Here is a 57,671-nt window from a genome sequence, read left to right as displayed (position 1 = left end):
ATTTTTAACAATTTAATTTCCATTTACTTTTATGAAAAAAAACTTTGCGGAAAAGTCTAAAAACGGGACTTTTCTTGGGATGCTTGCATTGATGAGTGCAACTTCGTTTTTATTTAACAGCTGTGATCAGCAAAATGACAAGAAAAAATCTGAAAAAACGATTTCCACCGTCCATCCCGTCGCAAAGATAGTCCCCCAAATTGATGATGAAGAAGTTCCGTCAGACAAAAGGGTTATTTACCTTACTTTCGATGATGGCCCCAATCAGGGAACCGAAAATCTTCTGAGAATTTTAAATAAAAGAAACGTATGCGCCACGGCTTTTCTCGTTGGACAGCACGCTTATGGAAGTAAAAAACAAAAGGACGGTCTTGAATTACTAAGAAAAGATCCTTTGATTGAATTAGCCAATCACAGTTATACCCACGCCCACAATAAATACACAGATTTCTACAAAAATCCTGAGGCTGTAGTTCGTGATTTTGACATTGCAAAAGACAGTTTAAGACTAACCGATAAAATTGCAAGAACTCCCGGAAGAAATATCTGGAGACTTAATAATATTACCGCTACAGATCTAAAAAGCTCTACTCTAGCTGCAAACAGTCTGCAAAAAGCAGGATATAAAGTCATCGGTTGGGATTTGGAATGGAAACCTACCAATAAAATGGCTTTGAAAGGAAACCATCAGGCCATGTTGAAAAAAGTAGACAGTATTTTCTTTAATGATCTTGAAAAAACATCAAGACATTTGGTTTTTCTGACGCATGATCAGTATTTAACTGATGCGGATTCTATTGACGAACTTGATCTTTTCATTGAAAAGCTTCAAAAAACTAATAGATTTGTTTTCAGGAAAATATCTGCTTATCCGAAGATTAATGAGATTTTGAATTAATCCTTTTATTTTCCCACTGATTACACAGATTTTCACAGATGTTTATGTTATATTTTTTAATTTAAGAATTGAATTATACACAATCATCTGTGAAAATCTGTGTAATCAGTGAGATTTTAATTTTAAATTCAATATTCGCTAGTTTTTTGCTTTTAAAATTCAGAAATTTGCAATTATGAGCATTACAGAAAACTATCATATTATAAAAAATCAACTTCCAGAAAATGTGCAGTTGGTTGCAGTTTCAAAGACACACCCTGTTTCAGCAATTCAGGAAGTTTATGATCTTGGACAAAGAGTTTTTGGAGAAAATAAAGTTCAGGAATTATTGGAGAAATATCCCCTACTTTCAAAAGATATTGAATGGCATCTGATCGGGCATTTACAGACTAATAAAGTAAAATATATTGCTGAATTTATCGATACTATTCAAAGTGTTGATTCTGAGAAGTTATTAGCAGAAATTAATAAAGAAGCAGGAAAACACGAACGTAAAATCAAAGTTCTTTTACAAGTGAAAATTGCGGCAGAAGACACCAAATTTGGGCTTGAAATTACTGAGGCTGAAGATTTATTCAAAAAATATATCAACGGAGATTTTCCAAATATCGAAATTACAGGTTTAATGGGAATGGCAACTTTCACAGACGACCAAGATCAGGTAAAAAAGGAATTTTTAATACTGAAAAAAGTTTTTGATGAATTAAATCAACTAAAAAATCTCGAAACATTATCAATGGGAATGAGTGATGATTTCCCGACAGCCATTGAATGCGGTGCCAATTCCGTAAGGGTTGGATCGGCTATTTTCGGAAGAAGAGATTATTCAAAATAGAACATTTAGGTACAGTTTTTGCTAATAATTCAATCAAAAAAATTAAATTTGCAACTATGCAAAAAATCCTTATTGTAGAAGACGAAAAAGCAATCTCCGGAGTACTTCACAGTATTCTTTCGGATGAACTTACCAATTATGAATTTGTAATCGCCGAAGATGGTTTAGAAGGCTATAAGCAAGTAGAAAAAGAAGATTTCGCGCTGGTGATCTCGGATATTAAAATGCCAAAACTCTCAGGTACAGAACTTTTAAAGCAAAGTCTGGCTTTAAAACCTGAAACTACTTTTATCATGATCTCAGGACACGCAGACATTGATTCTGCGGTTTCTTGTTTAAGGGATGGTGCATACGACTTCATTTCTAAACCCATTGACATCAACCGTTTGATTACAAGCGTTAAAAATGCCTTGGTTAAAGAAACTTTGAAGAAAGAAAATAAAAATCTTCAAACTGAAAATAAAACTTTAAAGAAAAAAGTTAACAAAAAGTACCAAATGATCGGTCAGTCTGCCGGATTACAGAAGATCCAGGATATGATCGAAAAGGTAGCTGTATCTGATGCGAGAGTATTGATTACAGGCCCAAACGGTGCCGGAAAAGAATTGGTAGCTCACGCTATTCACAATCAAAGTGAAAGAGCAAGAGGGCCAATGATTGAAGTTAACTGTGCTGCAATCCCTTCAGAATTAATTGAATCTGAACTTTTCGGACACGTTAAAGGTTCGTTTACAGGCGCTATTAAAGATAAGCAGGGAAAATTTGAACAAGCTACTGGCGGTACGATTTTCTTAGATGAGATCGGAGATATGAGTTTGATCGCTCAGGCCAAGGTTTTAAGAGCTTTACAGGAAAGTAAAGTTTCTCCTGTTGGAAGCGACAAGGAAATAAAAGTTGATGTAAGAGTTCTTGCAGCAACGAATAAAAATATGCAGAAGGAAATTGAAGAAGGGAAATTCAGAGAAGATCTTTACCACAGGCTTTCTGTGATCGAGATCTATGTTCCGCCATTGGATGAGAGAAAAGAAGATATCAAATTATTGGTAGATCATTTTTCGGCTATGATATCTGAAGAGCACGGTACTGCTTTGAAAAAATTCGATGATAAAGCTATTGAAGCATTAAAAGCCCTTTCTTGGACTGGGAATATCAGAGAATTGAGAAATGTTGTGGAAAGATTAATTATTCTTGGTGGAGCTACTGTTTCCGAAGAGGATGTTGCAAGTTTTGTAAGGAAATAATTTAATTATTATTTTAAATATATTAAAAATTGCAGTATCGTTTGTTACTGCAATTTTTTTTGTTTTGAACCACAAGACAATTTGATTAAAACTATATGAATTATAAACTATTATGAACTTTTTAGATAAAAAATACACAAAAGAATGCCTGACTCTGGCTCTTCCTGTCATGTTGACGCAGGTGGGGCAAGTCTCGGTGAATCTCTTCGACAATATTATTGTTGGAAAATTATTAGGAGCCGACGCATTGGCCTCTGTATCTTTAGGAAATGCGGTGTTTTTCTCAATGTTTGTATTGGCGTTGGGGTTTTCTTTTGCGATTCCGCCATTGGTTTCGGAAGCGCAGTCCAGAGGCGATCACAAAACGATTAATTCTGTTTTCAGTCACGGATTTGTTATTAATATGACGGTTGGAATTATTTTGATGGGTGTCCTGCTTTTGGGACTTCCTCTACTCTATCATTCTGGTCAGCCGACAAAAATTGTTCCTGATACAGTAGACTTCTTAGGAATTATGGCAATCAGTATTGTTCCTTTTATGGCTTTTCAGACATTGAGAGAGGTTTCAGAAGGATTATCTTACACGATTGGAGTTACAAAAGCTACCATCATTGCGAATGTCATTAATATTGTTTTGAATTATGTTTTCATTAAAGGACTTTGGATTTTCCCTGAAATGGGTGTAAAAGGTTCCGCATTAGCGAGTTTAATTGCCAGAATTTTCATGGTGGTTTTCTTGTATTATGTGCTTTTAAAAGAGAAGAAAACAAGACAATATATCAAAGATTTTTCGCTAAAAATTCAGGTCTTTACGAAAGCGATGTTTGAAAAAATGATAAGATTGGGCTTCCCAACTGCTTTACAAATGTTCTTTGAAGTGACGGCTTTTGCAGGAGCAGCTTTTATTTGCGGATTGATTTCGGCTCATGATATTGCTTCTCACCAGATCGCGTTGAGCATGGCTTCCTTTACCTTTAATTTATGTATCGGATTCAGTGTTGCATCAACCGTGATGATCGGTAAAAAACTGGGTGAACAAAACTTTGTTGAACTAAGAAAAGTCGGAATCAATAACCTGAAAATTGCTTTTATTTTCATGTGTATCTGTGGAGTAATTTTCATTATTGGTAAAGATGTACTTCCAACTTTCTTCACTAAAAAAGAAGAAGTTGAAGTGATTCAGTTAGCTTCAAAATTAATGATCATTGCTGCTTTATTCCAACTTTCAGATGGAGTTCAGGTAACGGCATTAGGAATGTTGAGAGGTTTGCAGGATGTTAAGATTCCGTCTATTTATACGTTTATTGCGTATTGGGTGATTACCATTCCGTTAGGCTATTTCCTTTGTGTAACGATGGAAATGGGAGCTTTCGGAATGTGGATAGCTTTAGGATTGGGATTAACTGTTTCTGCCGTGATGCTTGTTAAACGATTTTTAAATATGTCTGCAAAAAGAGTGAAGCAGAATGCATAATTAAATAATAAATTGCTAAAAGAGCTACGCAAGGTCTAAGACTTTCCGTAGCTTTTTTTATTTTTGTCCACTTATTACAATTAATAAAAAATGAAAAAATTGATATTCCTGCTGGCTTTATATGCAGGTTCATTGTACCAATCACAAACCAACCGATTTATTTATGAGCTTCAGTCCAGAAAAGAGACTTCTGAAGAGTATAGAAAAACCTTCATGAATCTTGATATTAGTCCGAAATCAGTGAAATTTTACGATACGAAATTTGCAGAGTATGATTCCATAAACAAAGCAAAAAACCAAGAAATTTCTCATTATAGTACAAAAACAGATCAGGTCATCGAAAGGGCTCCCAATTCTTTTCAAAATAAATGGTACCGAGATTTTTTCGAATATTTCGTTGTAAAAACCAATGATGAAATGAAGTGGAAACTTCTTCAGGAAACCAAAGAATATAACGGATACAAACTGCAAAAGGCAACAACCGATTTTGGTGGAAGAACATGGGATGCATGGTTTTCCAATGAAGTTAATATCAAAGAAGGACCTTATAAATTCAGAGGACTTCCCGGGCTTATTTTTATTCTGGAAGACACTGATAAGAATTTCATCTATAAGCTAGTTAGTAATAAAAAGCTAGACACCAATTATGATACCCATCAATTTCTAGAAACTCATTATGGTAAACCAGCGATTCCTATTTCCAATAAAAAATTCAATACCTACGTTGAAGATATTTACGAGAATCCAACAAGAATGCTTTCAGAAGGTATAAAAAACGGACAGAAAGCTACATTTAAAAATGAAAGTATAGAATCTATTGAAGAACTCAATAAAAAAAGAGGAATGCTTCAAAATGGAATAAAAACCCGTTATATTTATATTGAAAAGGATAAAGAACCTTTATTTAAAAGCAATTAATTAAAAAATCTGCATGAAGAAGACTTCATGCAGATTTTTTATTATTAAGCCTGTTTAAACTTTTTATTTTAACCACAAAAGAAGCAAAAGCAATGATTGAAAAATTCAAAATTTAACTGTTTTGAAAACAAAAGCTCTCAAAAGAATAAAAATCAAAGATTTTTTTTAAAACTTATGTGTTCTTATTTGCTGTTCATTATGATCTTAAATAAATAACATGTTTAATCTTTTGTATCTTTTGTATCTTTTGTGGTTAAAATAAAAAGTTTAAACAAGTTCATTACATTAATTATTCTTCGCTGTTATTTTCTTTTATTTCCTTCAAAGCCCTGTTCAAGCTCTTAACCGTAATTCCCAAATAAGCTGCCATATCTTCTTTTGAGATTTCCATTTCTTTGGATTTCAACTCAAGAAGTTGAGACAAGGTGTGTTCTGTGGTACGAAGTTGCTGGTAAGATGCTCTGCTTGAAGTATTAACGATACGTTCTGCGAAAACATCGAGCAGTAAATTATTCAAAGTCAAATCACTCTTAATTAATGCTTGAAAATAAGGAATTGACATCGAATAAACACTTACTTCCGTCATAGCTTCGATGCTACAAAGACAGGAAACATTTTTAATAACTTCGATTTCGCCTATAATCTCACCTTTTCCCAAAAATTCTACGATGTATTCTTTGTCATTTTCTTCAACAAAATAACATTTCGTAATTCCGCTTTTGATGAGCATTATTTTCGTGGAAACTTCATTCTGTGTTAATATTCTATCTCCTTTTTCAAAAGATTTCAAGGTAATATCTTCTTTATTTTCCTGCTTATTGTAAAGCTCTTCCAGATAGTCTAAAAATAGTGGGTTTGTACGTAGCATATCCTTGTTTGGGACAGTTGTCCTCTTCTTTTTTAATTTTTATACTGAATTTTGTCGACCGAAAAATACAAAAACTAAAGTAAACAGAATATGAACAATGATATAACAATAATCGCTTTTGATGCAGAGTTTTTTTTGAATTGAAGAAGATTGATTGGATTGTTTGACTCTAAACTAATTTTGAAAGAAAAGGCAAAATCCCTAGCCCCGATTGCAACTTTGTTTGAGCTCATTTTGAGGGTTTCGGCGGCGGCAAAGCCGCCGCCGAAACCCTCAAAATAGCGAGTGCGGAAAGCGGGAAATAGCTTCTGAAAGTAAATAATGAGTTATTTTAGAGATTGCTTCGTCGCAATGATACAAAAGGCTATCCGATTCTCTTCCCCAAAATCACCAAACTCCTTTCTACACCATCCAAAACAGCAACATTAGGAAAGGTACCCCAATCTTCAAATCCGAAATGTCTGAAAAGTTTCAGGCTCGGTTCATTATGTAAAAAGATAAAGCCTAATAATGTTTTAACGCCAAATTTTCCTGCATTATCAATACAATATTGAAGAACTTTCTTCCCGAAGCCTTTTCCGCGACAGCTTTCATCCATATAAATGCTGATTTCAACTGTTCCGTTGTAAGCCGGTCTTCCGTAAAATGATGAAAAACTCACCCAACCAATCGTATTGTTTTGAAGATCTTCAATCATCCAAAGTGGTCGGGTTTCAGGATTGTGTTCATTAAACCATTGTTGTCTGCTTTCTACGGAAACGTTTTCCGTATCGGCAGTTACCATTCTTGATGGGATGGTTGAGTTATAGATTTCTACTATTCTTGGCAGGTCTTCAGGGTTTGCATTCCTGAATTTTAATTCTTCCATTTTTAATGACTTATTTTTTTAACTTTTGATATAAATTATCTATTTCAACATTGCCTTTCCAGCCAGCAGATTCTTTCATTGAAATGATAATCATTTCTTCAAATTCTTTTAATGAGTTAGTAGCTCCTTTTACAATCGCATTTTCCCATGGACTTTTTTCTTCTGGAATTATATATTCAATATAAAATGTATCTCTGAATCCATTGATAGCGACAAACCAATCCGATGTATAATCATCTTTTTCAAATAAAAGTAATGTTGCATGTGATGTTAAGCCAAAGATTGTCGTTTCTTTAAATATTCTATTAAACAATTCTAAAACTTTCAACATCGATGTTCCAATATCTTCAAATTTATCTTCTGGTTTAGGAATAAATTCTGTGTAAAACTCTTCCAAAGTTTGACTTTTTTGCGCAGAGCAACGAATTATAGGCATTAATAAATAGTATTAAAAATAATGTTTAAAAGTAATAAAAAAACTCGCTCTAAACAGAACGAGTTTTACAATCAATTGTTATTTTTTCAAACATTTCTCAAGAAACTGATCCTGTTCCCAAAGAAGGTGAAGAATATTTTCTTTAGCCTGATAACCGTGAGCTTCTTTTGGTAAAAGAACCATTTTCACAGGTGCTCCAAGGTTTTTCAATGCCTGGAAATATCTTTCCGTCTGCAAAGTGAAAGTTCCGGGATTATTGTCTGCATCACCATGAATCAGAAGCAATGGAGTTTTCATTTTATCAGCATTCATAAACGGTGACATTGCATTGTAAATTTCCGGAATGTCCCAATAATTTCTTTGTTCACTCTGGAAACCAAAAGGCGTTAACGTTCTGTTATATGCTCCACTTCTTGCAATTCCACATGCGTAATCTTTGGAATGCGTTAAAAGATTGGCAGTCATAAAAGCACCGTAAGAGTGACCTCCAACCGCAACTTTCGTTCTGTCGATATATCCTAACTGATCCACAGCATCAATTGCAGCCTTACCGTTGGCAACTAACTGAGTGATAAATGTATCGTTCGGCTCCGTTTTCCCTTCTCCAATGATTGGGAAAGCGGCATCATCCAAAACTGCATATCCCTTCGTCGTCCAATACACGAAAGAACCGTAGTATGGGAACGTAAAGTCGTTTGGATTTTGGGTATTTTGTCCCGCCGTATTTTTATCTTTATATTCTGTTGGATACGCCCAAATTAATAAAGGAAGTTTTTCTTTTTTCGCTTTTCTGTCGTAGTTGGCAGGAAGATAAAGCGTTCCTGTTAATGTAACTCCATCGTTTCTTTTATACGTGATGACTTCTTTGTAAACATCTTTAATGCTTTCAAATGGATTGGCGAAATTGGTTACCGTTTCAGTTTTATTAGACTTAATATTTTTCTTAAAATAATTTGGATACTGACTTGCAGATTGCTGAATAGTCAACACCTCTCCTTTTGACGGATTCAGAATATCAATAATTTCCTCTTTAGCATTCTTTATATTTGAGGTGTAAAGTCTTTTCTTTTTCAGGGTTTTCATATCCATTTCATCAATGAATGGATGTTGACCGTCTTTCGTGAATCCGTCTCCGATAAGATAAGATTTTCCACCTTTCATATCAACAACTGTTCTTCCGAATTGGTTTTTTGTCGTGTTGAAATTTCCGGGATCGCTGTAAACATCCTGATAATTTCTGTCATCAATTACTTTAGACTCGTTATTATTTAAATCAACCAAATAAGATTTTGTATTTCTCGTATCGTACCAACCTTCATAAACGATAGCAAAATGATCGTTTGTCCAACTTGTACCCTCGTATCTTTGTTTTGTTTTAAAAAATGATTTTGGAGCAGCACTGAATGGTGCTTCCCAAGTAAATATCTCATCTCTGTAATCAACTGTTTTTGCCTGATCTCCTCCATCCAATGCTTCAGAATAAACCAATGTTGCAGGCATATCGCTTCTCCAGCCCATATCTCTTTTTCCTGTTCGTACAGAAGAAAAACCTTTTGGCATTATTTCGTTTAGCGGAACTTCATTTACAACTTTTACAACATTTCCGTTGATGTCATAGACTGTTGTAGTTGTTGGAAATCTGTTCAAAGGAACAATGTAGGAAAATGGCTTTTTGATGGTTGTTGCCATCATATAATTTCCATCCGGTGAAAAACTTAATCCTGAATACAGATCTTGTTCTTTTACTTTCTTCAAGCTTCCATTTAAGTCAACGTTGTAAATATCAGAAGCTGTAAGGATTTCAAAGTTTTTTTCATCCTGTGGATTTTTAAGCAAATCCTGATACGTTCTGTTTTGAGAAACTTTTCCGTCTGAGGTAAAAACGATCGGTCCCGTTGGAAGATCTTTGCTTGAATCTATTAAAGTTCCCCTGTTTTGAGGAAGTGTTTTAATTAAAATATTCTGAGAATCTTTATACCAAACATACGGACTTCCTAAATTCGCATTCAGATTATCGGCAGTTATTTTCTTTGCAGTAGCGGTTTCCAGATCTATGATCCAAAGTTCTACTCCTTTTGCAGTTGTATTGGTAAAAGCCAGCTTTTTTTCGTCTGGTGAGAAAGATGTATAAGTGATTTTAGGATTTGATGGTAAATTTTTAACCTGAACTTCATTTTTATCATTCAGCTTTCTAACCTTCAAATTGTTTGAATAGGTTGCTGTACTTGAAATATTGGTTACAGGATTGATTCTAAGTCCCCCCAACTTCATTTCCTGCTGACTAAGATCTTCCAAAGTTTTATAGGTCGGACGATAAGTGAAAACTATCCAATCTTTTTTGCTGTTCATTAAAACGCTTGGCGGTCTTTCATAGTCTGCAAGTTTAAGAATTTCTGCAGATGGCTTTTGATAGGTAATATTTTCCTGAGCTTCGTAAAAATTAAGAAACGCAAGTAAACAGATCGTTAGCTTTATCTTCATAATATATTTCATTTTTCACGAAATTAAGGAATTTTAAATACATAAAAAATAAGTGATTATTAAACAAAAAAAACAAGCAGCAAAAACTGCTGCTTGTTAAGTCTAGATATTTTATTATTTTTAATCTGGAATAAAAATTACATTAACAGAGCTTACCTGCGTTCTGTCATAAGCAATTGACTCTACGTTCAGTGTAGTGACTGCCGGATCAATATATCTCGTCATGAAAATCACCTTTTGTCCCGCATCAATATGGATAATTCCGTTTGTAGACAAAGTAACTGGAAGGGAGCTCGTAATATTTGAAAAATAAAACTGAGTGAAGAATGAAACCGAGCCATTTCCTTGTGGGGGAATAGATCCTGTATAAGGTTTTGAAACTCCAATTCTAGCATATCCGTCAAACGGTCCTTTCAGTACAACATTGATCTGAAAATTATAATATCCTGATCGGTTTGCAATAAATTCTTTTGTAGTAGGATTAAAAGTAGCAATCGATGGACTGGCTAATTTTATATCATCAAATAAGATCTGTCTAATCTGATTTCCAGTAGAAATATCCGGTCCCAGATAAGTCGTATCATTTCCTGTTTTTTTGAACCCTAATATGGCACCTAATACAGGAACTTTAAGTTCCATGTCCTCATCATAAATTCTTGACCATTTATTTTTAGCCAAATTGAATTTGTAAAAGGTATCTAAATGAACATTATCAGGTGCTGTTCCCGCATCAGCAGTATTCAGTACCAACAACCCATTAGCAGGATTAGGTATTGTAGTTACATCAGACGTATTTTTGAGAGCAACTTGAGGAATTAATAATCCTTTTTTCCCATTTGCCGGAAGATTATTCACATTTACATCTAAAATAGAAGAGGTAGCAGGGGTTGATGTTCCTATACCAACTTGCGCGTTGATTAATCCGAACAGTAGTCCAGATACTAGTAATAGTATTTTTTTCATTATTTATGTATTTTCAACAAATATAGACAAATAAAAAGATCTAAATTTAAATTATAATTAATAAAAACAGCCGAATTAAGAGAATTTAATAATTAAAAAATACTAATAACAAAATATTGATAAATATAATTCAAATAGATATTATATTAAATTTACAAATAGAATACATTAATAATGAGTGAATATTTTTTATGAATGCACTATTCTGATTAAACAATTTAACAAAACAAGGCTAAAATAAAAATAGATATAATAAAAAATTATATCTATTGATTTATAACAATCCTATTTTTAAAAAAAATCACTAAAAATAGAAAAAAGTTTATTTTTAACTAAATTTTACCATTCAGAGGCTCTTCTTCTCTTTTCAATCATATAATCTATTGAGAATTTTCCTGCTCCGTAAGCCATTAAAAGAAGGTAAACTGATAAATAAATCAGGCTTAATTCTTTTTTATCAAATGCATCAGCTCCGTGAACAACAAAGCCTGCAATAATCATCGTGAATATTAGAAATCCCAATGAGATTCTTGTAAAAAGTCCCAAAATAAGAAGAATTGAACATGCAAATTCTGCGATAACAGTTAATACCAAAGATATTGTAGGACCTAATCCCAGAAAATCAAAGAATTTAATATCTCCACCTTCTAATAACATTTGAAGTTTCGGAAAACCGTGAGAAAGCATCGCAAATCCTATAAATACTCTTACGATTAACAGGATAATATCTACATAAATCGGGTTAGACTTTGAGCTTAAATAGTTCATTCATTGAAAATTTAAAGATAAAGTTAATAAAAAATCTCCTTAATACAACGATGAATATTGACTTTTTAGTCTATCTGTATCCGAAATTTTTTAAATCTCTATCATTTTTTCTCCAATCTTTTTTCACTTTAACGAATAAATTCAAGTGAATTTTTTTTGAGAAGAACTTTTCAAGATCTAATCTTGCTTCCGTTCCAACTTTCTTAATTGCTTCTCCTTTATGTCCGATAATAATCCCTTTTTGGGTATCTCTTTCAACATAAATAATTGAATCAATGAAAATAATTCCTTCTTGTTCCTTAAACTGTTCTGTAACAACTTCCACAGAATATGGAATTTCTTTTTCATAATTCAAAAGAATTTTCTCACGAATAGCTTCATTCACGAAAAATCTTTCGGGTTTATCAGTATATTGATCTTTATCATAATAAGCCGGGCTTTCAGGAAGCATCGACTTCAACTTAGGAAGAATAATATCAGTGTTGAATGCATTTAATGCAGAAATAGGAAGAATTTCAGCTTTAGGAATTCTTTCATGCCACTCCTCTACCAGCTTTTCCAAACCAGCCTGGTCTGTCTGGTCTACTTTATTCAATAAAAGTAAAACAGGAACCGGGATTTTATTTAATTTTTCAATCAAAAATGCTGATGGTTCGGATTTATCCGTTACATCTACAATGAAAAGGAAAACATCGGCATCCTGTAAAGAATCCTTTACAAAATCCATCATTTTCTCCTGAAGGCCGTATTTAGGATCTAAAACCCCAGGCGTATCTGAAAATACGATCTGTAGGTCTTCTTCGTTATAAATTCCAAAAATTCTGTGACGTGTTGTCTGTGCTTTTTGAGTTACAATTGCCAGTTTCTCGCCCATTAATTGATTTAATAGGGTAGATTTTCCGGCATTTGGTTTCCCAACTATATTTACAAATCCTGCTTTGTGCATAAAAATAATATTACAAAATGCAAAGTTACTAAAACAAAACTGGTCTTTACGGCTAATGTTAAAAGATTTAAAATAAAAAAGCCTTCCCAATTAAGGAAAGACTTTCTCTGGAAATGAAATTGAACTAAATGATATGTTTTTTCATAAATTCTAAACTGCCACGAGCCAATTCCTCGGCATCGTGTGGAGATTTCTGCCATAAAGAAACCATCTGTTGCATTCCGGGAATCGACGATGAAAAATTTTCAAGAACTAAATTCCCTTCAAAATTGATTTCTTTTAAAGCTTTAAAAAGTTCGTTCCAATTTACAGTACCTTCACCAAGCATTCCGCGGTGAGATTCTGTCATGTGAACGTGCTTTAGCTTACTTCCTGCAAGAATAATCGGGTCGTAAAAATTATTCTCCTCAATATTCATATGAAAAGTATCTAAATGAAGGAATAAATTATCTTTTCCTGTTTTTGAAATCAGATCTAAAACATTTTTTGCTGTATTACAAACATAAGTTTCGTAACGATTGATCGGTTCAATTGCGATGTTTACGCCTTTTTCTTTAGCATAATCTGCAACTTTACTCCAAACTTCAACAATAGTTCCAGCTTCATTTTCAGTTAAAGGATTCCCTGAAAACGCTCCGATTCCGCCATGAAGAACGCCTCCTAAAAAATTAGTTTCTAGTTCTGAGGTCTTGTCTACAGCCTGTTTCATTAACTTTTCGGCATCCTCAGGATAGAAAGCAATATGAGCTTCTTTTGGAAGATTTAATGAACAAACAACATCCAGATTATTATCTTTAAGCTGCTGCTTTACTTCTTTGGTATTAAATTCCATTGACGGAGGAAGCAAAATTTCAATTAAATCAAAACCTGCTTTTGCCGTTTTTTCTATTGCATATTTTCCGGCTTCAGGATTCCAGTTTGGGGTGATCCATGAAAGAAGTGAAGCTCCAAATTTTACATTCATTATAATTATTGATTTTTAATTATTCATTTAAAATACCCACCATTCTGTTCTTACGCCAAAGTAAGTTCCGAATCTTTTCGCTCCCGATTGTTGCAAAAATGGTGAATAAAGACTGTTCATTGCCTGATCGTTGTATCTTGATAATTCAGCAATTAATCTAATGTGTGGTCTTGCCCAAACGCTTCTTTCAGCTGTAGGAACCAATGTTGGAGCTAAAACCAATTTTGTCATTGATGCAGGATCCTGAATTCCGTCTTTTCTTGTAGCAAAATGCAATTCGGAAACAATATGGAACCAATTGTTGAAATAATAAGTTGCTCTTAAACCTGTATTAAATTCAGATTTTTTATTAAAAATTTCACGGTTATAATAATCCATTGCTTTATTATCACTGTTTGCTCCACCCTTACTTTGAGTGTAAACAGCATAAGCATTTACAGACCATCTATCAGAAAGATTTAACAAAATATGTTCAACCGCAGTTAAAGAGTACGCACCTTTATAAGTCTTTGTAACTTCATCCGGAGCTCCGTAAGTTCGCCATGTCTGGGTATTACCACCATCTCCACCGTTGGCAATTCCGCCTCCGTATCTCAATGAAATTTGGTTAAAAGATCCCGGAAGTTTTGTTTTTAAATCTGTATTTAATTTTGCTCCCAAAACCCAACCTTTATCTGATGGGTACTGTTGCATAGCATTTTTTCCTGATTTATCTACATTATGAAATTCTGCAAGCAGCTTCAGTTTGTGATCGCCATTTTTAAACGGAATCGTATGCTCCAAAACAAATACTTCTCTTTGTCTGTAGATCAAACTTTTTGTCCCGCTGATTACATTCGTATAAGAATAGGGTGTAGAATTGCTCGCTGCCGTGTCTATTGCTGCTGGAAAGAACATAGAGAAGCTTGTATTTTTATGTTTCACTCCCCAGCCTGTAGCCGAGTGATCATCAAAATAAAAATAATCTGCAATATGTACATCATTAAATCTCAACCATCTGGATCCTGCCCAAACATCCCAATCGCTTCCCATGATATTTCTTGCTTCAACGAAAGCTTCAGGTAAAGCAACGATCATTCCGTGATCCGATTTAGAATCTACGTTTCCTAAAAATGTTCCTCCAGAATAGAAACTTAATCTCGCCTGCATATCAATTTTAGTCCCTTTCGTACTGTCACTACCCACAACAGGAGTGAAATGAAAAGCCGGTAGAAAATCTACATAATCTCCCTGATCCATTCTTCCTCCCAAAGAACCTTGATTATTAAGGTTTAATTGCCTACCTGTGCGCCCATCTGCATTTGGAGAATACGCTGCTCCGATCCTACCCGTTGTTCCAAAAGAGAACTTTTTATTGGTAATAACGATCTGTGCGTTTGAAATTTGACTAGCAATTAGTAAAAGCCAAAAACTATATTTAAAAACATTTGTGTTCATATTTATTATTTAAAAGTTTTCGGTTTGTAGAATTTTAAAGCAAAAACAATAATGATCACATAACAGATAATTGGCAATAAATAAGCATGAGCAACATCTGTTTCTGCAATTTTACCCATAATTGGCGGGAAAAGTGCTCCTCCGAACATCGCCATTACCAAGAAAGAAGATGCCTGTTGAACTTTATTACCCAATCTTTTAAGACCAAGACTGAAAATTGTTGGGTACATTACGCTTAAGAATAAATTCAACATAATTAAACTGATGAATGAAACCCATCCAAAACTTTGAGAAATAATAAGACAAAGCACAATATTACAAGCAGTAAAGATGGCTAAAAGCTTATTAGGCGCAATATATTTCATTAAAAATGTTCCAACGAAACGTCCGATCATCATCATTGCCATACTTAAAGAGAAATAATATGAAGCCTGAGTTTCCTGAAGATGCATTTTTTCTACTCCGTAATTAATGAAGAATGCCCATGTTCCACCTTGTGCTGCAATATTGAAAAACTGAGCAACAACTGCAAAAATAAAGTGTCTTTGTTTCCAAAGCGGTGCATTTGGATCGCTGTCGTGGTGGTGATCTTCGCCAGTTGCATGTTCCAACATTTCAATTTCTTCCGCGTGAGGATCTTTTAAACTTGGAACTTTAATGAACATAAAAATAATAGTGATCACTAAAATTACAATTCCGATCCATGCATACAAGCTTTTTACAGAATCCAGAGAATTATCTTCCTGACCTGCTCCAAAGATGAAAAAACCACCCAATAAAGGCCCGATAATCGCTCCTAATCCGTTGAAAGACTGAGCGAAATTCACTCTCTGATCACTCGTTCTCTCATCTCCTAAAGCCGCAACGAAAGGGTGTGCTACAGTTTCTAAAGTCGCCATCCCCATCGCAAGGATAAATAAAGCTACTCTAAAGAAATCAAAAGACATATTATTCGCAGCAGGAATAAAAAGAAAACATCCGCCTGCGAACAATGACAATCCCAAAATAACGCCTAATTTATACCCAAATTTTTTCATGAAAAGTCCCGCTGGAATTCCCATTAAAGCATACGCTCCAAAGATTGAAAGCTGTACCAGTCCGGATTTTGATTTGGAAATACTAAGCACATTTTGGAAATGCTTGTTCAATACATCTCCCATCGTCAGGGCAATTGCCCAGAAAAAGAACAGGGAGATCACGAAAGAGAATACAACAAGGTACTTCTTTTCAGTAAATTTAGCTGAATTCATAAGTGTGTTTTTTAAAGTGTTAAAAGTTTATTGATAAATTCTAATTTTTAAATTTTTGAAATTCTTCATACTCATAATCCGGGCAAGCACCTGATTTTGAAGTAATAAAAGCACCAAGCGAAATTGCTTCCGTCATGATTTCTTCCGGACTTTTCCCCTGAATTCTTTTAGAAATAAATCCTGAAAGAAAGGCATCACCACTTCCTACCGTATCTGCAATTTTAATCGGAACAGCGCCAAATCCATAATTCCTATCTCCAATAAAATATCTGGCACCTTTACTTCCTTTCGTAAGTACAATTTCTTTGATATTAAAGTGATTTTGAATGAAAGTTACGCTCTCGTCTTCGCTGATATATTCTTCGCTTAAGAATTCCATGATTTGTCTCATTTCAGCTTTGTTCATTTTTACGATATCGGCTTTGTGTAAAAGCTCTTTAATCAAATCAATATCAATGAATGGCGGCCTGAAATTAACATCGAAAATTTTAAGTCTAGCGAATTCTATAAGCTTTAAAAGTGTTTCTTTAGACTTTGGGTTTCTTGCAGAAAGACTTCCAAAAACAAAAGCTTCAGCATTGGATATCAATTCTTTATGCTCAGGTAAAAAATCAATATAATCCCAAGCTACATGATTTACAATGTCGTACGTTGCTTCGTTATGTTCATCAATTTTTGCAATTACGGTGCTTGTTGGATGCTCATTATCAATCTGGATGTATTCTGTGGTCAGTCCCCATCCCTTAATTTGATCTGTTAATTTTTTTCCAAGCTCATCGTTTCCGATTCTGCTTAGCATTTTAACATCAGTTCCCATTTTGTGCACATTATATGCAGCATTGAACGGCGCTCCTCCTGCTCTGGTACCTTCAGGGAATATATCCCAAAGAACTTCACCAAAACAAACTACATAAGGATTTTCTTTTATCATAAGGTTAAACGTTTAAGTTATTCGTTAAATTTTTTATTTCACCGATTTTTTATTAATCAATTTTGCAGGAAAGGTTATTTTTCTACCGTCGACTGAATAATTATCAATCTGAGCATCAAGAACTTTCACTGCTTCTCTTGCCATTTCTATCAAAGGTTGTTGTACAAAACTAATCTCTGTTGGAAAAAGACTGTACGCTTCTGTCTGATCAAAAGCAATTACTGATACATCTTGCGGAACTTTAATATTTTTCTGATTTAAATAGCTTAATCCTGCAATTCCAAGTTTGTTGCTTGAAAAATACAAAGCTGTTTTCTTTGAAAGATCTAAAGTTTCATCAAGACCTTTATAGATATCTTCCGTTATATTATCAATACCAATCAATACTTTTTTATACTGAATATCAGCTGTAGAAATACGTTTATCAAATCCTTCCTGTCTGTCTAGTAGATGTGGAAGCTTGGTATCGTAACCGATATAAATGATTTCTTCAAAATTTTTCTCAACTAAAAATTCGCAAATACTTTCCGAAATCTCAGAATTATTGATCATAATTCCGGGAATATTTACATTTTTCAGGTAACGGTCGATGGTTACGATTGGATATTCTTCTTTTAAAAGTTTTAAAACTGCTTCATCAGAATCCACAACTGGTGCCAGAATCATCCCATCTACCTGCTGTTCAGAGAAAAGCTCTGTTAATTTCCTGAATTTTTCGGGATTTTCATCAGAACTTCCGATAAGCAAAGTATAACCAAATTTCATGGCTTCATCTTCAATATTTCTAGCAATATTAGAATAAAAATCATTCGAAATATCTGCCAAAATAAGCCCTATCAGCTTACTTTTACTCATTTTAAGACTTTTTGCAATCTTATTGGGAGTATAATTAATCGTTTCAGCCACTTCAAGAATTTTTACTTTTGTGGCTTCACTTATTCTGCTTCCTTCTTTTTTATTTAAAACATAGGAAACGGTTGCAACAGAAACTCCTGCAATTCTCGCTATGTCTTTAATGGAAGCTCTCTTCATACTATTTTATCAGTTTACGATGCAAAAGTATCTTATAAAATATAAACAAAACAATAGCTGTATTTTTTTGGTCATTTGGAAAATTATTGTATTTTCGCGCCTTTTTAAATTTTAGAATCAAATAAAATACAAAATACTAATTATCAATAAGTTAAATAAAAATATTATTAATATTAATTTAATGTTAACCAAAAATGAAATCTTTTGATGTTAATTTAGTTATACTTTTGGTTAAACGTTTAGCTTATTAAATTTTAATATATTTTGAAAATAATTTAAAACTTGATAAAAATATCCTTTTATTTAACCTTGTAAAACCAATATTTTTGAAATATTACAATTCATTTTTATGAATATAGACGAAATCCTTGATAATATCTACCCTCTGCCGGAAAGCTCAAAGTTAAGTTTAAAGAAATATATAACTGAGATTTCACATCCTAAAAATTTCTGCTTAATGGAGGCCGAAAAAATAGTTCCCTATATCTATTTTATAAAGAAAGGAATTGTCCGTGCTTATGCTTCTACGGCCGAAAATGATATTACTTTCTGGTTTGGAAGTGAAGGTCAGACCGTGATTTCAATGAGAAGTTATGTTGAAGATAAACCCGGTTATGAAAGCATTGAGTTACTGGAAGATTGCGAATTATATAAACTTGAAACAGAAAGTTTAAGAAAATTATTCAGTGAAGATATACATATTGCGAATTGGGGAAGGAAATTTGCCGAACGAGAACTGATAAAAACCGAAGAACTTATTATTTCAAGACAGTTTAAAACAGCTTTGGAACGGTATAAGGATCTAATGCGCGATAAATCTGATCTTTTGAAAAGAGTTCAATTAGGTCATATTGCTTCGTATTTGGGAATTACACAGGTGAGTTTGAGTAGGATTCGGGCGGAGATTAAGTGAGAGGACCTGAGGGTGTGAGAGTTGTAGAGTTTGAGGGTTTGAGGGTTTTAGTGTTTGAGTTTGAGTGGGATTATTTTTAGCTTTACTTTTATTTTTTAACATTTGTAAAATTTTAATTGCTGATAAATACAGAACTTTGCAGCAGAAAAATTTTAAAAAATGAATTGGATCATCTTAATCATCGCAGGATTATTTGAAGTTGCTTTTGCATCTTGTCTGGGAAAAGTAAAGGAAACAACGGGAACAACCATGTATTTTTGGTTTGCAGGATTTTTGGTTTCGTTAACCGTAAGTATGCTTTTATTGATCAAAGCTACGCAAACCTTACCGATCGGAACAGCTTACGCAGTTTGGACCGGAATTGGTGCAGTAGGTACAGTACTAATGGGAATTTTCTTTTTTAAAGATCCTATAAGTTTTTGGAGAATATTTTTTATTGTGACTTTAGTTGGTTCTGTGATTGGGTTGAAAGCTGTTTCTCATTAAGAATTGAATCTTTTTTGTATCTTTATCAAAACTTATTATCCTATGAAAAAAACTCTATTTCTTTTATTAACCAGCGGTTTACTAGCTGCCCAAACTTCTGAATTACTTTCTAACAACTGGTATATCTCCAAGATGGTAACAAGTACCGGACAGACAACAAATACTCCTTTCATAGATTATGGTGTTCCTGCTTCTACATTTAATTCAGCGGGTGGAACAAGCTATGTATTCAATTCTAAATATTACAATACATCTATTATGAGTTTTGGAATTATGCCTGGCACTACAAATCTTATAAAAACCGCCAGCACATGTACATTGGCAGTATATGATGGAGGAAATGCCATAGCCGCTAGAAATTATGACCTGAGAAACTGTAACATTTATGGTAATGGGGCGTATGCATCGGTTTATAGTTATCAGATAACAACAAATGGTAATTTAAAAACATTAGCTATTACAGACCCTTCAGGAAATATTGTATATTATAATAATACTTCCCAATTGGGTACCAAAGAAAGTGAGGCTGCCAAGAAAGTTTTTACAGCGTATCCTAACCCTGTGAAAGATGTTTTAAATATCGAAAATATTGAAAGAAATCTTCCTGTAAAAATTTATGATATGTCTGGAAAATTGGTTTTTGAGACTAAAACGGATGACAAAAAAGTGAAAATTGAAACAAGTAACTTACAAAATGGTCAATATATTTTAGCTATAGAAAATTATGCACCTTATAAATTTACAAAAGAATAAATTTCTCTATTGATAAAAGCAAAACGTCTTCAAAAATATTTGAAGACGTTTTTTTATTTTTTATAAACAACAGGTAAGATTTCATTTTGTCTTAACCCGTATTTTTTGATTTCTTCTTCTGTAAACTCTTGAGAATAGAAATTAGGTTCTGTTTCAAAACCGGCTTTTCTTAAGCGGTCAAAATAATCCATTCCGTACCAACGGACGTGGTCGTATTGTCCGAAATGTTTTTGACGTTCTTTTGGGTCTTTAATCGTGAAATCTTCATAGGTTTTCTCCAATGAATTTCTCATCGGAACCTGAAAAATACCCCACCCGCCTGGTTTCATAACTCTATATAATTCACTGATTGCTTTTGCATCGTCTTCGATATGTTCTAAAACATGATTACAAAAGACAATATCAAAACTTTCATCAGCAAAAGGAAGATCCAGAATATCAGCTTTTACATCTACGATCGGAGAAAATAAATCTGCTGAAATATAATCCAGATTCTTCATTCTCTTGAATTTCCTTAAAAATTCCTGCTCGGGAGCAATATGTAAAACTTTAGCATTTTTAATGAAAAAATCAGTTTCATTTTGAAGATACAGCCACATCTGGCGGTGTCTTTCCAAACTTAAAGTTCCCGGAGACAAAGCATTTTCTCTCTGATTTCCATAACCGTAAGGAAGAAACTTTCGGTAAGATCTCCCGTCGATAGGATCAAAGAAATTTTCTCCTTTAAAAAACTGATAAATAAGAGGTCTCGCCCAGATACTCATTTTAATAAGCATCGGACGCGGAATTTTATTTAATAAAAGTTTCGTTACTTTTTTCATTAAAAATCCATTTGGAAAGGCTCCTCTTCATTGCTTACGATTCCTAAAGCTTCGTAAACATACTTAAATGTAGAAAGTAATACCGGTTTCCCGTTGATTACCGCTACATCATGTTCGAAATGTGCAGAAGGTAAGTTATCTAAAGTAGTAACCGTCCAACCATCATTATGGAATTTAACTTTCTCTGTACCAAGGTTGATCATCGGCTCGATAGCAATTGCCAAACCGTCTTTAATCACTTTTCCACTTCCTTGTTTTCCGTAGTTAGGAACCTGAGGATCTTCGTGCATTTTTCTTCCTAAACCATGACCAACAAGCTCTTTTACAACTCCATACCCCTCTTTTTCACAGTGAGCTTGGATTGCGTGAGAAATATCACCAATTCTTTTTCCTCTTACACATTGCGCGATTCCTTTATACAAAGATTCTTTAGCAACTTTCAACAATTTTTTAACTTCAGGTTTTACTTCTCCGATCTCGAAAGTATAGGCATGATCTCCAACGAAACCGTTTAAAACAGCTCCACAATCTACAGAAAGCACGTCACCTTCTTTCACAATATCATTGTTTGGAAAACCGTGTACAACCTGATCATTTGGAGAGATACATAAAGAGTTTGGAAAACCTCCATATCCTAAAAATGCAGGTTCAGCACCGTGGTCTTTAATAAAATCATGTGCTAATTTATCTAAATATAAAGTAGTAATCCCTGGTTTGATCTCTTTCGCCAACATTCCTAATGTTCTTGAAACCAACTGAGCACTTTCTTTCATAAGACGAAGCTCGTCTATTGTTTTTAATTGAATCATTTTTTTGTTTAGATATTAGAAATTAGATGATAGAAACTAGATTAAAAGCTTATGCCTTTTTTCATAACATCTAATATTTTCTGATTAAAATTTAAAATTAAAAGCTGATTTAAAAACTAATTTCTAACATCTAACTTCTAATTTCTTATAAAAATCTACCAGAAAAGTCCTTTTTTCTTTTCTTTTTTAAGTTTAGAATAGGCTAAAACCTCTTTTCCTTCTACACGGAATTCTATTCTTTCATTAATGATATTGTAGATTTCACCCCAACCTGGGAATCCACCTAGATTTCTGTCATCAATGAACCAATCGGCATCCAGCTTTCTTGATTGTGTTTCATGATCAAAAACCTCGCCTTCAAAACTTGAATTTACGGCATAGAATTCTATTCCGTTTTGTTTGCAGAATTCTACTGCTTCATCCAACGTTTTTCCGTGTCTGTATGTCCAAAGGATTAATCTGAATCCCTGACCTTGTAATTTTTTTAATGTTTCGAAAGCAAAAATCTTCGCTTTTCCAATTGCCGGATATGCATCATCAACGATTGTTCCGTCAAAATCCACAGCAATTTTTTTATTATTCATCATTTACCTTATGATTTAGAAGTGCAAAGATAAGAAATAATAAAGAGTGCCAAAAAACTTGACACTCTTACTTTATAATTTAATGATAATATGGAACTAACTTTTTACCCAGCTAAACTGAAACTGTAGATCCGGAGTAGAAACTCTGTCTGTGATTTTCTGTAATCTTCCCGGCAATTTCATTAGATATTCCTGAGCTTTTTCTGCTTTTTCAGTAAGACCTGTTACATGCTCAATCTTCCATTCATCCAATAAGTCTTTCATAATATTGATGTAATCCTGACCTGTATACACCATACATCTTTGCGCTGCATCTGAGAAATGTCCCCAAAGTTCACCGGCTTTCTGACCAGATTGTCTCATCAAATGCGCAGGCATAACAATTTTCTTACGCATCATATCTTCAAATGCCAAGATCATTTCTGATGGATCTAATTCTAAAATTTTTGCTACGAAATGTTTGTAAGCTTTAGCGTGTCTCGCTTCATCGGCAGCAATTACGCCACACATTTTAGCTAGTTTTCCGTTTCCGGACTGCTTTGCCAATGTTCCTACTCTTCTGTGAGAAATATTGGTCGCTGTTTCCTGAAAACTTGTATATACGAAGTTTCTGTATGGGTCCATACTTGTACCGATATCGAAACCGTCACTGATTAAATATTGAGTTGTGATCTCGACCTGTCTCATATTTACTCTTCCACACAGATAAAGATATTTGTTTAATAAATCTCCGTGTCTGTTTTCTTCACCTGTCCAAGATCTGATCCAGTTTGCCCAGCCAACTTTGTTTTCTTCCTGATTGATTCCATCAACACCCATTAACCAAGACTCGTATGATGGAAGAGCTTCTTCCGTAATACAGTCTCCAATTAATGTTACGAAAAGATCGTAAGGCATTTCACGGGCGAAAGTCTGAATTTCTTCTAAATCATGCTTAAAATCATCACTTGACGGATCCGGAAGATAGTCTGAGGGCTGCCAAATTTTCTCAATTGGCGTCAAAAATTTTTCTAGAAAAGAACCTACTTCCTTTTCCAATATTCCCATTACTTCTTTCCTTACAAGACTGTGATACATTTTAACTATTTAGATTTTAATTTACAAAGATAGGATTTATTTATTATTTGGCGCATAATAACATATGTAACTCATAATATGTCTGACATAAATCATAAAAAATACCATTCTAAAGATAGAACGGTATTTTTTTAACATTATTATTGATTTTAGCTAACTAAAATATCTCCAGTCATAATTTCAGGGGTTTCTATTCCCATTACTTTAAGAATTGTTGGAGCAACATCTCCTAATTTTCCTGGTTTTAAATTCCAGGTATGATCTTTATCCATCACAATAAATGGAACCAAATTCGTTGAATGCTGTGTGTTTGGAGTTCCATCCGGATTGATCATTACATCTGAGTTTCCGTGATCCGCCAAAATGAAAACTGCGTAACCATTTTCATAAGCTGTAGTTGCTACTTTCTCGATACATTTATCAACTGTTTCGGCAGCTTTTACTGCAGCTTCAAAAACTCCTGTATGACCAACCATATCTGTATTTGCGAAATTTAAACAAATGAAATCAGCCGTTCCATTTTCTAATTCGGGAACGATAGCGTTGGTGATATCGTAAGCTGACATTTCTGGTTTTAAATCGTAAGTCGGAACATCTTTCGGGCTTGGACAAAGCAATCTTCTCTCTCCAACAAATTCCTCTTCTCGACCTCCTGAAAAGAAGAATGTAACGTGAGGATATTTCTCTGTTTCCGCAATTCTGATCTGCGTTTTATTATTTCTTTCTAAAACCTCTCCCATTGTATCCTGAAGAACATTTTCATCAAAAACTACATGTACATTTTGGTAGGTTTTGTCGTAATTCGTCAGTGTAACGTAATATAAATTCAACTTACGCATAGAGTAATCAGGATAATCCTGCTGAGAAAGCACTTCTGTAATCTCACGACCTCTGTCTGTACGGAAATTGAAAGAAATTACCACATCATTATCTGTAATTTTAGCCACAGGAACAATGTTTCCGGTTTGTTTTTGATCGATCATGATGATCGGTTTCAAGAATTCATCCGTTACATTATTATCGTAAGATTCTTTGATTGAAGCTAAAGCATCCGTTGATTGCAAACCAACTCCATCAACCATTGCATCGTAAGCCAGTTTTACACGCTCCCATCTTTTATCTCTGTCCATCGCATAATAACGGCCAATAACAGTTGCCAGTTTTCCGGTTGTATGAGTCATATGCTTTTGAAGCTCATCAATAAAGCCAAACCCTGAATGAGGATCGCAGTCTCTACCGTCTGTAAAAGCATGAACAAAAACGTTATCATGTAAACCAAATTCCCCTGCAGCTGTTAAAAGACCTTTCAGGTGATTGATATGTGAATGCACTCCTCCATTAGAAACCAATCCGATGAAGTGTACTTTTTTATTTTCTCTTTTAGCGTATTCAAATGCTTCCTGAATAGCTTTTTCGTGACCTAATGTTCCGTTTTCAACGGCCATATTCAGTTTAACAAGGTTTTGGTATACTACTCTACCTGCTCCTAAATTCATATGTCCAACTTCAGAATTCCCCATCTGTCCGAAAGGAAGTCCAACCGCCAAACCACTCGCCTCAAGCGTTGTGTGAGGAAATTTCGTATAACAACTATCTATAAATGGTGTATTTGCTTTGTCTAATGCTGAAACGTCTGGATTAAGACCTAATCCCCATCCGTCAAGGATCGCTAATATTGCTTTTTTTGACATTATTTTATAACTTTTGTACTACAAATTTATCTATTTTAGAATGAATTGAAGAATTTGAAAGACTTAAATTTTTATTAAAATATTTTCATATAAAAACGCAATCATCTGTGCAAATCTGTGTAATCTGTGGGAGAAAAAATCATTAATTCGAGACCTAATCTTTACATTTGTGAAATTTGTGTTTAAAATATTTCCCACAGATTACACAGATTTGCACAGATGTTTATGGTTAGTAATTAATTTATTTTTAATTTTGCTTTATGGATTTACGAGATCAATTGAAAAACCTTTTTCCTACTCATGAGGAGCAGGATTTTGAGATGCCCGAAGAGCAATTTAAGCAAAAAGAGCCTTTGGTATGTAAGTTTGAGAAAAAAGGAAGAAACGGAAAACCTGTAACAATCGTTGAAGGTTGGGAAGGAAGCGAGGAAGATTTAAAGAAAATCTCAAAAAAAATAAAAACCACACTGGGAATAGGTGGTTCTGAAAAGGATGGAACGATTATTATTCAAGGGGATAATCGTGATAAAATAATGGATATCCTTAAAGAAATGGGGTATAAAACCAAAAGAGTCGGCGGATAAATTAGAAATAGATCTGCGCCTGAGGAAGTAAGGTTTTTAACTCCTCAATTTTATTTTTTGTCATTGGATTTCCTGTTAGAATCAATGTTTTAAGATTTTTCAAGTGTTTAATTTCTGTTGGAAGGTCTTTTAAATTATTGTTCGCTAAATTCATACTCACAACATTCTTCAAACCTTTTATTTTAGGAGAAATCTCCTGAATATTGTTGTCGCTTACGTTCAGAAACTCTAGATTTTTTGAACTAAATAATTTTTCCGGCAGTTTTGCGATCGCATTTTGTTGTAATTCTAAATATTTAATGTCTTTCGGAAACTTTAAATTGCCTAAGTCATTGATCTGATTTCCTGAAAGATTTAAAGACTTTAAATTTTTGATTTCATCTAAATCATCAGCAATAAAACTGATCTGGTTTCCCTGTAAATTAATTTCTTCCAGCGTTGGAATTTTCATTAACGCTTCAGGAAAAACATTTAAACTATTGGCATCAAGGTGAATTACTTTAAGATTTTGAAGCTTTGCTAAGTTTGGATTAATGCTAGTTAAACTATTAAGATTGATAGAAAATGAGGTCAATTTTGTTAAATTTCCTATTTCGTCTGGAATGAATTTAATGCTGTTTTCATTCAAGTTTAATATTTCCAGTTCTTTTAATGAAAAAATTTCGTCATCCATTTTTTCTAATTTATTTCCCATGATATTCAGGAAAAATATAGCACTGAGCTTTTTAATTTCAGGAGGAAGATTAAACAGTCCTTTATCTCTGAAACTCATGCTATAAATGGTTTTTCCGCTTTTTAAAGCATCATCAACATTCGTATAAGTAGGATATTTTACAGGATCAATCTGAGCTTTTGCCTGACCAAGTGAGATAATGGAAATAAGAACGAAAAGTTTTTTCATAAAAAAGATAAAAAGCCACCGATAATAAATTACCGGCAGCTAAAATTATTAATAACTATTTCTTTAAAAGTTTCACTGTTTTCTGGAAACCTTCTGCTTCAATATTCAAGATCAATACTCTTGAAGCTTCAAGTTGTGAAGTGAAATCAAGATCTAATGATTTGTTTGAACCTGCATATTTCTTCGTGAAAACAATTTTACCGTCCATGCTGTAAGCTGTTACTGAAATGTCTTTTAATCCTTTTGGAGAGTTAATTTTAACCATTCCGGAAGTTGGATTTGGAGCCACTGTTACTGTATTTTCTGCAGCATGATCAACCGTTCCTAAAGCTCCTGTTGTTCCTAAATTATCTTTAAGAGCCACAACGATCGTTGCCGATTTCCCTCTGTAGTCAATTGTATTTCCTGTAGCATCTTCGTCTGTAAGAATTGTAGAATCAGGGTGTTGAATTGAGAAGAATCCAAATTTATGATCCGGTGTAAATGTAAGACCTGTAGGCTCTGATCCTGCCGGCATAGAAGCAAACAATTTCACTTTTGGATTTGCCTGAGTATGATCCGGAGCAATTACCCAGATGTAGTTTTTACCACCATCCTGAAGTACCCAAAGATTTCCTAATTCATCGAAAGTAAGATTGTCATTACCATCTCCCCAAGCTTCAGATTTCGTTCCCTGTGCAGTTGTGAAAGAATATACAGTAGAAAGACCTCCTACGAAAGTTTCTACTTGGGAAGCGGTAGTTCCATTATCCTGTAAACGGTATACCTTATTTAAACCTTTAGCCGTAAAATAGATTTTTCCGTCTAACGGGCTAATGTCTACATCTTCTACTCCATTGAAAGAAGTTCCGCCTAATGATTGAGCTAAAGAAGCTGTATTATTTTGATCTGCTTTAGTTTTATTAGGAATCTGAATCCATGTAGCTGTTGTTCCTACAGGATCTCCATTGCTTAATCCCTGATCTAATTTTAAAACATATAAGTTTCCTGAAGCAAGGTTGTTTGGAGTATCCATGATATATTTATAAACCATGTGAGTTCCACCATCTTCACCGTAATATGCTGTAGTTCCTGCATTATTCACCACAACATTTTCGTGGTTCATGATACCCATCTGCCATAGTTTTCCTTTAGATCCGTCAGCGTTTTGAGAAATAACCTGAGCTGTTGCAGGGTCAATTTCTACCAACCATCCGTAATCCTTCATTCCATCAGCATTTACGTCACTTGCAGTTGTCTGCTCTTCAGCTGTAACTACAGTTCCCCAAGGTGTAACCCCACCAGAACAGTTTCTGATCGTTTGTACTAAACTTGGTGCTGAGAAACTTACGGCTCTAGATTTTGTTAATTGCCAAAGTTTTGTTGTAGCGTTATAATTGATTTCCGCCATGGTAACACCACCCGGATTTGTCTCGTGGTTTACAGAAAGATAACCGTTTGTGCTGCTTGCATTTTTAGCAACATAAGCCGTAAAGTCATTTTGACCTCCAACTAATCCACCTCCTTCTGTGTAATTATCACCTTCTTTTAAAATAAGCTGATATTTATGTTCAGTTGGAATGATTAATTTTGCTGTTTGTGCCGTCGGAACGATAGATGTAAAACAACTGATGTGCATTGAATTACAAGTCGTCGGATTTGTTGTATTTGTCGTTGTTTTTAGATAAGCATCAATTCTTAAATCTGAACTTGAAGCTCCTCTGTTGTGCAATTCGATAGAAATTCTGTTGGTTCCGTTAACGAATTTTGATTTTGGAATTGAGAAAATATTATACACACTTTCTGCAGCTCCGTCAATTGTAGTGCTTGATAATGTATTGAAATCAATAGTACCAGCCGGCATATTATCTCTTACCACTTCTTCACCGTTTAGGTAAACAACGATACCGTCGTCTCTCATTACGCCTAATTCCATAGTATCACTTAAAGTAGATAAATTTACCGTGATATCTTTAGCAAAATAAGCCGTCATAAGACCTGAATTAATAGTCGTTGTAACAGGATCACCGTATCCCAGAGGACCAACTCCGGTAGTCCAAGTTGAAATATCAAAAGTCTTGTCTTTCCATTGAGCAACCTGTGCCTGATTATTATCTTTGTAGCTCCACGACGAATTTTTGTCGAATACGTAAGTCTGCGCCTGAAATAGAGAACTTGTCACTAATATAAGGCCTGCAACTGTTAGTAGTTTTTTCTTCATTTTAAATTTGATTTATTAGACACTGCAAAACTATTTTATTATCGCTATCCCTCTATTAATAAGACTTTAAATAAATCTTGCTGAATATTAATAAATCAGGAACCTAATGTTAATTAGATTAATTTTATGTTAAATTAAAAAAATATTAAAAAGCGAAGAGTGGATAAGGAAATGCAAGTTTTGACTTTTACATTCGTTAAACCACCCTTTCACTAATAATATTTTTTGGTCTGACTGATATCGGTTAATGTATTTAGGAAAGCAATTACCTGCTTGATTTCGGTTGGAGTAAGATTTAATTTATCGGCTGGTAATGTTTGATTTTTCATTTTTAAACCCGCTCCTTCACCGCCGCCTTCGTTGTAGAAATCCATAACCTCTTCCAATGTATTGAAAGCTCCGTTATGGAAATACGGTTTTGTAAGCGCAATGTTTCTAACGGTAACGGTTTTGAATGAATTCTCATAGATCCAAGAATTTTCCTTTTTCACAGGACTGTTTACTCTTCCTTTATCGGTATCAAGCTCGATTGGAAGCTGATTTAAAGGTTTTTTAGTAACACCCAACACTTCAGATTCATTTTCATTAAAGAATGGCGGAACCAATCCTGAAAAATGCGGTGCGAAGTGACAAGTCGCGCAATTTGCCTTTCCCATAAAGAGATTATAGCCTTTTTTGGCATCATCAGAAATTTCTTTTTCATTTCTCATGAATTTATCGAAATCACTTTCAAAAGAATACAGAGAAGCAACGTAAGAACTTAATGCTTTAGAAAAATTCTCTTTATTTATTTCTCCATTTTTAAAAGCTGAACGGAACGCTTTCTTATATTCCGGTTTTGTCTTTAATTTTTTAATGATGCTTTCGTAACTTGTATTGAATTCATCTTGATTATAAATTACGTGTTCAGCCTGTTGCTCAAGATAAAAAGCTCTTAAATCATAAAAAAACCTTTTTGCAAAAACTGCATTATATAAAGAAGGTGAATTTCTCAAAACCGTTTTCCCTTCAACATTGCTTTGAGATCTTGTTTTTAAATCTGTAAAAGCATTTTCAGGTAAATGGCAGGTTGCACAGCTCATTTTGTTGTTCTCACTCAAATTTTGATCGTAGAAAATATCTTTTCCTAGCTTTCTCAAGTCTGGATTATCTTCGGAAGATTTTAATAAGGTAAAGAAATAAGGATCGAGGAAATCACTGCTGAAAAGGTTTTTACTCTTCACATTCCAACCTGAAAATTCTTTTAAATCATCAGAATTTCCGTCCCAGTTTCCAAATTCTTCATATAACGGTTGAATATATTTTTTGTAAAATTCTATTCTGTCAAAAGTTTCAAAGTCTTTATTTTTTGATAGATAATCGATGCTTTCAGTTAAAATTCCATTTGCTTTCTGAACTGAATAATTTTTAAAGTAAGCATCATTATTAATGTATTTTTTCATTCCTAATAAGGCGTGACTTGCTTCTTCGGAAATATTTAATGAACCCGGAGTATCAAAACCTGTTACTCCCAATGTATAAATTCTGATTAATTCAATTCTTAAAGGCAAAGTTTTATTATTCCCTTTGCTCAAGCCGTTTTTCACAGAACTTAAATAGAAACTTGCATAACTGTTATAAAGAAAATTGGTTATCGTTTTGATTTCCTCTTTTTGCTCTCCTGCTTCATCAGAAAATATCAATTCATCCAAAACCTGCAAACCCTCCGGAGGAAGCGTATAAGCTGAAGTTCCCGCTGCCTCGATGTGAAATAATGGCGCGGCATTAAGATGTGTTTTAGAAAATTCAGGGTAATGATACGCAATGTAAAATTCAATTTCTTTGTATGAATTTCGGGTGTTACTTAATGATTTTCGTAAATCTTCAAGAGAGATTTTATCCTCAGAAAATAGATGAACATCAGATTTTAGTTGCTCAAGCTTGCTCTTAAAATCAGTTAAACCTTTATTTACAACGGTATTTTCATTTTCTGTACCTGTGTAAGTAGGATTAAATGACATTATTGCAAAACCCATCAACAAAATGATGATAACTATCGGATAAGATCTCATGAAATTTTTAACGGCAAAGCTATGATTCGTACGTTACCACAACTTTAATTCAGGATTAAATAATGTTTATATTTTACTTCGGGATTTTTTATTAATTTTAAACCCCGAAATCAAATTCATGATACTCAAAATGGTCGTTACACTTTAAAGACCTATTTTAAAATGATGAAGAAAGGATATTGGGCGAGGATTTTAAAGATTTAAAACAAATCAAACTAAAATATTACTATGAAAACAAAACTATTGCTGGCTTTTGTGGCAGGGCTTTTTTCATTTTCTGCTTTTGCTCAGAAATTAGGTCAGGAAATGGCTGTTTATGCGGAAAAAAGAGGTAATGATTATTATCTGCTCCGTCTTGAACAAGATAAACCTGTACCTAAAGTTTACGTTTATTCCAACGGGCAAACGAAAGTTTACAAGGATTACAAAGATTTAAAAGATGTTGCCATGGATTTTCCGGGAATTATAACGTCTAACAAGTCTACAAAAGAAGAATTGGTTTCTATTCTTAATAAAGACAATCATTTTTACGAGATCACTTCTCAAAGAAAAGATCCTAATAATTTTGAAAAAACAACCGTTACCGTTTACGAGGTTTCAAACGGACAAAAAAGAATTGTAGAAGAATACGGATCTATAATGGAACTTGTGATGTCCCCATATAAAGACGCTATTTTCATTGATATAAAAAAATAAATATACAATATGCTAAATAAACTTGCAGCTTCAGAATTGGTTCTGAATGATGACGGAAGTGTATACCACTTAAACCTTTTACCCGAAGATATTGCCGATAAAGTAATCCTTGTCGGAGATCCTGACAGAGTACCAAAAGTGTCTCAATATTTCGATAAAGTTGAGGTTAAAAAGAACAAAAGAGAATTCTACACGCACACGGGAACATTGCGTGGAGAAAGAATTTCTGTAATGTCAACGGGAATCGGTACAGAAAACATCGATATCGTCATGAACGAGCTTGATGCTTTGGTGAATATTGATTTAAAGGAAAAAGAATTCAAAAAAGAACATAAATCACTTCAATTATTCCGTATGGGAACTTGTGGAAGTGTAAATCCTGATGTTCAGGTTGATAACATGCTGGTTACCCAAAATGTTGTCGGATTGGACGGATTAATGCATTTCTACCAAGATTACGAATTTGAAAATGATTTTTCCAGAAACTTCATGGCAAAATTTCCTTATGCGAAGATCAAACCGATGCTTTATTTCGCTGATTGGTCAGAAGAATTGGGAGAATTGTATAAAGATGCCAAATACCACGGAAATACAGCTACTTTCCCTGGATTCTATGCTCCACAAGGAAGACAGCTTCGTTTAAAAGCTTTAGATGATAAATTTTTAGAGACATTAAATGATCTTGGTGTTACCAATTTCGAAATGGAAACTTCTGCAATTTATGCCTTATCAAAATTATTAGGACATAAAGCGATTACCGTAAATAACGTGATTGCCAACAGAAGACGTGGAGAATTCTCAGCAGATCATCATGCTTCTGAAAAAAACCTTATTACTTGGGTTTTGGATAGAATTATTAAGTAATTTTTCCATCATAAAAAACAAAAAAGGATCTCAAATTATTGAGATCCTTCCTTTTTAACCATATTGAAAACTAAAATTCATTAATCGTTACATAAAAATGTCCCGAATAAAGACTTGCAGCGTTGCCTGAGATATTATTTAAAGCTATTGTAATTGTTGAGGTTGAAGAAAGTCTTGGATTTAAAACTCCAAAATCCGCAATACCCGCAAAATCATTCGCTGGAGATACAACCACAGACGCTCTTGTTGAAGTCGGTTGATAAGCCGCTGGAATTGTAATACTTAATGTTGTCGTTTTTCCTGCTGGCAGATTATTAATAGAAGGATTCGGCCAAACCTCAAAAGTGATCTGATTTTTCTGCACACTACCCTTTTCACCCAGTTTATATTGTCCGTTTACATCAATTTTAGTTGTTGCAATCGGAGAACTAGTTCCTATGCCTACAGAAGCATTGTTATCACCTAAAATAATAGCATTGGCTTGTGATGTAGTCGCTCCATACCCTATTACCGTTGAGTTTTGCCCCATTGCTGAGGTTCCTGAACCCAATGCTGTAGAATTCTGATTATTCGTCTGAGAATTGATTCCCAAAGCCGTCTCACCATTGGATGTAGTTTTTGCATTATGTCCCAACGCAATCGACTGATAACCTCCCGCAACAGAATTTTTTCCGATCGCAGTAGCTTCATTCGTTGTTGTTTTGGCATTATGTCCTATCGCTGTTGATTGATAACCATTAGCTTCAGAACCATATCCAATGGCGCTAGCTTCGTTCACCGTCACTTTGGCACCGTAGCCCAAAGCAGTCGATTGATAACCTGAAATTTGTGTATTTGCCCCCACTGCAACAGATTCGTTGGCTGTTACAGAAGCGTTTGTTCCTATTGCAATTCCCTGATATGAACTGCTTGAGTTTCCTAAAGCAATCCCGTTTTGAGCCGCACTTGCTGCAGAACCAAAACTTATGGAATTGTTTGTTCCTAATCTTCCCATGGTAGCGCCATTTACTTTAAAGATTAAATCGTCTAAAGTAGATGTTCCTAGAGATAAAGGAGTGTTGGCAGCTCCGTAGTTACCGACGTTGGTTCCGGTAGTATTCCATCCGTTGAAACTGTTGGTTCCGTTGTTACCATTATTGATATTGTTGCCAGACGCACTGGAAATTAAATTCCATTGGGTATTATTCCAGTAAAAGAATCCGGCTGTTGTTAAACTGCCTGTTCCGTTATTCCAAACCAATAAACCTGTTGCCGGAGATGCGATCGTAGTAGCATCCGTTGACGAGTTTAAGGCTATGCTTGGAATTAACAATCCTTTATTATTGGAATTGATTTCCAACATTGCTGAGGTCTTCGGAGAGGAGGTTCCGATCCCAACTTGAGCATAAATAAAACCATGAGAGACTAAAAATAGTCCTACACTTAAGATTAAATTTTTCACTTGAGTTATAGTTATTTAGTAATAGACAATTATTTGAACCACAAATATATGAATTTTTCAATAAAAACACTATTATTTTAAATATTTCGCAATAACTATACTCTACAGTGATAAATGTACCTGTTACTCACTATTTAATGATAAAATAATAGTTTCTATTATCTTAATAAAGCCTTTATCCATAGGCATATAAAAAAATCCGTCTAATAAAAAGCAGATTTAATATTATCAATTAATGAATAAAATAACACAAAATTGTGAATAATATAATTTTATTCACTGTTTGATGATACGAATTTCGAGACAATTAATCCCAATTATCGTCTTTTAAATATGCGTTGAGTCATAAATTTCAAACTTTTTTATCCTTAGATTTCTTAATAAAACATCTGAAATTTCGATTGGTTGTAAGACCACCTTTTAAAGTTTTAATCCATAATTATTTATTTCAGATTAAAACAAAATCCGATTTGAAAAAGTATAACAAAAGATTATGAAAATTTTAACAAAGACTCCCGATTTTAGGAATGGTTATTGATTATTTACTATTAACACACAAAAATATTTACTATTATGAATAATTCAGATTACAACAAAGCAGAAAATGCAGTAGACGACACAAAAAACTCTTTAGAGAATGCAGCTGAAAAAGCAAAATGGAAAGTGAATGAATTGGCAGATAAAGCCAAAGATTACATCAATGAAAAAAGAGCAAACGACGAGGAAGCAACTCAGGAAGACTGGCTTGATAAAGTGAAAAATAACGCTTCTGACGCTTGGGATAGCGTAAAAGATCATGCGAATGATGCTTGGGAGAAAACCAAAGATGCCGCAGAAGATGTGAAGGCAGAATGGAACAAGAAAACCAACTAAAAATTTCAGTCATATAAATATTTTCAAGAAAAACGGAGCTTTTTACAAAGGCTCCGTTTTTTTATTATGCTCTAAACACAAATTATTGCTACATTTGTATATTAATAAACATTAAAAAATTATGTCATACGGTTTACTTAAAGGCAAGAAGGGAATTATTTTTGGAGCCCTTAATGAACAATCTATCGCATGGAAAGTTGCTGAAAGATGTCATGAAGAAGGTGCTGAATTTATCTTATCAAACGCTCCTATTGCTTTGAGAATGGGAGAACTTAATGGTTTAGCAGAAAAAACAGGTTCTGAAGTTATTGGTGCAGATGCTACTTCTACAGAAGATCTTGGAAAACTTTTTGATGCTGCAATCGCAAAATTCGGTAAAATAGATTTTATCCTTCACTCTATAGGAATGTCCGTAAATGTAAGAAAAGGGAAACATTATACAGAAATGAATTACGACTGGACAGAAAAAGGTTGGGATATCTCAGCGGTTTCTTTCCATAAAGTAATGCGTACGGCATGGGAAAAAGACTGTATGAACGAATGGGGAAGTATTTTGGCGCTTTCTTATATCGCAGCTCAGAGAACATTCCCGGACTACAACGATATGTCTGACAACAAAGCGTATTTGGAAAGCATCGCAAGAACTTTCGGATACTATTGGGGTGAGAGAAAAGTACGTGTAAATACGGTTTCTCAGTCTCCTACCGTTACGACTGCGGGAAGCGGAGTAAAAGGTTTCGGAGGTTTCTTAGGATATGCTGAAGATATGTCTCCACTAGGAAATGCATCAGCTCTTGAGTGTGCAGATTACTGTGTAACTTTATTCTCTGATCTTACTAAAAAAGTAACGATGCAGAACTTATTCCACGATGGAGGTTTCAGTAATACTGGAGTTTCTCAAAAGGTTATCCAAAAATATGATCTTGAATAAATTGTAGTTAATACAAATTATTAAATAATATTAAAAGCCAAAGTAGACTATTTTACTTTGGCTTTTTTTGTGCTCAAATTTCAAATTATTTTTACTTTTTTTGAAAAACTAAACCGTTATGTGATTTATTTTTTTATTTTTGAGAAGTAGAACACAAACAAATGAAACAAAATATCTTACAAAAGACAAACTCTTTGTCGATCCCTCCTATCTCGTATTACTTCATGCTTTCTACATTTAATTTCAATTTGATCTAAAACTGATTTTCTATGAAATTATTTTTGCAGCATCATATTGCGAAAAAAGGAGAAACATTGGAGCAGATCGCAGCACTTTATAATGTCCCGACTGTGGAAATTCTGAAATATTATCATTATCAAAATGTTCCCAAAGACAGCAACCATTTAGGTCATACTCTATTTGAAGGTCAGGAAATTTTCGTGCCCGAAAGCCATGATATAGAACAAATCTTATTAGAAAGAAAACAAGCTTCACAAAACAGATTAGAACACTCTAATTCATTAATAAAGAACAGTTCTTTCCTTCCTAATTTCATAGGAATTGATCATTCTTACAAGGTTAAAATAACTGATTTTAATGAAGGCAACACGGAAAATGAAACCGAGTTTGAAGTTGATGTACAATATCATGGAAAAAATGAACAATATCATATTTTTAAATTTAATAAAAATTCAATTTTAATTAATGGTGAAATACCGGACATGAAAGCGTACGAATTGGCTTTGGATTGTTCTTCTGTCTTATTTCCTGTAGAACTAGGGATAGATTTTAACGGAAAAATTGCAGATATTCATAACTATAGAGTGATTTTGAATAAATGGAAAGAAAATAAACAAAGGCTCCTTCAAAAATATAGTGACGAAAATTCTCGCCAATATATTGATAAAGTAGATATCAGAATGGAAAGCAGAGAATTATTATTGAAAAATTTGAGAAGTGAATTGTTTATACAATTCTATTTTTCAACTTATTTTAAAACGTTTTCTAATGGAAAAGCAGAAAATACAGGAAGATTTTCACAATATAAGATTCTGTATGAAAATCATTATGAAATTAATTTAGACCATGAAATTCATATCAGCCAATCTTCCCGATCCGTTGATCCGAGAAGTCAGGAAGAAATAATTCTTTATCTAGAAAATTCTTATGAAAATTCCGAGGATTCTGAATTGCTTGAATCTGAAATATCTGCCCATTTTATTCTTGATAAACAATATAAATTTCTACAGAAAGCTGATGTTAAAATAGATTTATATCTATATAACGTTCAAGAAACAAAACAGATACAAATAGATAGGAAATAATTTTATAAATTTGAATTAACACAAAAAATTACACAAATGATAGAATATGAAGTCAAAAAAGGCGACACTTTGTTGAGCCTTGCCGAAAAATTAGGTTTACCCAGCGCCTACTCCCTGAAATCATTTCACAATTTCAAAGGTCCCATTGAAAGAGGAATCGGAAACGAGATCAAAGCGGGAATGATTCTTACAATTCCCGAACCGCATGAAGTGGAAACCATACACAAAAACATTGCTGAAAGACAAAATAAAAAGGTTGAAGAGAACACTCAACGATCTACTGAAAATCAAAGCTTAGGATCTTCGTCCCAAGAATCTCAACAATCTTCCGAAACGCAAAAAGAAAAGGAACAAGAGAAAGAATCAAAACAAAAACCTGCCGGAGAAAATGACGGAAAACTTTTCGTTGCCCAAAAAGGAAAGGCTATTTGTGATAAAGGAACTAAGTTTCCACAGTTTAAGGTAAGCAGTCATAAAAAATTATACATCAACGATAAAGACGGCGTGGACGATTATCTTGCCGTAACAGAAAATGACCTGCAATTCAACCCTCCTGCTGTTCCTTTCGGAAACTGTTCCGTAAAAAACGGGCAGCCCTGTAGTTTTGCCCCCGCCGGAAAATGGAAAAAGTTTTATAAAGACGTAAAAGTTTTGGATAACGCCTTACTCACAGAGATTTCCGAACTACAATGTTCTGTCGGTGGAAAAATAAAAGTTATGGATCACGGACAGAAAGCCCAGCTTAGCAAACAGAATTTCAAAAATGCTGATGCTAAAGTGCATAGTTATATTAATCCTTTGGTGGATTTGGAGGAGTTTACAGATGAGTTAGACGGAGAAAATTTTTATATTTAAAACTTACTATTTATGTCACAGTTATTAATCATAGGAGACAATAATCCCGAAATAGGAAAGGAAACAAAATATACAATTTCTCTTGTCAATTTTGGAGGTTTATCGAATAATATCAATGTTTTTAATCCAATTTCAGAAATTCCACAATGGCAAATTCTCGTTCTGGAACATGGAAAATGGCGCAAAACATCTGAAAATACCAAACAGGGTGAAAGCGTATCTTATACTTTCAAACAAAGCAGTCTTTCAAGAGAAGGAATAAAGCTTGTTGTTACGAAAGGAAACGATAAAGGAGAATTAATTATCAAAACTAAAAGAGCAGGACAACCTAAAATCCTAAAAGTAGATCTTCTGGATGTTAATTATAATAAAGTCACAAAACCTTTGCATTATTTTGATACCCTGATTGCAAAAGCTCAGTGCACAGATATGGAAGGTGAAAAGCTTCATTTTACACTTTGGGAAGATGATGCCTTAAAAGAGGGGCACAACAAAATTAATGAGATCAATAAAATAAATCCGATCCCAATTTCTGCAACCGTAAAAAGAGGTAAGGCAGAAGCAAGATTCAATATGGCTTTTTACACGCAGGCGTCGATGATTGCCAATATGCAATTAGCCAAAGGTGATAAAAGTGAGGGCAAAAATCACGAATATTATGTAACAGCAAATTATTATGGGAAACTTGAAGCCAGTAATAATATAAATATCACAAATCCTGCTTTCGAGAATCCTATACAAAAAGCCTATGATCTTAAATATCCAGAAAAAAAGCAACAAAAACCAAAAGTAAACAAACGTCTTACTCCACCGCTACCTGCGCCTAAGAAGGATACTTACAAAATACCTATAACTCCAAAAGCAAAAACTAAGGCTCCTGATCCAAAAGGAAAAATTATAAGTGTTGAGTTCGTAGACTTTTTGGGAAAACCTTACCAAAACATGAAGTTTGGAACACAGGTAAAAGCCAAAATCCTTTCCAAAGATATGAAAGGAAAAACCATAAAACTGAAAATATGGGAAGATGATATTTCAGATCAATTGGTTTATGAGAATAATTATGTTCTAGCTGGAGATGAAAGTTATGCAACGCTTAATCTCACCAATGAGATGCGCAAAAAAGGTGATGATTTTAAAGAAGGCAGTGAACAGGAATATTTTTTAGAGATAGAATATGCAGGGCAAAGTGTGGATTCTGAGGTGATTAATGTGAATGATTCTGCGCCGAAGATTAAAGTGGAGACTGGGGTGAGTACTTCAGGTGTTAAGCAGAAGACAGTGCAAAAACAACAAGGAACCTGTATTTGTCAAGAGCAATATAAAGACTTAATTTGGGGAGGAAAAGTAAGTTGTGAGTTTAGGAAAAAAGTTGTGGAAATATGTGCCGAACTTTGGGGAGAAAGCCGAAAAATGGAAATGGCAAATGGATTAATGGCAGTGATGAATGTAGAAACTTGGGGAACATTTAAAGCTCATCATAGAGAAGGTTACAAATCCGCAGATGACAATCCAAAAGAATTAACAATAAGTAGTCTTTATAAAGAAGGAAATTCAAAATCATCAAGAGCAATTGGATTAATTCAATTTACCCAAGATGCTTTAGAAGGCATGAGTGAATTTCCTCCATCAACCTCTGCAACAAGGGGAACTCAAGCAAGATACGATTCCTTAAATAAGCTAAAGTTAAGCTATGCTCAAATGGGAGAAATAAGACAACTTGATAAAGTCAAAAAATACTTTACACCTGCAAAAAATAAAATTAAAACCCCAGAAGATATATATCTTCATGTATTTGCACCTAATGGTGTTGGAAAGGATGATAATTATTTACTTTATTCAAAAGGAACTGTAGAATACAGCAGTAATGCAAGTGTAGATAAAAATAATAATGGAATTCAAAGAAGTGAAATTTTAGCTAGATTTCATAAAAGTAGAAATGAAGGTTTAGGAAACAAAACTTTAACTTTTACTTGTGGTATTGATAATAAAAAACAAGAAGATTCCCAAGCCACCGATATAATTACATATCATATATATATCGATGGTAGAATAGAAAAAAATATTCCAAAAAAAATAAAAGCTGGATTCGAAAAAAAATATAAATACATTTATCATGATAATTCAGGTAATCTCCACGATTTAGGAACATATGATATCATTCCTACACAATTGTATCATGGTGCAAAGGGATTAAAAGTTAATTTAATAAATCTTGAAAATGTAAAGAAAAGTTATAAAAAAGGAATATATCAGTATCTCTTTAATGTAGATTCTCCAAGAACTTATGTTAATGAAAAAACTCTAGCAAGTTTTCTTGGAGCCATGTTAGATGTAAATTATCTAGATATAAGTTGTAATGGCTTTAGTCATTCAGACGGATCATCAAGACCGAGTGTCAGCCACATAAACGGTAATAATGGGGATTTTAAATATTTAAGGAAAGATAAAAAATTGATGTTTGGAGATGGTACCAGCTTAGATATAAGTAAAAATCCTGATATGCTAGATGATGTTAGACAAAATTTATGGATAGACGCATTATATAAATTCGGTTGGAAAAGTATGTTAGGATGGACATATAGACGGAACGGTAAAACTAATCATTTACATCATTTACCTAAAAACACTGATGATCATAATCATCACCTTCATTTACAAGGCTATAAACCTAATTTTAAAGAAATAAAAGAATGAAAAATATTTTATTGATACTCTCTTATACAGCGATATTATTTTCTTGCAAAGAAAATAATGATCAAAAAAAAGAAACTAAAAATAGTGCTAAAATTAATAATACCGTTAAAATTATGGAAAATAATTTACCATATACTTCTGAGCAAATAAAAAAATACTATAGATTCAATAATGATGAATCTGCTTATATTCTTGATATAAAAGATCATCTTTTAAACTTCACTCAAAATGAAATTAATATACCTATTAAAGAAAATGATTTTGATATTAAGCCAAATACAAAGTCAAAATACTTAAATATAGAAGCATTCAATTTTTCTAATAACAATTCTTGTAAATTAATAGTATACAATACTTATGGAGAAAACGACATTCAAGTATTAAATGTGCAACTTAATAGCTATAAAGGAAATTTATTAATAGATCAGCTACTACTTGATAATAGATTTACTTTCGAAACTGAATATTATAGAACATTTACAATTAATAAAGACGGAACTATAAAAATAAAGAAATACTCTGTTGATAATTTAGAATATAATGAAAGTGGAGATATTATTGGTAAGAAACAAAAGCCTGAAATCACTGAAACAATTGTTGAGTATAAAATTGATAATGATGGAAAGTTTGTTAAAATATAAAAGAAAATTTAGTGCTCGCTTACTAATAGTTTTTTCGATATGTTTAATTATTTCTTGCAAAAAAAATAGCATAGAAAATAACAAAATATTTGCTTTAAACCAGGAAAATATTTCTTCTAAATACAATGGTAATTTTGAAGTATCTACTGAAACTGAAGTTACAACAACAGGAATGGCTTCAATCACGTATTATTTTACGATTAACAAAAATAGTGCTTATTTAAAAACAAATACTTATCACGAACCCATTAGATGCAATGGAAAATATTTAACAAAGGAAAAGAATCATATGCTTGAGCTTTATTATAATGAAAAAGATTCAGCCTGTGTTTATGATTATCCAAACTTTATTATCAAGAAAACAAAAAATAAATATTTTATACAAGGTGTGGGAAATGAAGCAATGTCAATAGAATGGGTAGAAATTGAGAAAAAATGAAAAAATATCTTCTAATATTTTTATGGGTACTATTTTCATGTCAAGATGGGAAAAAACAATTTGATAATGAAATATCTACTAGTTCTTCATTCAAAGAAATAGGTGACAAAAATTTATTAAGTATAAAATTTCCTCAACAATGGAAAACTAGACCATATAATGAAATGCCTCCTATAACTGAATCAGATTCATTAAATGAGGTAAATTTAAACAGTCTAGACTATTTTGATAATGTAAAAGCTAAACGAATATCGAATATTTCAAGATTTCAAAATTTGCTTCTAGAAAAAGATCAAATAATTGATTCACTATTTCTAATCGACTCATTATCTGTAGGAAATAATTCATTTATATATTTAAAATCTTACAAAACAGTAAATTCTAAAAATTATGATTTCCCTCCAACTATTAAAGAAATAAATATACTTGTGTTTGATCATACTAAATTTAAAACAAAATTGAATGTGTACTCTAAAAAAAGTTATCCTTTTGCAGTAGAATTAAAATTAGGATATTTTACTAAAAGCGGAATTTTATATACAAAAGAATTTAAAACTGATGAAGAGGGAACAACATATTTTAAGGAAGAACAGAAAACTCTTACCAATAATGGAAATATTCAAACTACATCTTCTAAAATAATACAGCCAAAATTACTAGCTAAAAAGACTGAAGAAAAAATAGCTCTGCCAAATTTTAAAGGAGAATATTCTATAGAAACAAAAGCAATCAGCTATTCTACTAATAAAGAATTTGTGATAGGATATTTTTTAGCATTTGATTCAAATTCTAAAGCCATATTAAGTATTAATGCAGATTATCCACAAGATTACCAATGTGAGGGAGAATATAAGCTAAAAAATGAAAACAATATTTTACATGCTAGAGGAATATGCGATCAAGATGATATTAATGATTTTTATTTAAAGTTTGAAAATGGAAACTATTATATTAAAAGTAAAAGGTTTAAAAATACTGACTGGCAGGAATTGAAAAAAGATAGTTAAATGAAAAATCTGTATCTGATTTTATTTGTTTTAATGATTTCTACTTCCTGTAAACAAAACAAATACAGTAATAGTTCTATAAAATTAAACGAAAATAAAAGCTTAATTGATGATATCAATGTTGAAAATAATTTTATGTTTGATAATAACGAGATAGAATTTAAAACATTTAAATATGATGGACATTATATAGAAGACTTAAAAATTAAAGATCTTCTTGATAAAAATTATAGGAATAATTTCATTAAAAATTTAGAAAGTCTTAAAAATGAAAACGACAATTCTAAGTCTACTTTAATTTGTCAACTATTGCTTATGAGAATAGTTCAGTTATCTGATAGCAATTCTTTCTATATTTTATCAGAAATTTCTAAAAATGAAATTGTTTCTTATAATGGAATTGAGCTTTATGAAAAAACTCTTATTGAAATATTTTTGGAAGACCCTCTTTTTTTCATTCAACAAAGTACAAAATATAGTGATTCTTCTTTAATAGATTATGTAATTAAGATGTTGCAGCAATATTTTATCAATCAAGACTTTCTAGATATGAATTTGGGATTTATAAAAAATGGAGACAATAGAGATGAATTGTTATTATTAGAACCCAAAAGTCAATTGGAATTGAAATATGCTCCTTTAGTTAAGAAGTTACAAACTATGCCGAAGGTTGAGGTACAATTAGGGCCTTCTTTTTATACTGATTTTAAAACTCAGGAAAGTTTTCTTGTAAATATTTTCCCTATTCTAGGAAATGATTTATCAAATAAACTGAACTCATCAGAAAAAGATTTTTATGAAAAAAAAATATATTCAATTATATCAAAATATATTATAAAAAGTAATATTAAAAAAGCATTTATACAAGATCCTGATGGTTATACAAATTTAAGAAAAGAAAAAAATGCTTTTTCTGAAATTTTACAACAAGTAAAATCTGGAGAGAAAATAGAAATTTTAGATAATTCTAGCGATTGGTTTTTAGTAAAAACAATAGAAGGAAAAAAAGGATATGTACATAAAAGCAGAGTAAAATCAGAATAGATTTAAATAACAATAATACATTTAAAGATGAAAAATATATTATCCTTTTCTATTATCGCACTTACTATTATAGCTTGTTCAAAAGAAAAACTAGATTTTAATGAAAATAAAATCAATAAAAATTCTGTAGAACTCATAAAAGACAGTACGCTTTTTGTCAATTCTTCTGAAGGTGAAGAAGTCAAATTTTCAATAAATAAAATGACTAAAGATTCTATCATAGAAAGTGAAATATTTGGAGAAACAGGTAAATTAATATATAAATTCACTTTTAATAAAGAGCTAAAAACTGGAGAATGTACTACATTAAAATATGAGGAACCAATTTATGTTAATCCAAACCCCAAAATAAAATCACAAATAAAAGAGAATCTTCTTACATCGCCACAAACAAAAGATGGATTACAAAAAATATTTAAAAATTATTCTAAAATTTTATTTAATAAAAAGATAAGCTCTCAAAATCTGAATTATTCATTTTCTATTTCCATATTAGAGAAAGACACAGATAATAAGCCTACAACAATAAATATTGAAATTAAGCAAAATAATAAAATCGTTCAAGAGATAAAATATAATCCAAGCTTTTGGTCATATATTGATTTTAAACCTATAAATTATTTTAACACAGGGTTACAGTTACAAGAAGGTATAGAAAGCTATCATAATTTTATTACAGCAGATTTTAATTTTGATGATTTAGAAGATTTTGCGATTCTTTATGATTCTGGAGGAAATGGAGGTCCGGTTTATTCGTATTATTTTCAAAATAAAAAAGGTGAATTTAAAGAACTTAAAGATTTTCCATTGAATGAAGGATCTTTTCCAAAAGAAATTAATAAAAAGGATAATACCTTAACCATTAGTGGACCAATTGGTTGCTGTAAAATAGAAACAACTATTTTTCAATTAAAAAATAGCAAATGGAATATCATTTCTTCCAAACAAGAAAATATGAGTAAAAACTAATTCTTGAACTCCAAAAACAGTTTCGGCGGCACCTTTGGTGCCGCCGAAACATAATAAAAATGTTAATATGATGTTATAAAATTACGGTCTGTATAGAGTGCGCAGGTGCAGATAACTTGGCAGACATACCTTCGATCCAAAGATTGGTATTGATATCGTTGTCGGAATCATTCATGATAACGGTAACTAGCTGTCCATTTTCATTCATGAAAGTTGTTGATGTTAAAGCAGCTCTGTTGGATGAACTTCCGATTCTTTGAGCATTTGGCTTAATGAATTTCGAAACATGACCAACATAATAGTATTCATACGTATAATGAACTTCTCCTGTTTTCGTATCCGCGATGATTGGGGCAAAACAGAAATTTCCAACATGATTTGGCCCTCCGGTTTCATCTAAAAGAACGTTCCAGTCTGTCCATAAAGCAGTTCCTTTGTTGAAATCATTGATCATATTTCTTCCGTACAATTCGCCTAAGCTTACGTCATAGATTTTAGACATGTCAAACTGCTCTTTGCAACCTTCTGTAAATGCCAGAAATTTATCCGGAAAAGCTCTTTGAGTTTCAATTAAATTATCAAAAAGCTGCGTTTTGTTATTCCATGTTTCGTACCAGTGGTAGCCGATTCCTGATGCATATTTTGACGTTTCAGGATCGCTTAATGTTGTTGTTGCTCTTTGGTAAATCAAATCACGGTTATGATCCCAGATCATTACTTTTTTATCTTTAAATCCATTTTTCCAAAGGGTTGGACCTAAATTATTTTTCAGGAACTCCCCTTCTTCTTCAGCCGTGTAAATACAAGATTCCCAGCTTTGCGTCGCCATCGGTTCATTTTGAACGGTCAATCCCCAAACATTAATTCCTCTTTTTTCGTATTCTTTGATGAATTTTACGTAATAATCTGCCCAAGTTTGGTAAAAGCTATTTTCCAGTCTACCTCCTTTCAACATACTTTTATTAGATTTCATCCAAGCGGGTGGACTCCAAGGAGAAAAATAGAACGTAAAATCTTTTCCAATTGCCTTTTGAGCTTCCTTAATTAATGGAATTTTATACTTTTCATCATGCGCAACGTTGAATGATTTTAATGAATTATCATTTTCTGTTACATACGTATAAGAATCGCTTGAGAAGTCACACGAGTTCATATTAGTACGAACAACCGTGTATCCCAATCCATTTTTCCCATAATAAGCTTCAAGAATTTCTTTCTGCTTATTTTTTGGAAGTTTATAAAAAGTTTCGGCAGACGCGTCAGTAATAGCACCTCCGATTCCGATTAATTTTTGATATTTGAAATCAGGATCTACAAAAACACAGGCATCTGTTTCTTTTGGCTGATCCATCTTTTCGAATTTCACCGTTCCTTTATCAACCATTTTTTCGTTAGTTTTAGAATTGGTAAAAATTACTTTTGCTGTTTTTCCTGCATTTTTTTTCCAGTAATTCTGAGCATTTGCATTAAAAAAAGCTCCCACTACAAAACAACTTACTACTAGTTTCTTCATAATTTCTTTCTATTTTATGGAGAGAAAATCACTCTCGCTTCATTATTTATTTTGATAAACCCTTACATAATCGATATAATATTTCTGAGGGAAAGTAGCATCATCAATACCTTCTTTTCCTCCCCAAAATCCACCGACTGCAAGATTTAAAATGATATAATATGGTTGATCAAAAGGCCACGCTTCATAAGTTTTTTCTTTATTTTCATAGGTAAAAAACTTTTGATCATCAATATAAACATCAATTTTTTGAGGCGTCCAATCTGCTTTATAAACATGAAATTTTTCGCTTGCGTCTTTCACAATCAACGTATCGGTTTTCTGTGTTCCGATAATATGATTATACTTTTTCGTATGAACCGACGAATGAATATATCCTTGATTAAAACCAACATGCTCCATAATATCAAGCTCACCGTCATCCGGCCATTCTTTCATATTTTCGCTCATCATCCAAATTGCTGGCCACGTTCCGCGACCTTTTGGAAGTTTTGCTCTGACTTCAACTGTTCCATATTGAAAGGAAAATTTCCCTATCGTTAAAAGTTTTGCCGACGTGTATTTATTCTTTTCCCAGCTTTCTTTTTTAGCTTCAATCACTAAATTTCCGTTTTCAACTCTTGCATTTTCTAAACGGTTTTTGGTATAAAATTGAGCTTCATTATTTCCATAACCATCGCCACCGACTTCATAATTCCATTTTGTAGAATCTGGCAATCCTTTTCCTTTAAATTCATCATTCCAGATTAATTTTCTGTTGGAATCGAGCTTGTTTGAAACACAACTTTCAACACAGAAAGCTAAAGCTCCTCCGACTAAAATGGTGATAATATATTGAAATTTTATGTTCAAAGTTTTCTATCTAATTTTTAATATCTTGTTTTTAAACGCAAAGTTTTATTTTAAAAATATTTTGATTTTAAGGAGCAAAGAGTTGCGACAAAGTCGCTGATTAAGCTCTCTTCTTACAATCAATTTCATTGATTAATTCTTTGCTCCTTAAAATATGTAATCTCAATATTCAATCTTTGCGTTAAAAACTCTTCAATTAAGATTAAGTTTAATTTATTTTCAAAGTTTGTCATGTTGGAAGCATCTCTACAAAGATTATCTAGATTCTTTTCAGAATGACAAAGATTACCTTACTTAAAAACTCACGTCTTTTACCACCAAAAGCGGGTTTCATCCCGCTCTCAGTTTTTGTAAACTAATATTTATTTTGACCAATTGATCCTTTTTGTCTGAACATCTTTGGAGTTAGTTCCCACCATAATATCGAATTCTCCGGCTTCCCAATCGTAATTTAACTCATCATCATAAAACTTTAAGTTTTCCGGAGTCAGCGTAAAGTTTACTGTTTTACTTTCTCCTTTTTTGATGAACACTTTTTGGAAGTTTTTCAATTCTTTCACTGGTCTTACCACTTTTCCGAACAAATCTCTGATGTACAACTGCACCACTTCTTCCCCGTCATAATTTCCGGTATTGGAAACATTTACACTGATATTCAACGTCTGATTTCCTTTAAGATTTGTCGAACTTAAATTCATATCAGAATATTTAAATTGAGTATAGCTTAAACCGTAACCAAACGGAAATTTCGGATCATTATCCAGATCGATGTAAGCGGAGACATAGTTTCTGTCCGTATCATTTTTAGCTGGTCTTCCTGTGTTGTAATGATTGTAGTAAACCGGGATTTGTCCTTCTGTTTTTGGGAATGTCATTGGTAATTTTCCACCAGGATTTACCGTTCCGAAAAGTACGTCTGCGATAGAATTTCCGGCTTCCGTTCCCAGCCACCAAATATAAACAATTGTCGGAATATTGTCTGCTGCCCAATCAAAAACCAAAGGTCTTCCTGCGTTGATCATTAAAACGATCGGTTTTCCTGTTTTTGCAATTTCTTTCAATAAATCTTCCTGAACTCCCGTGAAATGTAAATTACTTCTACTTTTTGCTTCACCGCTCATTGCTGAACCTTCGCCTAAAGTCATGATAACAACGTCTGCCTTTTTTGCCGTTTCCACCGCTTCAGCAAACATCGATTTGTCCTTATCATCAACGTTAGCACCTTTTGCGTATAATAAAGTTGAGTTTTTGTCTAATTGGTTTTTAATTCCGTCAAACTGAGTGATAATTCTTTGATTATCATCTTTAAAAGCAATCGACCAAAAACCGTGATTTGCAGTTGTTTCTTTTCCAAAAGGGCCAATTAATGCAATCGTTTTCGTAGTTTTTGAAAGCGGAAGAATACTTTTTTCATTCTTTAATAAAACAATACTTTTTGAACCAAATTCTCTTCCGAATTTTCTATTTTCCTGATTATTTAATTGCTCTTTCTGTCTTTTTTCATTGCTGAATCTATAAGGATCATCGAATAATCCCATTTCGAATTTTTTAACCAAAATTCTTCTTGCAGCATCATCGATCAACTTTGGATCAACCTTTCCTTCCTGAACCAATTTTGGAAGTTCAGCCATATAAGCACGGCTTTCCATATCCATATCGCTTCCTGCAATGATTGCTTTTTCAGCAGCTTCTTTATTGTCTTTTGCGTACCCGTGAGGAACCATTTCGCCGATACTTCCCCAGTCTGAAACCACAAAACCTTGATAGTTCCATTTGCCCTTTAATAAATCTCTTAAAATATATTTGTTTGCCGTTGCCGGGATTCCGTTGATATCATTAAAAGAATTCATAAAAGTTGCAACTCCTGCTTCTGCAGCTGCTTTGAATGGTGGCAGATAAGTTTCATTTAACTGTCTCAAACTCATGTCAACAGAATTGTAATCTCTTCCTCCAACGGCTGCTCCATACGCTGCGAAATGCTTTGCACAGGCCATAATTGCATCAATATTTCCCAGACCTTTTCCTTGGAAACCTTTGATTCTTGCTAAACCAATTTGAGTTCCCAGATAAGTATCTTCACCCGAACCTTCCATTACTCTACCCCATCTCGGATCTCTGGCAACATCGACCATTGGTGCAAACGTCCAGTGAATTCCGTAAGCCGAAGCTTCTGTTGCGGCAATTCTTTCAGATTTTTCAATTAAATTTAAATCCCAACTCGCAGCTTGACCTAAATTCACAGGAAAAGTTGTTCTGTACCCATGAATAACGTCTTGTCCAAATAACAAAGGAATTTTTAACCTTGATTTTAAAGCTAATTCCTGAAATTTTCTGGTTTCCTCTGCTCCTGCTACATTCAGCATTGAGCCTACTTTACCTTTTTTTATTTCATCTAAAACACTTGCCGAATTAGAGTTTTGAGGGCCTGTTGCATACTCGAAACCGCTGTACTGAACTAACTGACCTACTTTTTCCTCTAAAGTCATTTTAGATAAGATCTCCGAAACTCTTTGATCTATAGATTTCTGTGCAGAAGCACCAACTCCGAGTGCTACGAATAGTAATAAAAGGCATTTCTTCTTCATGTTGTTCTTTTTTTAAAAAACGTATGTTGCAACCGAATTTCCCGAAAGATTGACTGTTGCCGTTTTTCCGTTATATTTTATATTAAATGTTTCTTCATTTTTTGCTCCGTTTTGCACAACCAAAATTCTCTTTCCTGCAGGCGTAATAAAAGCTGCAGTAGAAAGATTGTCGGTTTGAGTAGAAGCTATTCTTCTTGAATCAGCAGGAATAAATTTTGAAGCATGAGCAATGATATAATATGCAACGTTTCTCGTGAAATTTTCACTGTCTGAAACCGTAATTGCTCCTTTACATTCTGTACAACCTCCGTCTGTGTGAGGTTTGTATTGAGGATCATTGGCTAAATTCCATTCCAGAGCGATTTTGCTCCAGTTTCTCATAGAACCGATGACCACGTTTTTGGTATGCCAATTTAAATCTTCATTAAAAGTTCCCTTCGCGCCTGTCCATTGCTCCGTAAAATACAAATTTTTATTTGGAAAAGCAGCATGAACAGTACCTAAAGCTGAAATTTCGCCCTCATATAAATGAAAAGCAGAACCATTAATATATTTTGATGCTTCAGAATCACCTAAAATATTGGTAACGTATTCTGGTTTGTTGCAATTGTGATCATAAACCACAATTTTAGTTTTAATAGTATTGGATTTAAAAATTGGACCTAAACTTTTCTTAATGAAATCTTTTTGCTGATCTGAAGGCATATACAAGCTCGGATTATTTCCGGGATGTAAAGGCTCGTTTTGAGGAGTTATTGCGTCAATCGTAATTCCTTCTTTCTGCATTCCCTGAATGTATTTTACGAAATATTTAGCATAAACATCGTAAAATTCAGGTTTTAAGCTTCCTCCTTTTGATTTTCCATTATCTTTCATCCAAACCGGAGCCGACCAAGGTGCTGCAATGATCTTGATTTTTGGATTGATCGTTAAAATTTCTTTTAACATAGAAATCAAATCTTTATCTCTTGTCAAACTGAATTTTGAAAGAGAAGGATCTGTTTGACCTTCCGGTAAATCATCGTAAGAAAAAACTTCGCTGTCCAAATCGGATGCGCCAATACTTAATCTTAAATAACTTATAGAAATTGAATTTTTATCTTTTCCGAAAAGTTCATTCAGTAATGCTTTTCTTTTGGATCGTGAAAGTCGATTAATCACTTCAACACTTCCGCCCGTTAATGTATATCCGAAACCGTCAACATATTGAAACTTTTGAGAATCATCAATGTCAATATTTTGAATGTTGTTGGATGTTTTTACAAAAACTAAAGGTAGCTGTTGCTCTAATTTTACACTTTCATCTCCTTTTGTAAGCCAAATCTGAATTTGATCTTTCGTACTTACAGTTGATTTACATGATGTTAAAGGCAAAAGTACCACACCGCCAATTAGCAGTGTAGTACTTTTTAAAAAGAAACTATATAAATTGTGAAACTTCATGTTTTAATAGCCAGGATTTTGCGTTAAAGCTGTATTTACTAATTCATTAAAAGGAATTGGTAGTATTTCATTTTTACCTGCAACAAAGCCTCTTGAACCCAATTTAGCCGGAGCATCACCCCATCTTACTAAATCAAACCATCTGTGGCCTTCACCTGCTAACTCTCTTCTTCTTTCATCCTTGATTGCCTGCATGGAAACTGTCACTGGCGCCAAACCTACTCGTGCTCTTACAGCATCTAATAAAGCCTGAGCTCTTGAGCCCGAACCTCCTAAAGCTTCTGCCTCCATAAGATAAGTATCAGCAAGTCTAATAGCCATATAATTTTGATGGAAATTTAATTCTGTAGCTCCTGGAAGCCCACTTTTATCGGCATTTCTTGGCAAAAATTTATTTAAGAAATATCCAGTATCTCTAAATCCTGAAGAATAAGTGATTTTATTTTCAGTGACAAATTTTTTGGCATTAAATATTGTAGCATCCAAACGAGGATCTCCCTGCATAAAATTAAACAGATCGTCCGTTGCAGGATTAAAGCCCCATCCTTTATAAATATCCGGTGCATCATTATTAGGAGTTGTTGTAACACGCCCATATGATATAATAGCAATCATTTGATTAATAGAATTACCTTCATCTTTCCCTGTTCCCCAGAAATCCCATTCTGCATTACTTTTGTCCGTATGCATTACTTCCAAGATAGACTCAGTTGTAAATTTGTTATTCACTTTCCATAAGTCAGCAAAATTAGCTACCAGCTTATATCCATATTGACTTGTTCCTCCAGGTGTACCATTAACCATTTCAAACTGTGCAGCAGCGTCGGTATTTTTTTTATCATACAGATAAATTTTACCCAAGATTGCATGTGCCGTTCCTTGTGTAATACGTCCTTTTTCTGATGCTGTTGAAGTTGTTGCAGGAAGATCATTAATGGCAGAAAGAATGTCTGATTCTATCTGTGCATAAACATCTGCAGGTTTTGCCTGAGGAATATTATAATAGTCATCATCATATTTTATAGGCTTTAAAATCAAAGGTATATTTTTGAACATTCTTAATAATTCAAAATAATATAATGATCTTAAAACTTTTGCTTCCGCTATAAATCTTTTTCTGGTTTGATCATTCATATCTGCATTTGGAATTCTTTCGAATAAAAGATTCGCTTTTGCAATACCCTGATAATAATCTTTCCAATAACTTAAAGGCATGATAATAGGATTGATTGTATAATTAGAAAACCCTTGAATTCCTGCCCCATCAGTAGAACTACCTCCACCAGAATAAAAATCATCAGATGCTCCATTAAAGAAAGTAACATCATTTTCAAATCCTCCAGAGTACTTTCTCAACATATCGTATACAGCTACTAAACCGCTGAAAGACTGTTCTTCATTTCTAAAATAATTATCCGGCTCAAATGTACCTGAGTTTTGTACATCTTCCAGGTTACTATTATTACAAGATACTGCTCCAAAACTAATTCCTGTTAATAATAGAACGGATAAACTTTTATATATAAATCTTTTATTTTTCATATTTTCTTAATTAAAATTGAACATTAGCTCCGAAAAGGAAGGTTCTGGATTGTGGATAATAAGCTCTATCAATACCAAAAGTATCACCACCTGCAATTTCAGGGTCATATCCTGTATATTTTGTGAAAGTAACCAAATTCTCTCCTGTAATATAGAATCTAACTTTGCTTGCACCAATCGCCTGAGATACTTCTTTTGGAAGTGTATATCCTACCTGTACCAATTTTAGACGTAAATAATCTCCTTTTTGTAGATAATAGTCAGACATTCTTGTATAGTTTTGATTTGGGTCATCCTGACTTACTCTTGCTATAGTATTGGAAGTTCCTTCACCTGTCCAACGATCTAAAATTGAAGTCTGATAATTGGCTTCCGGGATATCCAATCTTCTCAGACCTTGGAAAATTTTGTTTCCGGCCTGCCCCTGAGCAAATATCATTAGATCAAAGTTTTTGTAATTCATATTCAATGTTAATCCAAAAGTATATTTTGGCACAGAATTACCCAGATTTACATAGTCATTTTCATCAATTTTACCATCTCCATTCGCATCCAGTCTTTTAAAATCACCTGGTTTAGCATTGCCCTGAATTAATCCACCGTTAGCATTTTTATAAGCATCAATTTCTGCTTGATTCTGGAAAACACCTAAATTCTGGAATCCGTAGAAAGAACCATAAGAAGACCCAACCTGTAATCTTGAAACTGCTCCCATTGACTGAAATGATGCAAAATTTACATATGGTTTATCATCTTCCAATCTTGTAATCTCATTTTTCAGATAAGCAAAGTTACCATTCGCTGAGAATCCAAAATCTCCCCAATTCTTTTTGTATCCTAAGCTTACTTCTACCCCATCATTATTCATGTCTCCAATGTTTCTCCATGGGTTATTGATTAAACCAATGTAACCAGGAAGATCAATTCTTCTTAAAATATCCGTACTCTTTTTTCTGTAGACATCTACTGATAAATCGAAATTTTTAAAGATCTTAAGATCGGCAGCAATATTCAACTGAGAAGTTCTTTCCCATTTCAAATTAGGGTTTTCTAATGTACTTGGAGCATATCCTATGTGAATAACATCATCTCCAAACGTATAATTACTTCCAGGAATTAAGAAATTGGCATACTGAAAATTATCAATAGCATCATTTCCTAATACTCCATATCCACCTCTTAATTTAAAGCTGTTTACTACATTATTTTCTGGCCAGAAATCTTCATTAGATACATTCCATCCTAAAGACATTGCCGGAAAATTACCCCAGTGATAATCTCTTGCGAATTTGGAAGAACCATCTCTACGGATAGTACCTGTGAAAAGATATTTGTTGGCATAATCATATACTACTCTTGCAAAATATGATGTTTTATGTGTTTCCTTTCCATCCCAAGCATTGGTAGCTCTGTCAGTCTGTGGAATATCAAAGTTAAATGAAGCCTCCTGCCAATCATTTGTCGGAAGATTTTTATAGGTAGTATTTTGACCTGAAGAAATATTATATTCGTAATATCCTTGTCCTAGTAATACATTTAAGCTATGTTGACCAAATTTGTTTTGGTAGGTAATGGTATTTTCTGTACTCCATTCAAATTTTTTCTCAATTTGTCTGAATAAAGTATTAAAATCATTTTTAGTAGCAGAACTTAAATAATTTACAGGAGTAAAAGCTTGACTTCCCCAATAAGAAAGCTTTCCGTTCACTGTAGATTTAAAGCTAATGTTTTTATTAATTTTTAAATCAGCGTAAACGTTGGCAATAATATCATCTGTCCAATTGTATTTTCCTAATTGTGTTTGTTGAAAAGCCAACGGGTTAGACATTTCTTTACTCACATAATGCGAGATTCCATATGGGTTTCCATTTTGATCTCTTACAATGTTCGGGTTATTTAGATAATCACTTGGAAAAGGCTGATTATTAACTCCATCTGTAACAACTAAAGGTGTTAATGGATCAAGGTTAATAGCAGAACTTAATGGACCTCCAAATTCACCATTTGCATTGATCCCCGCAGATTTTGTATGTGTATAAGCAAAAGTCTGCCCTACAGTTAAAAAGTCTAATACTTTATGATTTGAGTTCAATCTTGCATTGATTCTCTTGTAATTTGAAATATCTCTTAAAACAATACCCTCCTGATCATAATAACCAAAAGATGCATAATACGTTGATTTCTCACTTCCACCATTGATGCTGAATTCATGAGACTGACGCTGTGCACTATTAAAAATTGCTTTTTGCCAATCTGTTCCATTTCCATATGATCCAGCATTTGCAAATATAGGTGCGCGGCCATCATTGGTATTTGCTTCATTTCGAATTGTTGCATACTGATTTCCATTCAGAAGATCAAGCTTGTTAGCAGCACTACCAACCCCAAAAAATCCGTTGTAAGAAATACCCAGTTTTCCTTTTGCACCTTTTTTGGTAGTAATCAAAACAACACCCTTTGCAGCAGAAACTCCATAAATAGCAGCAGACGCACCATCTTTAAGAATTTCCATTCCTTCAATATCAGATTGATTTAGCCATCCGATATTATCAACAACAATTCCATCAACTACCCAAAGAGGATCGTTACTTCCAGCCCCAAAACTGGTAATTCCACGAACTCTTACTGTAGCAGTAGATCCTGGTTGCCCTGAATTCGAAATTACAGAAACTCCGGCAGCCCTACCTTGTAGAACCTGCTCAGCTCTTCCCGAAGGAATTTCATCAATATCCGAAGCTTTAATACTTGATATTGCTCCCGTCACGTTACTCTTCTTCTGAGTACCGTAACCGATCATTACCACTTCCTCGATTTTTTGCTCTTTAGGAATGGTGTCATTCGTTTTGTTTTGGGCACTGAAATTTGCAGTAAAATAAAGCACTGCAACCATTCCCAAACTTCTTGATATTCTTACATTCATATACAGTTAGTTTTTTAATTCTCAAATTGAGACAATAAAAATATATTTTTTTTTAAATAATTAACATTATATTAATAAATATTTTAATTTTCCTTTTATTTTTGGGGGTTTAAAGCCCTATATTTGGTGCCATAATTCATAAAAATTCATAAAAAGTTAATAAAATAAATCCCCAAAATGAATACCAAGCTTCCTAATATTTCACTTCCATTAAAACTTACATTTCTAATTTTCTCTATGGTTTTGAACTGCATGGGCATTGTAATTCTTCAACTTTCGGAGGCAAATATCACCTATGAAAAGCTAGGTTTTCTAGAGTCTTTTAAAGATCTTCCGATCGCGTTTATTTCTCTTTTCGCCGTTAACTTTATCAGTAAAATCGGAACTAAAAAATCATTGATCTTAGCATTAACAATTGTTGGTATTTGCTCCACAATTTTGCCTTTTGTGGAAGTTTTTTGGTTTTATAAATTGTGGTTTGCCATCATTGGGACTTGTTTTGCCATCGGAAAAATTTGTGTTTTTGGAATTATCAGAAATAATGTTTCAGACGAAAAATCTTTAGCCAAAACAATGAATAATGTTGAAGCCTCTTTTATGATCGGGATTTTTGTTGTGAATACAGGTTTTGGGTGGTTGATTTCCAGTCAGTTTTCTGAATACTGGAAATTTGGGTTTTTATCAATTTCAGTTCTTTCGATAATTACCATATTTTTATTTTCAAAAATAAAAATTGCAGAACCTGTACAATCTGATAATCAGGGAATTGTTTCTGAGCTATCAAAATTAATTAATCCTTTAATTATTCTGTTTTTAGGGGTTATATTTTCCATTGTTTTTATTGAGCAGAGTTTTAATTCATGGCTGCCTTCTTTTTATAAAAACCATTTGAAGGTTAATTCTTTTTTTGCTTTACAGGCATCTTCTTTTCTAGCTCTTTTTTCTTATGTAGGCAGAACAATTACAGCAAATATTATCCAAAGATTCTCATTATCAAAATATTATGTTTTATGTTTATCACTAATTATTCTAGTCTTAATTATTATTGTAGGACTGCAATATTTTCATTCCGATAATTCTATCGCGCTCTTATTTTTATTTCCTGTGATTGGTCTTTTCCTGTCGCCGCTTTATCCTGTTATTAATTCTAAAATGATTGCTCAGATCGATAAAGAACAGGCAAATCTATTCACTTCCCTTATCGTTATATTTTCATCATTGGGAAGCTCGGTAAGCTCAATTATCATGTCTTTACTATTTGGAAAACAAATGTTAAATTTTTACCCCTTATACATTTTACTCGCTGTAACTGTGCTTTTTACGATAAGTTTAATTTATTTTAGGGTTGCTGATAAAAAGATATAGAAAATAATTTTATTTTTACTGTCATGGAAATCAAGGATACAAAAAACAAAGAAACTTTACGGGAACTTATTGATACAAAAGACTTTGTAGCACATGTGTCCGTGGATTGTACCATATTTGGTTTTCACAATAATATCTTAAAAGTGCTTCTTTTGAAGTATCACGACCTAGATTTGTGGTCTCTTCCGGGTGGATTTGTATTTAATGACGAAGATCTTCGTGAAGCAGCAGCCCGTGTTTTATACGAAAGAACACATCTTAAAGATTTATTTTTAAAACAGTTTCATACTTTCGGAAGAATTGACCGTACAGAGAATAATGTACATCAAATCTTGCTTAATAATAAAGGAATTGAAGTACCAAAAGATCACTGGATCTTCCAGAGATTTATCACCGTGGGCTATTGCAGTTTGATCGATTTTTCTATTGCGAACACCTTTCCTGACGCTTTCAATGAAACGTGTGAGTGGTTCGAGGTCAATAAGTTACCAA

At 33.2% G+C, this 57,671-nt stretch carries 50 protein-coding genes (1 of these 50 running past the window's edge); 23 read left to right on the top strand and 27 right to left on the bottom strand.

Annotated elements, in window-relative coordinates; genetic code table 11:
• Positions 1-31 precede the first annotated feature (31 nt).
• The 5 genes from SB689_RS01525 to SB689_RS01505 all read left to right on the top strand — a co-directional run bounded on the left by SB689_RS01525 (position 32) and on the right by SB689_RS01505 (position 5,366).
• Entirely contained in the window at positions 32-898 is an 867-nt protein-coding gene (locus SB689_RS01525; protein ID WP_410690333.1) for a polysaccharide deacetylase family protein, read from the top strand.
• 175 nt (positions 899-1,073) lie between these two features.
• Complete coding sequence (locus tag SB689_RS01520) at positions 1,074-1,733, top strand: YggS family pyridoxal phosphate-dependent enzyme (protein WP_410690332.1); 660 nt, start codon at positions 1,074-1,076, stop codon at positions 1,731-1,733.
• A gap of 56 nt (positions 1,734-1,789) precedes the next feature.
• A complete protein-coding gene (locus tag SB689_RS01515) occupies positions 1,790-2,974 on the top strand; it encodes a sigma-54-dependent transcriptional regulator (RefSeq protein ID WP_066758733.1) in 1,185 nt (394 codons plus the stop codon).
• Between the two features lie 112 nt (positions 2,975-3,086).
• Complete coding sequence (locus tag SB689_RS01510; RefSeq protein WP_410690331.1) at positions 3,087-4,448, top strand: MATE family efflux transporter; 1,362 nt, start codon at positions 3,087-3,089, stop codon at positions 4,446-4,448.
• A gap of 90 nt (positions 4,449-4,538) precedes the next feature.
• Positions 4,539-5,366: a GLPGLI family protein gene (locus tag SB689_RS01505; RefSeq protein ID WP_410690330.1), complete on the top strand. Its 828-nt coding sequence runs from the start codon at positions 4,539-4,541 to the stop codon at positions 5,364-5,366.
• 289 nt (positions 5,367-5,655) lie between these two features.
• On the opposite strand, the gene SB689_RS01500 is transcribed toward SB689_RS01505, so the two are convergent.
• The 12 genes from SB689_RS01500 to SB689_RS01445 form a co-directional block, all read right to left on the bottom strand.
• A complete protein-coding gene (locus SB689_RS01500; protein WP_410690329.1) occupies positions 5,656-6,234 on the bottom strand; it encodes a Crp/Fnr family transcriptional regulator in 579 nt (192 codons plus the stop codon).
• A gap of 364 nt (positions 6,235-6,598) precedes the next feature.
• Positions 6,599-7,102 (bottom strand): GNAT family N-acetyltransferase, encoded by a 504-nt coding sequence (locus tag SB689_RS01495; RefSeq protein ID WP_410690328.1) that lies wholly within the window; start codon positions 7,100-7,102, stop codon positions 6,599-6,601.
• A gap of 10 nt (positions 7,103-7,112) precedes the next feature.
• Positions 7,113-7,499, bottom strand: coding sequence for a hypothetical protein (locus SB689_RS01490; RefSeq protein ID WP_410690327.1), 387 nt, complete (start codon positions 7,497-7,499; stop codon positions 7,113-7,115).
• Positions 7,500-7,616: 117 nt separating this feature from the next.
• Positions 7,617-10,019, bottom strand: coding sequence for a S9 family peptidase (locus SB689_RS01485; protein ID WP_410690326.1), 2,403 nt, complete (start codon positions 10,017-10,019; stop codon positions 7,617-7,619).
• A 120-nt stretch (positions 10,020-10,139) separates the two neighbouring features.
• Positions 10,140-10,982: a hypothetical protein gene (locus SB689_RS01480; protein WP_410690325.1), complete on the bottom strand. Its 843-nt coding sequence runs from the start codon at positions 10,980-10,982 to the stop codon at positions 10,140-10,142.
• Between the two features lie 339 nt (positions 10,983-11,321).
• Positions 11,322-11,750: a DoxX family protein gene (locus tag SB689_RS01475; RefSeq protein WP_410690324.1), complete on the bottom strand. Its 429-nt coding sequence runs from the start codon at positions 11,748-11,750 to the stop codon at positions 11,322-11,324.
• A 70-nt stretch (positions 11,751-11,820) separates the two neighbouring features.
• On the bottom strand, positions 11,821-12,696 hold the full coding sequence (era, locus tag SB689_RS01470) for a GTPase Era (RefSeq protein ID WP_410690323.1): 876 nt from the start codon (positions 12,694-12,696) through the stop codon (positions 11,821-11,823).
• 124 nt (positions 12,697-12,820) lie between these two features.
• Entirely contained in the window at positions 12,821-13,660 is an 840-nt protein-coding gene (locus tag SB689_RS01465) for a sugar phosphate isomerase/epimerase family protein (protein ID WP_410690322.1), read from the bottom strand.
• Between the two features lie 27 nt (positions 13,661-13,687).
• Positions 13,688-15,097: a carbohydrate porin gene (locus SB689_RS01460; protein ID WP_410690321.1), complete on the bottom strand. Its 1,410-nt coding sequence runs from the start codon at positions 15,095-15,097 to the stop codon at positions 13,688-13,690.
• 5 nt (positions 15,098-15,102) lie between these two features.
• A complete protein-coding gene (gene fucP / locus SB689_RS01455) occupies positions 15,103-16,347 on the bottom strand; it encodes an L-fucose:H+ symporter permease (RefSeq protein WP_410690320.1) in 1,245 nt (414 codons plus the stop codon).
• 40 nt (positions 16,348-16,387) lie between these two features.
• Complete coding sequence (locus SB689_RS01450) at positions 16,388-17,278, bottom strand: carbohydrate kinase family protein (protein ID WP_410690319.1); 891 nt, start codon at positions 17,276-17,278, stop codon at positions 16,388-16,390.
• Between the two features lie 33 nt (positions 17,279-17,311).
• Positions 17,312-18,310, bottom strand: coding sequence for a LacI family DNA-binding transcriptional regulator (locus SB689_RS01445; RefSeq protein WP_410690318.1), 999 nt, complete (start codon positions 18,308-18,310; stop codon positions 17,312-17,314).
• A 349-nt stretch (positions 18,311-18,659) separates the two neighbouring features.
• Between SB689_RS01445 and SB689_RS01440 the strand changes: the two genes are divergently transcribed.
• The 3 genes from SB689_RS01440 to SB689_RS01430 all read left to right on the top strand — a co-directional run bounded on the left by SB689_RS01440 (position 18,660) and on the right by SB689_RS01430 (position 20,462).
• Positions 18,660-19,223: a Crp/Fnr family transcriptional regulator gene (locus SB689_RS01440; RefSeq protein ID WP_410690317.1), complete on the top strand. Its 564-nt coding sequence runs from the start codon at positions 18,660-18,662 to the stop codon at positions 19,221-19,223.
• A 159-nt stretch (positions 19,224-19,382) separates the two neighbouring features.
• Positions 19,383-19,709 (top strand): DMT family transporter, encoded by a 327-nt coding sequence (locus SB689_RS01435; protein ID WP_410690316.1) that lies wholly within the window; start codon positions 19,383-19,385, stop codon positions 19,707-19,709.
• Between the two features lie 42 nt (positions 19,710-19,751).
• A complete protein-coding gene (locus SB689_RS01430; protein ID WP_410690315.1) occupies positions 19,752-20,462 on the top strand; it encodes a T9SS type A sorting domain-containing protein in 711 nt (236 codons plus the stop codon).
• A 53-nt stretch (positions 20,463-20,515) separates the two neighbouring features.
• Here the strand turns inward: SB689_RS01430 and SB689_RS01425 are convergent, their stop codons facing one another.
• The 5 genes from SB689_RS01425 to gpmI all read right to left on the bottom strand — a co-directional run bounded on the left by SB689_RS01425 (position 20,516) and on the right by gpmI (position 25,444).
• Positions 20,516-21,283, bottom strand: a complete 768-nt coding sequence (locus SB689_RS01425; protein WP_410690314.1) for a class I SAM-dependent methyltransferase — start codon at positions 21,281-21,283, stop codon at positions 20,516-20,518.
• The gene (map, locus tag SB689_RS01420) at positions 21,283-22,092 is read right to left on the bottom strand and encodes a type I methionyl aminopeptidase (protein WP_066758769.1); all 810 of its coding nucleotides are present in this window, start codon (positions 22,090-22,092) and stop codon (positions 21,283-21,285) included. Before map ends, SB689_RS01425 begins: the two co-directional genes overlap by 1 nt.
• A 155-nt stretch (positions 22,093-22,247) precedes the next feature.
• Positions 22,248-22,679 carry a BT0820 family HAD-type phosphatase gene (locus tag SB689_RS01415; protein ID WP_410690312.1) on the bottom strand — a complete coding sequence of 144 codons (432 nt, stop codon included), beginning with the start codon at positions 22,677-22,679 and terminating at the stop codon, positions 22,248-22,250.
• Positions 22,680-22,772: 93 nt separating this feature from the next.
• Positions 22,773-23,753 carry an acyl-ACP desaturase gene (locus SB689_RS01410; protein ID WP_410690311.1) on the bottom strand — a complete coding sequence of 327 codons (981 nt, stop codon included), beginning with the start codon at positions 23,751-23,753 and terminating at the stop codon, positions 22,773-22,775.
• Positions 23,754-23,902: 149 nt separating this feature from the next.
• A complete protein-coding gene (gene gpmI / locus SB689_RS01405) occupies positions 23,903-25,444 on the bottom strand; it encodes a 2,3-bisphosphoglycerate-independent phosphoglycerate mutase (protein ID WP_410690309.1) in 1,542 nt (513 codons plus the stop codon).
• A 260-nt stretch (positions 25,445-25,704) separates the two neighbouring features.
• On the opposite strand from gpmI, the gene SB689_RS01400 reads away from it, so the two are divergent.
• Positions 25,705-26,028: a translation initiation factor gene (locus tag SB689_RS01400; protein WP_066758781.1), complete on the top strand. Its 324-nt coding sequence runs from the start codon at positions 25,705-25,707 to the stop codon at positions 26,026-26,028.
• 1 nt (position 26,029) lies between these two features.
• Here SB689_RS01400 and SB689_RS01395 read toward each other — a convergent pair whose 3' ends face one another.
• From SB689_RS01395 to SB689_RS01385, 3 genes are all read right to left on the bottom strand, one after another.
• The gene (locus tag SB689_RS01395; protein ID WP_410690307.1) at positions 26,030-26,929 is read right to left on the bottom strand and encodes a leucine-rich repeat domain-containing protein; all 900 of its coding nucleotides are present in this window, start codon (positions 26,927-26,929) and stop codon (positions 26,030-26,032) included.
• A gap of 55 nt (positions 26,930-26,984) precedes the next feature.
• On the bottom strand, positions 26,985-29,129 hold the full coding sequence (locus tag SB689_RS01390) for an alkaline phosphatase PhoX (protein WP_410690306.1): 2,145 nt from the start codon (positions 29,127-29,129) through the stop codon (positions 26,985-26,987).
• A gap of 212 nt (positions 29,130-29,341) precedes the next feature.
• On the bottom strand, positions 29,342-31,180 hold the full coding sequence (locus SB689_RS01385) for a cytochrome-c peroxidase (RefSeq protein ID WP_410690305.1): 1,839 nt from the start codon (positions 31,178-31,180) through the stop codon (positions 29,342-29,344).
• A 228-nt stretch (positions 31,181-31,408) separates the two neighbouring features.
• On the opposite strand from SB689_RS01385, the gene SB689_RS01380 reads away from it, so the two are divergent.
• Both SB689_RS01380 and SB689_RS01375 read left to right on the top strand, forming a co-directional pair.
• Positions 31,409-31,876 (top strand): hypothetical protein, encoded by a 468-nt coding sequence (locus tag SB689_RS01380; protein ID WP_410690303.1) that lies wholly within the window; start codon positions 31,409-31,411, stop codon positions 31,874-31,876.
• A gap of 9 nt (positions 31,877-31,885) precedes the next feature.
• Positions 31,886-32,740 carry a nucleoside phosphorylase gene (locus tag SB689_RS01375; RefSeq protein WP_410690302.1) on the top strand — a complete coding sequence of 285 codons (855 nt, stop codon included), beginning with the start codon at positions 31,886-31,888 and terminating at the stop codon, positions 32,738-32,740.
• Between the two features lie 70 nt (positions 32,741-32,810).
• On the opposite strand, the gene SB689_RS01370 is transcribed toward SB689_RS01375, so the two are convergent.
• Complete coding sequence (locus SB689_RS01370; protein ID WP_410690301.1) at positions 32,811-34,181, bottom strand: hypothetical protein; 1,371 nt, start codon at positions 34,179-34,181, stop codon at positions 32,811-32,813.
• Between the two features lie 573 nt (positions 34,182-34,754).
• On the opposite strand from SB689_RS01370, the gene SB689_RS01365 reads away from it, so the two are divergent.
• From SB689_RS01365 to SB689_RS01320, 10 genes are all read left to right on the top strand, one after another.
• The gene (locus SB689_RS01365) at positions 34,755-35,054 is read left to right on the top strand and encodes a hypothetical protein (protein ID WP_082891214.1); all 300 of its coding nucleotides are present in this window, start codon (positions 34,755-34,757) and stop codon (positions 35,052-35,054) included.
• 121 nt (positions 35,055-35,175) lie between these two features.
• On the top strand, positions 35,176-35,985 hold the full coding sequence (locus SB689_RS01360; RefSeq protein ID WP_066758806.1) for an enoyl-ACP reductase: 810 nt from the start codon (positions 35,176-35,178) through the stop codon (positions 35,983-35,985).
• Between the two features lie 269 nt (positions 35,986-36,254).
• On the top strand, positions 36,255-37,310 hold the full coding sequence (locus tag SB689_RS01355; RefSeq protein WP_410690300.1) for a hypothetical protein: 1,056 nt from the start codon (positions 36,255-36,257) through the stop codon (positions 37,308-37,310).
• A gap of 36 nt (positions 37,311-37,346) precedes the next feature.
• Positions 37,347-38,165, top strand: coding sequence for a PAAR-like protein (locus tag SB689_RS01350; RefSeq protein ID WP_410690299.1), 819 nt, complete (start codon positions 37,347-37,349; stop codon positions 38,163-38,165).
• 12 nt (positions 38,166-38,177) lie between these two features.
• The gene (locus SB689_RS01345) at positions 38,178-40,859 is read left to right on the top strand and encodes a hypothetical protein (protein WP_410690298.1); all 2,682 of its coding nucleotides are present in this window, start codon (positions 38,178-38,180) and stop codon (positions 40,857-40,859) included.
• On the top strand, positions 40,856-41,500 hold the full coding sequence (locus tag SB689_RS01340; protein WP_410690297.1) for a hypothetical protein: 645 nt from the start codon (positions 40,856-40,858) through the stop codon (positions 41,498-41,500). The genes SB689_RS01345 and SB689_RS01340 overlap by 4 nt, the downstream gene beginning before the upstream one ends.
• Positions 41,478-41,939, top strand: a complete 462-nt coding sequence (locus tag SB689_RS01335) for a hypothetical protein (protein ID WP_410690296.1) — start codon at positions 41,478-41,480, stop codon at positions 41,937-41,939. Before SB689_RS01340 ends, SB689_RS01335 begins: the two co-directional genes overlap by 23 nt.
• A complete protein-coding gene (locus SB689_RS01330; RefSeq protein WP_410690295.1) occupies positions 41,936-42,946 on the top strand; it encodes a hypothetical protein in 1,011 nt (336 codons plus the stop codon). Before SB689_RS01335 ends, SB689_RS01330 begins: the two co-directional genes overlap by 4 nt.
• On the top strand, positions 42,947-43,990 hold the full coding sequence (locus tag SB689_RS01325; RefSeq protein ID WP_410690294.1) for an SH3 domain-containing protein: 1,044 nt from the start codon (positions 42,947-42,949) through the stop codon (positions 43,988-43,990).
• Positions 43,991-44,017: 27 nt separating this feature from the next.
• Positions 44,018-44,959: an XAC2610-related protein gene (locus SB689_RS01320; RefSeq protein WP_410690293.1), complete on the top strand. Its 942-nt coding sequence runs from the start codon at positions 44,018-44,020 to the stop codon at positions 44,957-44,959.
• A 73-nt stretch (positions 44,960-45,032) separates the two neighbouring features.
• Here the strand turns inward: SB689_RS01320 and SB689_RS01315 are convergent, their stop codons facing one another.
• From SB689_RS01315 to SB689_RS01290, 6 genes are all read right to left on the bottom strand, one after another.
• Entirely contained in the window at positions 45,033-46,472 is a 1,440-nt protein-coding gene (locus SB689_RS01315; protein WP_410690292.1) for a glycoside hydrolase family 30 protein, read from the bottom strand.
• A 42-nt stretch (positions 46,473-46,514) separates the two neighbouring features.
• A complete protein-coding gene (locus SB689_RS01310; protein WP_410690291.1) occupies positions 46,515-47,324 on the bottom strand; it encodes a family 16 glycosylhydrolase in 810 nt (269 codons plus the stop codon).
• Positions 47,325-47,686: 362 nt separating this feature from the next.
• A complete protein-coding gene (bglX, locus tag SB689_RS01305) occupies positions 47,687-49,909 on the bottom strand; it encodes a beta-glucosidase BglX (RefSeq protein ID WP_410690290.1) in 2,223 nt (740 codons plus the stop codon).
• Between the two features lie 12 nt (positions 49,910-49,921).
• Entirely contained in the window at positions 49,922-51,352 is a 1,431-nt protein-coding gene (locus SB689_RS01300) for a glycoside hydrolase family 30 protein (RefSeq protein ID WP_410690289.1), read from the bottom strand.
• 3 nt (positions 51,353-51,355) lie between these two features.
• Positions 51,356-52,894 carry a RagB/SusD family nutrient uptake outer membrane protein gene (locus tag SB689_RS01295; RefSeq protein ID WP_410690288.1) on the bottom strand — a complete coding sequence of 513 codons (1,539 nt, stop codon included), beginning with the start codon at positions 52,892-52,894 and terminating at the stop codon, positions 51,356-51,358.
• A 10-nt stretch (positions 52,895-52,904) separates the two neighbouring features.
• Positions 52,905-55,814 (bottom strand): SusC/RagA family TonB-linked outer membrane protein, encoded by a 2,910-nt coding sequence (locus tag SB689_RS01290; RefSeq protein ID WP_410690287.1) that lies wholly within the window; start codon positions 55,812-55,814, stop codon positions 52,905-52,907.
• A gap of 177 nt (positions 55,815-55,991) precedes the next feature.
• Here SB689_RS01290 and SB689_RS01285 point away from each other — a divergent pair, with 177 nt between their 5' ends.
• A complete protein-coding gene (locus tag SB689_RS01285) occupies positions 55,992-57,179 on the top strand; it encodes an MFS transporter (RefSeq protein WP_410690286.1) in 1,188 nt (395 codons plus the stop codon).
• A gap of 23 nt (positions 57,180-57,202) precedes the next feature.
• Positions 57,203-57,671: the 5' portion of an NUDIX hydrolase gene (locus SB689_RS01280; protein ID WP_410690284.1), read on the top strand. Its footprint extends 326 nt past the window's final position; 469 of the gene's 795 nt are visible here — the first part of the coding sequence; the start codon lies at positions 57,203-57,205; its stop codon lies off the right edge, out of view.

The sequence above is a fragment of the Chryseobacterium sp. SIMBA_038 genome (assembly GCF_046535115.1).
Lineage (GTDB): Bacteria > Bacteroidota > Bacteroidia > Flavobacteriales > Weeksellaceae > Chryseobacterium.
This window is presented reverse-complemented; position numbering and strand designations above follow the sequence as displayed.

Excerpts from the sequence above, each read along its gene's own strand:
- SB689_RS01525 (WP_410690333.1), top strand. The coding sequence starts at position 32 with ATGAAAAAAAACTTTGCGGAAAAGTCTAAAAACGGGACTTTTCTTGGG.
- SB689_RS01520 (WP_410690332.1), top strand. The coding sequence starts at position 1,074 with ATGAGCATTACAGAAAACTATCATATTATAAAAAATCAACTTCCAGAA.
- SB689_RS01515 (WP_066758733.1), top strand. The coding sequence starts at position 1,790 with ATGCAAAAAATCCTTATTGTAGAAGACGAAAAAGCAATCTCCGGAGTA.
- SB689_RS01510 (WP_410690331.1), top strand. The coding sequence starts at position 3,087 with ATGAACTTTTTAGATAAAAAATACACAAAAGAATGCCTGACTCTGGCT.
- SB689_RS01505 (WP_410690330.1), top strand. The coding sequence starts at position 4,539 with ATGAAAAAATTGATATTCCTGCTGGCTTTATATGCAGGTTCATTGTAC.
- SB689_RS01500 (WP_410690329.1), bottom strand. The coding sequence starts at position 6,234 with ATGCTACGTACAAACCCACTATTTTTAGACTATCTGGAAGAGCTTTAC.
- SB689_RS01495 (WP_410690328.1), bottom strand. The coding sequence starts at position 7,102 with ATGGAAGAATTAAAATTCAGGAATGCAAACCCTGAAGACCTGCCAAGA.
- SB689_RS01485 (WP_410690326.1), bottom strand. The coding sequence starts at position 10,019 with ATGAAGATAAAGCTAACGATCTGTTTACTTGCGTTTCTTAATTTTTAC.
- SB689_RS01480 (WP_410690325.1), bottom strand. The coding sequence starts at position 10,982 with ATGAAAAAAATACTATTACTAGTATCTGGACTACTGTTCGGATTAATC.
- SB689_RS01475 (WP_410690324.1), bottom strand. The coding sequence starts at position 11,750 with ATGAACTATTTAAGCTCAAAGTCTAACCCGATTTATGTAGATATTATC.
- era (WP_410690323.1), bottom strand. The coding sequence starts at position 12,696 with ATGCACAAAGCAGGATTTGTAAATATAGTTGGGAAACCAAATGCCGGA.
- SB689_RS01465 (WP_410690322.1), bottom strand. The coding sequence starts at position 13,660 with ATGAATGTAAAATTTGGAGCTTCACTTCTTTCATGGATCACCCCAAAC.
- SB689_RS01460 (WP_410690321.1), bottom strand. The coding sequence starts at position 15,097 with ATGAACACAAATGTTTTTAAATATAGTTTTTGGCTTTTACTAATTGCT.
- fucP (WP_410690320.1), bottom strand. The coding sequence starts at position 16,347 with ATGAATTCAGCTAAATTTACTGAAAAGAAGTACCTTGTTGTATTCTCT.
- SB689_RS01450 (WP_410690319.1), bottom strand. The coding sequence starts at position 17,278 with ATGATAAAAGAAAATCCTTATGTAGTTTGTTTTGGTGAAGTTCTTTGG.
- SB689_RS01445 (WP_410690318.1), bottom strand. The coding sequence starts at position 18,310 with ATGAAGAGAGCTTCCATTAAAGACATAGCGAGAATTGCAGGAGTTTCT.
- SB689_RS01440 (WP_410690317.1), top strand. The coding sequence starts at position 18,660 with ATGAATATAGACGAAATCCTTGATAATATCTACCCTCTGCCGGAAAGC.
- SB689_RS01435 (WP_410690316.1), top strand. The coding sequence starts at position 19,383 with ATGAATTGGATCATCTTAATCATCGCAGGATTATTTGAAGTTGCTTTT.
- SB689_RS01430 (WP_410690315.1), top strand. The coding sequence starts at position 19,752 with ATGAAAAAAACTCTATTTCTTTTATTAACCAGCGGTTTACTAGCTGCC.
- SB689_RS01425 (WP_410690314.1), bottom strand. The coding sequence starts at position 21,283 with ATGAAAAAAGTAACGAAACTTTTATTAAATAAAATTCCGCGTCCGATG.
- map (WP_066758769.1), bottom strand. The coding sequence starts at position 22,092 with ATGATTCAATTAAAAACAATAGACGAGCTTCGTCTTATGAAAGAAAGT.
- SB689_RS01415 (WP_410690312.1), bottom strand. The coding sequence starts at position 22,679 with ATGATGAATAATAAAAAAATTGCTGTGGATTTTGACGGAACAATCGTT.
- SB689_RS01410 (WP_410690311.1), bottom strand. The coding sequence starts at position 23,753 with ATGTATCACAGTCTTGTAAGGAAAGAAGTAATGGGAATATTGGAAAAG.
- gpmI (WP_410690309.1), bottom strand. The coding sequence starts at position 25,444 with ATGTCAAAAAAAGCAATATTAGCGATCCTTGACGGATGGGGATTAGGT.
- SB689_RS01400 (WP_066758781.1), top strand. The coding sequence starts at position 25,705 with ATGGATTTACGAGATCAATTGAAAAACCTTTTTCCTACTCATGAGGAG.
- SB689_RS01395 (WP_410690307.1), bottom strand. The coding sequence starts at position 26,929 with ATGAAAAAACTTTTCGTTCTTATTTCCATTATCTCACTTGGTCAGGCA.
- SB689_RS01390 (WP_410690306.1), bottom strand. The coding sequence starts at position 29,129 with ATGAAGAAAAAACTACTAACAGTTGCAGGCCTTATATTAGTGACAAGT.
- SB689_RS01385 (WP_410690305.1), bottom strand. The coding sequence starts at position 31,180 with ATGAGATCTTATCCGATAGTTATCATCATTTTGTTGATGGGTTTTGCA.
- SB689_RS01380 (WP_410690303.1), top strand. The coding sequence starts at position 31,409 with ATGAAAACAAAACTATTGCTGGCTTTTGTGGCAGGGCTTTTTTCATTT.
- SB689_RS01375 (WP_410690302.1), top strand. The coding sequence starts at position 31,886 with ATGCTAAATAAACTTGCAGCTTCAGAATTGGTTCTGAATGATGACGGA.
- SB689_RS01365 (WP_082891214.1), top strand. The coding sequence starts at position 34,755 with ATGAATAATTCAGATTACAACAAAGCAGAAAATGCAGTAGACGACACA.
- SB689_RS01360 (WP_066758806.1), top strand. The coding sequence starts at position 35,176 with ATGTCATACGGTTTACTTAAAGGCAAGAAGGGAATTATTTTTGGAGCC.
- SB689_RS01355 (WP_410690300.1), top strand. The coding sequence starts at position 36,255 with ATGAAATTATTTTTGCAGCATCATATTGCGAAAAAAGGAGAAACATTG.
- SB689_RS01350 (WP_410690299.1), top strand. The coding sequence starts at position 37,347 with ATGATAGAATATGAAGTCAAAAAAGGCGACACTTTGTTGAGCCTTGCC.
- SB689_RS01345 (WP_410690298.1), top strand. The coding sequence starts at position 38,178 with ATGTCACAGTTATTAATCATAGGAGACAATAATCCCGAAATAGGAAAG.
- SB689_RS01340 (WP_410690297.1), top strand. The coding sequence starts at position 40,856 with ATGAAAAATATTTTATTGATACTCTCTTATACAGCGATATTATTTTCT.
- SB689_RS01335 (WP_410690296.1), top strand. The coding sequence starts at position 41,478 with ATGGAAAGTTTGTTAAAATATAAAAGAAAATTTAGTGCTCGCTTACTA.
- SB689_RS01330 (WP_410690295.1), top strand. The coding sequence starts at position 41,936 with ATGAAAAAATATCTTCTAATATTTTTATGGGTACTATTTTCATGTCAA.
- SB689_RS01325 (WP_410690294.1), top strand. The coding sequence starts at position 42,947 with ATGAAAAATCTGTATCTGATTTTATTTGTTTTAATGATTTCTACTTCC.
- SB689_RS01320 (WP_410690293.1), top strand. The coding sequence starts at position 44,018 with ATGAAAAATATATTATCCTTTTCTATTATCGCACTTACTATTATAGCT.
- SB689_RS01315 (WP_410690292.1), bottom strand. The coding sequence starts at position 46,472 with ATGAAGAAACTAGTAGTAAGTTGTTTTGTAGTGGGAGCTTTTTTTAAT.
- bglX (WP_410690290.1), bottom strand. The coding sequence starts at position 49,909 with ATGAAGAAGAAATGCCTTTTATTACTATTCGTAGCACTCGGAGTTGGT.
- SB689_RS01300 (WP_410690289.1), bottom strand. The coding sequence starts at position 51,352 with ATGAAGTTTCACAATTTATATAGTTTCTTTTTAAAAAGTACTACACTG.
- SB689_RS01295 (WP_410690288.1), bottom strand. The coding sequence starts at position 52,894 with ATGAAAAATAAAAGATTTATATATAAAAGTTTATCCGTTCTATTATTA.
- SB689_RS01290 (WP_410690287.1), bottom strand. The coding sequence starts at position 55,814 with ATGAATGTAAGAATATCAAGAAGTTTGGGAATGGTTGCAGTGCTTTAT.
- SB689_RS01285 (WP_410690286.1), top strand. The coding sequence starts at position 55,992 with ATGAATACCAAGCTTCCTAATATTTCACTTCCATTAAAACTTACATTT.